This window comes from Acidovorax sp. DW039 (assembly GCF_037101375.1).
Taxonomy (GTDB): domain Bacteria; phylum Pseudomonadota; class Gammaproteobacteria; order Burkholderiales; family Burkholderiaceae_C; genus Acidovorax.
This window is the reverse complement of record NZ_AP029019.1, coordinates 3,461,013-3,505,000: the sequence shown is the minus strand read 5'-3', so window position 1 is coordinate 3,505,000 and position 43,988 is coordinate 3,461,013. Positions and strand designations below refer to the sequence as shown.

The window sequence follows — 43,988 nt, the reverse complement described above, 5'->3', positions numbered from 1 at the left end:
GGTTCAAGCCTGTAGTCGTGCCTGGTAGGCAAATCCGCCGGGCTTAGATGAGGGGTGATAACGAGTCTGCTTGCAGACGAAGTGAGTGATACCCTGCTTCCAGGAAAAGCCACTAAGCTTCAGCTATTGACGACCGTACCGCAAACCGACACTGGTGCGCGAGATGAGTATTCTAAGGCGCTTGAGAGAACTCAGGAGAAGGAACTCGGCAAATTGATACCGTAACTTCGGGAGAAGGTATGCCCCAAGTAGGTGAACTCGTACAGAGGGAGCCCAAAGGGGTTGCAAAAAATCGGTGGCTGCGACTGTTTAATAAAAACACAGCACTCTGCAAACACGAAAGTGGACGTATAGGGTGTGACGCCTGCCCGGTGCTGGAAGATTAAATGATGGGGTGCAAGCTCTTGATTGAAGTCCCAGTAAACGGCGGCCGTAACTATAACGGTCCTAAGGTAGCGAAATTCCTTGTCGGGTAAGTTCCGACCTGCACGAATGGCGTAACGATGGCCACACTGTCTCCTCCTGAGACTCAGCGAAGTTGAAATGTTTGTGATGATGCAATCTCCCCGCGGAAAGACGGAAAGACCCCATGAACCTTTACTGTAGCTTTGTATTGGACTTTGAACAGATCTGTGTAGGATAGGTGGGAGGCTTTGAAGTGAGGTCGCTAGATCTCATGGAGCCGACGTTGAAATACCACCCTGGTGTGTTTGAGGTTCTAACCTAGGTCCATTATCTGGATCGGGGACAGTGCATGGTAGGCAGTTTGACTGGGGCGGTCTCCTCCCAAAGCGTAACGGAGGAGTTCGAAGGTACGCTAGTTACGGTCGGACATCGTGACGATAGTGCAATGGCATAAGCGTGCTTAACTGCGAGACTGACAAGTCGAGCAGATGCGAAAGCAGGACATAGTGATCCGGTGGTTCTGTATGGAAGGGCCATCGCTCAACGGATAAAAGGTACTCTGGGGATAACAGGCTGATACCGCCCAAGAGTTCATATCGACGGCGGTGTTTGGCACCTCGATGTCGGCTCATCTCATCCTGGGGCTGTAGCCGGTCCCAAGGGTATGGCTGTTCGCCATTTAAAGAGGTACGTGAGCTGGGTTTAAAACGTCGTGAGACAGTTTGGTCCCTATCTTCCGTGGGCGCTGCAGATTTGAGGAAGCCTGCTCCTAGTACGAGAGGACCGGAGTGGACACACCTCTGGTGTATCGGTTGTCACGCCAGTGGCATTGCCGAGTAGCTAAGTGTGGAAGAGATAACCGCTGAAAGCATCTAAGCGGGAAACTCGTTTCAAGATGAGATCTGCCGGGGCCTTGAGCCCCCTGAAGAGTCGTTCAAGACCAGGACGTTGATAGGCTGGGTGTGGAAGCGCAGTAATGCGTTAAGCTAACCAGTACTAATTGCTCGTGCGGCTTGACCCTATAACTTTGATAGCCTATGCACTTCAATGCAAAAGCTCAAAGATTGTTATGCCAAGTTAGACGCAGTCAAATACAAAAAACTGATTCCAAACTCTATGAATTCGCCGAGCAGTCCCAAGACTGCTCAGCACCAAGTTATGCCTGATGACCATAGCAAGTTGGTACCACTCCTTCCCATCCCGAACAGGACAGTGAAACGACTTTGCGCCGATGATAGTGCGGGTTCCCGTGTGAAAGTAGGTCATCGTCAGGCTCTTACAGCCCAGAAAACCCCAGTCTACTCAGACTGGGGTTTTTTGCTTTTTGGCGATTCGCCCATGCATACTCTTGTCGTCGGCTTGTACCTTGGAATTCAGCGGGGACAATGAGTAAACAGCTGGCGCGGCTCTGTGCTTCAGCCAATACAACCGATCATGCAACTGCAAGATATTCTGTATTCCCAGGGATTTGGTACGCGCCGCGTGTGTGCGGGGCTGATTCAGCAGGGATGGGTTTTGGTGAGTGATTCACCTTCACCCACCGTTGAATATGCGCTATGCACTGATGCAAGCGCTGAATTTGAGCCTGAGGGCCTTTTGCTTCGCGTGCAGGGGGTGGATTGGCCCTTCCATGCCAAAGCCTACGTGCTCCTTCACAAGCCTGCAGGTACGGAATGTTCTCAAAAGCCGTCCACCTATCCTAGTATCTACACATTGCTGCCTTCACCATTGCGCCAGAGGCCTACAAAGAGTGCTGTGCAAGGAGTGCAGGCTGTAGGCCGTCTGGATCAAGACACCACCGGTATGCTTTTGCTGAGTGATGATGGTCAGTTTATCCATCGCCTCAGTTCGCCCAAAAAGCATGTACCGAAGGTCTATCAAGTAACAACCAAACATCCTGTGGACGAGATTCAAGTTTCGAGATTGTTGGCGGGGGTGGTGCTGGATGATGATCCCAAACCAGTGCGTGCTGCGAATTGCATCGTGGCGGACTCCCACCGGTTGGATATGACGCTGACCGAAGGCAAGTACCACCAAGTCAAACGGATGATTGCAGCGGTAGGAAACCGAGTGGAAGGATTGCACCGCTCGCGTATTGGAGGGATGGAGTTGCCGGCAGATCTGGCTCCCGGCCAATGGCGGTGGCTGAATGCGGCTGAGCTGAATCTGTTGAATAGTAACGTGTGAACCTCCACGCAAAGGGCTGGTTTGCGGCGCGTCTTGGCAATCTCAGTGCAGGCATGACCCTGATCAATGTTTGCCAAAACACCATCATGTTACGTGGGGACGTTCGGGATCGGTGGAAGTGCAGCGCTACACTCTAAGGCTGTGTTGAAAGTGGTTTTGTGAAGATTCTCTCGATTGCTCGTGCCTGTGTGGTGGCCCTTGGCGGGGTGTGGTACTCCGTTGCCAGTGTTGCGACCGGAACTCCACCTCTTTTCGTGCTTAACTCGTTGGAGGCCAATGTCAGCGTCATTGATCCGACGACCTGGACCGAGACCGCCCGAATTCCCACTGGCAAAGAGCCGCATCACCTGTATCTAACGCCAGACGAAAAGTCCCTCATCGTGGCGAATGCACTTGGGGATACGCTGACGTTTGTGGATCCTCGTACCGCCGAGGTGCAACGCACGGTGCGTGGAATTGTGGACCCTTACCAACTTCGGTTCAGCCCCGACATGAAGTGGTTCGTCACGGCTGCCAACCGATTGAACCATGTAGATTTTTATCGCTGGGATGGTAAGGACCTGACGCTGGTACGGCGCGTCGCCACTTCACGTACCCCTAGTCATTTGTGGATCGACAGCCGGAGTGCCACGGTCTATTCCACGATGCAGGACAGCGATGAGCTGGTGGCCATTGATATCGCAACCCAGGCTATCAAATGGCGGGTCAAAACCGGGGCGATGCCTGCAGACGTGTATGGCAGCCCCGACGACAAATATCTGTTTGTGGGGCTGACGGGTGCTGATAGCGTAGAGGTGTTTGATGTTTCCGGCCGCGAAGCAGTCAGCATCAAGAAAATCAAGACAGGCGATGGGGCGCATGCCTTTCGCGGCGCTGGAGACGGGCGCCATCTTTATGTGAGCAACCGGGTAGCCAACTCCATCAGCAAGATTGACATGGTGACTCAACAGGTTGTCGAGTCCTACCCCGTACCGGGTGGACCAGATTGCATGGATGTGTCGGCTGATGGGCGCTACATCTACGTCAGCTCGCGCTGGGCTCGAAAACTGTCTGTGGTGGACACCCAGGCGAAGAAGGTCGTACGCCAGGTCAATGTGGGGAAATCACCCCATGGCGTTTGGACTCTGCAGCACGCTCCACGTTAAGCACAGTACTTCCGGAGTGAGCTGTATGCCATTCAGCAGTATGGGCTCCGCAAGCGGAAGGTGTCGATGTGCTATTGTATTGATAGCTGCTTGCGCTTATGTAGCGTGCGCCAGTGCGTCTAATGACTGTAAGAAACCTCTGTACCTGACCTTTGACACTGGCCACATGGAGGTTGCGCCTTTGGTTGCAGAGATCCTCCAGCGCCAGCAGGTACGCGTCACCTTTTTTGCTGCGAATGAGCGCACGAAGCAGGGGGATGGAAGTTTGGGAGACTACTGGGCACCTTGGTGGCGGGCGCGCGCTGCTGAGGGGCATGAGTTTGCTTCCCACACATGGAATCACACCTATTGGCGATCAGACGCTGGCGATGCGCAGCACCCGACTTTTCGGGTTCGCCCCTCGGCAGGACTGCGTGAAGGCCAAAGCTTCGTGATTTCTGCGGCCGAGTATTGCGAAGAAATTACCCACGCAGCAGATCGTTTGAAGGCCATCACTGGCAAGGCACCCTTGCCACTGTTCCGTGCGCCTGGCGGCAAAACCTCTGCGCAACTGATTGCCAGCGCCAAGGCCTGCGGCTATGCGCATGTCGGCTGGTCTCCCGCGGGCTTTCTGGGAGATGAGTTGCCGAGCGAAACTGCCAGCAACACCATGCTGCTCAACAAGGCGCTGCGCGACGTGCGCAGCGGAGACATCTTGCTGGCCCATTTGGGTATCTGGTCACGCAAGGACGCTTGGGCACCCGCCGTGCTGGAGCCTTTGATCGAAGGGCTCAAGCAAAAGGGCTTTTGCTTTCGCACCTTGCGGGATCACCCAGACTATGCGGCTTTGGCGGCGCAGGCTCGCTAGTTTGTCAGGCAGAGCTGGTGATAAAGATGCAAGTGCACTGGCTTGGCCTAGCCGCCTATTTGGTTTGATGAATAACTGGGGTGTCGGGAGTGCAAGACGATGGGATGGCTGAGCAGCGTATTTGACAGCGTGCAGCAATGGCTTTTTGAAAGCGTGCTGCAGCCACTGATGTTCACCACAGGCTTGGCAAGCCTGCTCGAAAACGGCTACGAGGCCGCTGGATGGCTGTTGGTCGGGTTGTTGCAACTGGTGGTCATCGTGGCTGTTATTGGGCCTATGCAGCGTTGGTGGCCCGTGGAGCAGGTCAACGACCGCGCCACCATCCGTACAGACATTCTCTACACCTTGATACACCGTCTGGGCTTGTTCCGGTTGGCCCTGTTTTTCACTGTCGATCCGCTGGCGGACTCGTTCTTTGGAGCCTTGCGTGTCGCGGGAGTCAGCACCTTTCAGCTGGATGGCATCTGGCCTGGAGTGACGGACATCTCCTGGGTCAGCTTGCTGCTGTACCTGCTGGTGTTTGATTTCGTGGACTATTGGATCCATCGAGGGCAGCACCACTTCGAGTGGTGGTGGCGCCTGCATTCGTTGCATCACGCCCAACGTCAAATGACGATGTGGAGCGACAACCGCAATCACCTGCTCGATGATTTGCTGCGGGATGTGATTCTGGTGACGGTGGCGCAGTTGATTGGTGTTGCGCCTGGGCAGTTCATTGCCATCGTGGCCATTACCCAGCTCAGCGAGAGCTTTCAGCATGCCAATGTGCGCCTGTGGTTTGGTCACATCGGTGAGCGGCTGTGGATCAGCCCCCGGTTTCATCGCCGACACCACAGCATCGGCATCGGGCATGAGACGGTCAAACCATCTACCAATGCTCAAGGGGGCACACCCGCCTCGCAGCCCCGTGTGGTGCTCGGTGGTCACAATTTTGGGGTGCTTCTGCCTTGGTGGGACATGCTGATGGGTACGGCCAACTTTGAAAAGCGCTTTGACCCCACCGGTGTTCGCGATCAGGTTGAACCTGGCCCAGATGGCCGCGTGCGTGACTACGGGGCGGGGTTCTGGTCGCAGCAGTGGCGTGGGGTTCTGCGGTTGGTGGGCAAGGCCTGAGTCAGTGGGTGGGCACTGCCTGTATGCTTGCCCCCATGGGATTACTGTTCGATTCCTTCTGGCGTGCCGCCACCTATTGCCTGCGCCCGCGTGTGATTGCGTTGTCGCTACTGCCATTGTTATTGATGGCTGGTCTGGCGCTGCTTTTCGGCTACTTCTACTGGGACGCTGCCGTACAGGCAATGCGGACTTTGCTGGATGCCTCCACACTGTTGACCAGTGTGTGGAGTTGGCTCCAGGGTTGGGGCTTCGGAGACCTCAATGCTGTGATGGCGCCGCTGATGGTGGTACTCTTGGTGATTCCGGTGCTGGTGGTTGTGTCACTGCTGGCTGTGGCGGTACTGATGACTCCCGCTCTTGTGACCTTGGTGGCCGCTCGGCGCTTTCCTGATCTGGAGCGTAAAAAAGGCGGATCTTTCGTCGCCAGTGTCGCTTGGTCGGTGGGGTCTACCGTGTTGGCGCTAGTGGCACTGTTGGTCTCGGTTCCGCTCTGGCTGGTGCCTCCGTTGGTACTCATTCTGCCTCCCTTGATCTGGGGTTGGCTGACTTATCGCGTGATGGTGTTTGATGCGCTGGCCGAACATGCGAGCAAGGAGGAGCGCGCGGAGATATTCCGTCGCCATCGCAGCAGCCTTCTGGGCATAGGCGTCATCACAGGCTACCTGGGTGCAGCGCCTAGCATCGTATGGGCGTCAGGCGTGGTATTCGCAGCCGCATTCTTTGTGTTGGTGCCGCTGGCTATCTGGATTTATACCCTGGTTTTCGCGTTCTCTTCGCTGTGGTTCACGCACTATGGTCTGGCTGCCCTGCAACGTTTGCGAAACGAGCAAACTACCAATGTGCGGATGAATGACATCGCGCCGATGGCCGAACCGTTTCCGCCCCCCTCAGGAATCCAAGACGCGAACACGTCAGTGTCCCCAAGGCCGGTGCACCCGTCTTCCACAACTTCGCAATCAGGAGAAAATTCACCATGACCCCCACTTTCGGTCTCATCATCGTGGGCGACGAGATTCTGTCGGGGAAGCGGGCCGACAAGCACATGCCCAAGGTGATTGAGCTTCTGGCAGCGCGGGGCCTGTCATTGGCCTACGCTGACTACGTAGGCGATAGTCCTGATCGGATCACCGCCACGCTGGCGCGCGCATTTGCATCGGCAGATGTGGTGTTTTCCTGCGGCGGTATTGGCGCGACACCCGACGATCACACCCGTCAATGTGCTGGACGTGCTCTGGGACGTGAACTCGCCCTGCACCCTGAGGCTGAGGTCCTGATCCGCGAACGGATGCAGGATGTGGCAAGGGAGCAGGGCGTGCCCTATGAGCCAGACCGACCTGACAACGTGCACCGCCTCAACATGGGCATGTTTCCGCAGGGGGCGCGCATCATTCCCAACCCATACAACAAGATCCCCGGCTTCAGCTGCGATGGTGCGGGCGGGGGCTGTGTGCATTTCGTTCCAGGTTTTCCGGTCATGGCCTGGCCGATGATCGAATGGGTGCTTGAAGAGCACTATGCGGTCCATTTCAATCGTGCACCACAGACCGAGCAGTCAGTGGTGGTGTACGGCGCCATGGAGGCGGCACTGACGCCTCTGATGGAGCAGATTGAAAAATCGCACCCAGATGTGCGGGTGTTCAGTTTGCCCAGCGTAGATCATCCACAATACGGGCGGCATATCGAACTGGGCGTCAAGGGGCCTGCGTCGTCGGTGCCTGCTGCATGGCAGGCCCTGAAAACAGGTTTGCACGAATTTGGTGCAAACCTTGGCCCGGAATTGGTGCGCAACCTCTAGTTTGAAGGTATTGACCGTTATTTGCACTGTGTTGGTGCTTTTGAACGTGCATCCTGCTCAACTGCCGTAGTGGGCGCTCCTTCATAGTGCAAGACCGCACTTGGCTGGCACGCAAACTGCTTTTATTTTGCAAACTCTTTTTTCAACAAGCGCTTTATCCAGGAGAACCTGATGGCCAAGACCGTTGCAGACGTGATGAAGATGGTGAAGGAGAACGAAGTCAAGTTCGTTGATTTCCGTTTCACCGATACCCGTGGCAAGCAGCAGCACACCACGGTGCCAGTCTCTCACTTTGACGAAGACAAGTTTGTATCGGGCCACGCATTTGACGGCTCCTCGATCGCTGGCTGGAAGGGCATTGAAGCCTCGGACATGCAGCTGATCCCCGATCCCAATACTGCCAACATCGATCCGTTCTTTGAAGAAACAACGCTGATCCTGACTTGCGATGTGATCGAGCCCAGCGATGGCAAGGCTTATGACCGTGACCCACGCTCCATCGCCAAGCGCGCTGAAGCCTACCTGAAGGCGTCTGGTCTGGGCGACACTGCCTACTTCGGCCCTGAGCCAGAATTCTTCATCTTCGACGGCGTTCGCTGGAGCACAGAGCCCAACAGCACTTTCTACGAAATCGAAGAATACGAAGCTCCTTGGAACACTGGTGCCAAGCTCGAAGGCGGCAACCGTGGCCACCGTCCCACCGTCAAGGGCGGCTACTTCCCTGTCCCTCCGGTCGACAGCACGCAAGACATGCGCGCTGAGATGTCCCTGATTCTCGAATCTCTGGGCATCCCTGTCGAAGTGTTCCACCACGAAGTGGCTGGCGCAGGTCAGAACGAAATCGGCACCAAGTTCAGCACCCTGGTGGAGCGCGCCGACTGGACCATCCTGCAAAAGTATGTCATCCACAACGTGGCCAACGCATACGGCAAGACAGCGACCTTCATGCCCAAGCCTTACCACGGTGATAACGGCTCCGGCATGCACGTTCACCAGTCGGTCTGGAAGGATGGCAAGAACCTGTTCGCAGGCGACGGCTACGCAGGCTTGTCTGACTACGCCCTGTACTACATCGGCGGCATCATCAAGCACGCACGTGCGCTGAACGCCATTACCAACCCTGGCACTAACAGCTACAAGCGTCTGGTTCCTCACTTCGAAGCTCCAGTGAAGCTGGCTTACTCTGCCAAGAACCGCTCCGCTTCGATCCGCATTCCTTACGTGGCCAACCCCAAGGGCCGTCGTGTGGAAGCTCGCTTCCCCGATCCACTGATGAACCCCTATCTGGGCTTCGCAGCTCTGCTGATGGCTGGTCTGGACGGTGTGGAAAACAAGATCCATCCCGGCGAAGCTGCAACGAAGGACCTGTACCACCTGCCTCCAGAAGAAGACAAGCTGGTGCCCACCGTGTGCCATAGCCTGGACCAAGCGCTGGAACATCTGGACAAGGACCGCGCGTTCCTGACCAAGGGCGGCGTTTTCACCGACAGCATGATCGACGCCTATATCGATCTGAAGATGACCGAGGTGACTCGCTTCCGTATGGCAGTGCACCCTGTCGAGTACGACATGTACTACTCCCTGTGATTGCCTTTTGGGCAGCTATCACAACAAAGGCGGCTTCGGCCGCCTTTTTCTTTGTGCAGTGCCTTTCATGCATGCGGAGCTTCGGGGTTGTGTGATCGTTGCATCCGTACACAAATGCCCTTGTGCCCTGCGCATCACCACGTTGGAGATGTCCGGCTATTGGGGGATACTCCCAACCAACCCTGCATGTGCTGTGCGAGGAAATCTATGAAGAAAACGCTACTAATTCTCTGTATTGCAGTGGCTGTGCCTGCGATCTCGCTGGCCCAGGATCGCATCTATCGCTGTGGCAACGAATACACCAATAACGCGACTCAGGCCAAGGAGCGTGGTTGCAAAATGGTCGAGGGCGGCAACGTCACGGTCATCCAGGGCTCCCGTCCTGCAGGTGGCGGTTCTGGTGGGGGCGGTGGTGCGTCAGGCAGTTCGTCGTCTGCTTCCTCTGCCTCACCACCGGGTGCTCCGAAGGTCAGCAACAATGACCAGAAGGCCAGGGATTCTGATGCGCGCGCCATTTTGGAGGCTGAACTGCGCAAGGCAGAAACCAAGCATGCCGAATTGGTGAAGGAGTACAACGGCGGTGCTCCAGAGCGCAACGCACTGGACTTGCGTAACCCCCAGCGCTACATGGAGCGTACGGCCGAATTGAAAGCTGCTATTGGGCGCAGCGAAAGTGATATTGCAGGTATCAAGCGTGAACTGAGTCGCCTGCCAGCCAATTGATGGATGCGTGAATTGATGGGACATGTGAACACCCCTTCCTCCTCTGACGCCTTGGCGGGTGAAGAGCGCTTTCAGTCCTTCGATCTGTTATCCACGCTGATTGCCGTGCTTCAGTCGGATGGGGCGGTGCAATTTGCAAATGCGGCTTTGGAAAACACCTTGGGGTTGTCCCGCCGTACTTTGGAGGGGGCAGACTTCTCCACTTTTTTCACCGATCCCGCCTTGCTGCAGACAGCCTTGTCCGGGGCCAAGGTGCAGGATTTCGCGGCGTTGAGGTTCGAGGCCAGTTTGCGCCGCCTCACCCAGGATGCCTTGCCTGTCCATGTGAACGTGGCTGCTTCCGAGCGCTCGGGCGAGATGCTGGTAGAGCTGTGGCCTTTGGAGCAGCAAGCCCGCCAAGACCGTGAAGAGCGCTTGCGTGAGCAGGCGTTGGCCAACAAGGAACTCATCCGTAATCTGGCTCACGAGATCAAAAACCCCCTGGGTGGCATACGCGGTGCTGCACAGCTTCTCGAAATGGAACTGGACAGCCGTGATCTCAAGGAATACACACAGGTCATCATCCATGAGGCAGACAGGCTACAGAGCCTGGTGGACCGCTTGCTGGCCCCTCATCGCCACCCGCATTTGGTGGGGGACGTGAATATCCACGAGGTTTGCGAGCGGGTCAGGTCCTTGGTGCTGGTGGAGTATCCGCAAGGCCTCAAGGTTGTACGCGACTACGACACATCCATTCCCGAATTCCGCGGCGATCGTGCCCAGCTCATTCAGGCCTTGCTGAACGTGGTGCAGAACGCTGCCCAAGCGCTCACCGACCGCATCGCGCAGGGTGATGCCGTGATCACCTTGCGCACCCGTGTGGCGCGGCAGGTCACGTTTGGAAGGCAGCGCTATCGGCTGGCATTGGAATTGCATGTCATCGACAACGGACCGGGCGTGCCGGATGCGATCAAGGAGCGTATTTTTTACCCTCTGGTATCGGGGCGCGATGGCGGATCAGGATTGGGATTGACGCTGGCACAGACCTTTGTTCAGCGGCACCACGGATTGATTGAGTGCGACAGTGTTCCTGGGCGTACCGATTTCCGGATTCTCATCCCGCTCCCCTGAGGTCCCAGGCACACAACCACAGGGAAGGTAGACACACATGAAGCCGATCTGGTTAGTAGATGATGACCCGTCGATCCGCTTCGTTCTGGAAAAAGCGCTGGCGCGTGAGAACCTGCCCACGCGCAGCTTCACTCAGCCCCGCGAGGTGCTGGATGCGCTGGCAGACGTCGTTCCGGGAGACCCCGCACGCCAGGGGCCGCAGGTCCTGGTGAGTGATATCCGAATGCCTGGCGGTTCCGGTCTGCAATTGCTTGAGAAGGTCCGCGAACTGCAGCCAGGCCTGCCCGTCATCATCATGACGGCCTACTCTGATCTGGACAGCGCAGTGTCTGCCTTCCAGCGTGGGGCCTTTGAGTATTTGCCCAAGCCCTTTGACTTGCCCAAGGCCGTCGAACTGATCCGCCGCGCTGTAGAGGAAAGCCAGCGCGAAGAGGTGACGGAAGAACGTCAGACGGCTACCCCCGAGATGCTGGGGCAGGCGCCCGCCATGCAGGATGTGTTTCGCGCCATCGGGCGGTTGAGCCAGAGTCTGGTCACTGTGCTGATTACGGGTGAATCGGGCTCCGGCAAGGAGTTGGTCGCCCGTGCATTGCACAAACACTCCCCCTGCGCGGATGGTCCATTTGTCGCCATCAACACGGCAGCCATTCCCAAGGACCTGCTGGAGTCTGAGCTTTTCGGACATGAGCGTGGCGCATTTACGGGAGCCCAGACCCAGCGACGTGGGCGGTTCGAACAGGCCGAGGGGGGAACGCTGTTCCTGGACGAAATTGGCGACATGCCGTTTGACCTGCAGACCCGTCTGCTGCGCGTGCTGTCCGACGGGCAGTTCTATCGTGTGGGTGGCCATGCTGCAGTGAAGTCGAATGTTCGCGTCATTGCTGCAACCCATCAAAACCTTGAACAGCGCGTCAAGGAAGGGAACTTCCGCGAGGACTTGTTCCACCGCCTCAATGTGATTCGCCTGCGGTTGCCCGCATTGCGTGAGCGGCATGCAGACGTTCCCATGCTGACCCGGCATTTTCTACAGCAAAGCGCTCGACAACTGGGGGTGGAACCCAAGCGGATTTCGGATGCCGCGCTGCAAAGGCTGGAGCAGTTTCCGTTTCCGGGCAACGTGCGGCAACTGGAGAACATTTGCCACTGGCTGACCGTCATGGCTCCAGCCCAGGTCATTTCGCTGCAGGATCTGCCTCCTGAGGTGCTGGAAGCGCCCGTCAATCCGGCCGCACTTGTGCAAGGTGCTCCTGCGGCTCCATCTGCTGTACCGGCTGCGGATATGGCGTCATCACAGGTCACTTTCGGGCATGCTGAGCCAGCTCTGGTTGTGCCCTCCAGCCACGCTGCAGACCCGCACACTCCAGGGCTGCCTGTGGCTCCTGTTCATGCCTCCCCAGGTGCCCACCGTGCTGACGATCTGTCGTCTGCCGGATATGCTGTGCCAGCCGTTGCTGCGGGCCCAGCCATGGGCTGGGAGCAGTCGCTGGAATGCGATGCGCAGAAGCTGCTCGCCACGGGGCAGCCCGATGTGTGGGATACCCTCACGCGGCGGTTCGAGTCGCGCCTCATCCGTACAGCCCTGGCTGCTACCCATGGGCGCAGGATGGAGGCGGCACAGCGTCTGGGCATTGGCCGCAACACGATCACACGCAAGATCCAGGAACTGGGCCTTGATGCGGCTGACGAGGCCTGAAGTCTTCTACCAGGCCATTCGGCAAAGCCGTTGAATGGAAGGGCGGCTTGTGCCGCCCTTCGTGTTCGTGGGCACACGTCCTACACAGGGGGGCTCTTTGTGCCGACCTGTCTCGCCGGAAGTGATTTCAACAATGAAGTCACTGTTAACCAACCGGAGAGTTTTCATGTCGGATTTCAATGATGCCAACCGCGACCCCATCACCAATGAACCCGGCTCCCATCCTGTCGGAACAGGCGTTGGGGCCGCTATGGGCGGTGCTGCTGCGGGAGCTGCCGCCGGTGCCTTTGGTGGTCCAGTAGGCGCTGCCATCGGCGGCGTTGCTGGTGCTGTGGCGGGCGGGCTCGCAGGCAAGGCCGCAGCAGAGGCCGTGAACCCTACCGCCGAGGATGCTTACTGGCGCGAAAGCTATCAGCGCGAGCCTTACTACACCACAGGCCGTACGTATGACGACTACCGTCCCGCCTACGAACTGGGCTGGTCTTCGGTAGGCCGTTACGACGGTGATTTCGATAGCTTCGAACCTCGTTTGGCCGATGACTGGCGCGCCCGCCATTCGGATGGCATGGCGTGGAACGATGCGCGACCTGCCGCCCGCGCGGCATGGATGCGTGCCTCGGGCTCTGGCCTGAACAATGATCTGTCCACGGGAGTCATGGACACAGACGATGTGGTGGACGTGCTGAACGATCTGCTGGAGTCTGCCCGTGACGGGGAGTATGGTTTTACGTCCTGTGCAGAAAATGCCGACTCTCCTCAGTTGCGCACGCTGTTCCAGCGTCACGCGCAGGAGTGCGCAGCTGCAGCCGTGGAGTTGGAACATGAGATCCGTCGCCTTGGGGGCGAACCAGCCTCGGGTGGCACCGTGGCGGGTGCCTTGCACCGTGGCTGGGTTTCAGTGAAGTCGGCCCTGTCGACCCGAGACGACAAGGCGGTGCTGGAGGAATGTGAGCGCGGCGAAGATGCTGCTGTGGCACGTTACCGCAAGGCGCTCAAGGAGCCGCTGCCCGCACAAGTTCGGGCTCTGGTGGAGCGTCAGGCCCAAGGCGCGCAGCGAAACCATGATGAAGTCCGCAGCCTGCGCGACTCATTTGTGGCGCGTTGATAAACGGCAGGCCCCTCAAGAAGGGGCCATCCTCAGTCCAATCTTTCAGTCCAGTGTGACGACGACAGGCGCGTGGTCGCTGGGCTGGGGATTCTTGCGTGGAGCCCGGTCCACCGCGCACGCAGTGACATGGGGCTTCAGCGCTTCGCTCACCAGAATGTGGTCAATACGCAGCCCACGGTTTTTCTGAAAACCCAGCATGCGGTAATCCCACCACGAATAGCTTTTTTCAGGTTGCTCAAACATGCGGAAGGCATCCGTGAGCCCCAGTTGCAGAAGGGCCTGGAAATGCGCACGCTCTTCCGTCGTGTGGTGGATCGTTTCCTTCAATCCCACCGGGTCATAGGAATCGCGGTCTTCAGGTGCGACGTTGAAGTCACCCACCAGCACGAAACGTGGGTGAAGGGCCATTTCTGCCCGAATCCAGTCTTGAAGCGCCTGCAACCATCGCATCTTGTAGGCAAATTTCTCTGAGCCTGGCTCCTGACCGTTCACGAAGTAGCCATTGAACAACCGCAGGGGGCCTTGGGGTGTATCGAGCGTCGCGGCAATTACGCGTGCCTGCTCATCATCAAAAGCGGGAATATTGCGTACGACGTCGCGGACTGGGCTGCGCGACAGGATGGCGACACCGTTGTACGTTTTCTGCCCAAAAGCCACCGCGTGGTAGCCGGCCTCCTGCAGGGCAGCATGGGGAAACTTGTCGTCTGTGAGCTTCAGCTCTTGCAGGCACAGTGCATCGACTGGGTTGGCTGCCAGCCATGCCAGCACCTGCGGCAGGCGAACAGAAAGCGAATTGACGTTCCAGGTGGCGATTTTCATAGGCAGTGGGTGAAGTGCGTGCGCTTGCGCAAAAACGTACGGGACTGACTAGCCGCGTAGCTATCGGCTGGGCAAGGTGCGGTGTGTCTGGGGTGGCTGGAGTATAGGCAGACCGGCTGGCCCTTGCTTCACACGGCAAAAGGAAGGAAACCTGTCACTGTCAACCCCCGGTCGGCCCGACTGGAAGAATTCCGACACCGCAGCAATAAACCCTGCATTTGATGGATGGCGTTTCCTCTGCAGTCAGGTATCCTTGCCGTGACAAAGTGTGAGTAATGTGCGCCAAATGATGGCTCTGATGAGCGTACCGTCGTGCATGCTGGCACAGGAGGAGGTTTTGCGTCGTGCAAGTTCCCAAGAGCCGCTAACACAACCCCTTAGCGTCGTTGTCCCGTCTTGTCGTATCTGATGTACTGCCTGTGACGGAACGCCTGGCCAGGGCCGCTTCGCTGGGTTGTATTAACCGCTCCAACGGGGTGGATGGCGTGCAAGGCCAAGCGGTGTTGCCTTATCTATGAACCATTGCCTTTCTTGTCCCTCAGCCCCCGAGTCGTCACTGCCTGATCTTCAGTTGATGGAGATCGTGACGCGCCATACGGGTGCGACCATCTGTGTGGTCGACAAGGATCTGCATGTTCTCTACGTCAATGAGGCCTATGCCAACTGGTTCAAGGTGCGGCCTGCTGACCTGATCGGGCGGTTTTTGCCATCGCTGTACAGCGAAGCTGCCCGGGTGCAGTTTCAGCCGCATATCGACAAAGCCATGTCAGGGCAGCAGGTCACCTACCAGCGGCAGATCTGCGGGGCAGATGGGCAGGAGATGTGGTTCTCCATCAGTCTGAACCCCTGGTACACGCCCGAAGGGCAGGTGGGTGGCGTCGTCAACAGCGCGCTGGAGGTTCACGAACTCAAGGTCACCACCAACGCACTGCGGGCTGCAAACCAGCGCTTGTTTTCGCACATGGAAAACAGTCCGCTGGCGGTCGTGGAGCTGGACGCCAAACTGGGCCTTGTGCATTGCTCCAGCCGTGCGACGGAGTGGTTTGGCTGGCACCACGCATCGCACCAGGGTGAATCCGTGCTCAATCTGGTGGGTGAAGGGGCCCGGGTTGAGCCGCTGCGCAAGGCTTTGCAGCGGCTTTTGACTGGAAGTGACCGCCAGAACCGGGTAGAAGCTTCGCTCGCCAGGCCCGATGGAAGCGTGCAGCACTGCATGTGGTTCAACTCGGCACTCATCAATCTGCGTGGCGAAACCGTCTCCATCATGTGCCAGATTGAAGACATCTCCGAGCGCGTGGCTGCAGCAGACCGGCTGATGCATCTGGCCCAGCACGACTCACTTACCGGCCTGCTCAACCGTGGGGCCTTCATGGTGCAGGCCGAAGAGGCTGTCGAAAATCCTGCCCAGGCCAGTGGTGGCATCGTGATTCTGTTCATGGACCTCGATGGATTCAAGGATGTGAACGATCACCACGGTCATCACATGGGGGATACCGTGCTGCGCTTGGTTGCACAGCGATTGGCCTCTGTGGTGCGGGCGGACGATACCCTGGCCCGACTGGGGGGGGATGAGTTCACGGTGCTCATGCGCGGCAACCCCGGGCCGCAGGGGCTGGTGCGTTACATCGACAGCATCATGGAGACATTTGCGGCGCCCTTCGTGCTGCCCAGCGGTGTGCCTGTGACGCTGGGTGTCAGCATTGGCGTGGCATCTCATCCACCTTTACCCGCCCAGGTGGATGAGCTGCTGACCCGGGCCGACCATGCCATGTACGAGGCCAAGCGCGGCGGCAAAGGTACGGTGCATTACGCGTTGCCTGCCTTGCCGGTGTGATCAGGCGGTACTGGTGAGAGGCTGGTGGATGGAACCCGCCGCCGCAGGCCCGGCGGGCTCCATCCAAGAGCGCAAAAACGCTTACAGAGGCTCAATGCTCTGCTGATACTGAAAGAAATTGCTGGGGTCGTACATTGACTTGACGGCCCGCAGCTTGAGATAGGCCTCTTCTCCCCAATACGCCCACGCAAAGTCGGGCAGCCCGCGCACCGGGTAGTTCTGGTACTTGTGCCCGTTCATGTAAGGGCGCAGCAGTTCGTACAGCCCATCTATCCAGGCCTGCACCTTCACACGCTCCGCCTCGTCGCGCCAGCAGCCGTCAATCACGATGTCCATATCCACATGGCGGTGCACAAAGGCGCTGTCTTCCACGGGGTAGCGTGCGATGGCGCCACCGTAGGGCTCGGTGTAAACCATGCTCCAAGGGTTCACTGCCTGGTGGAACTGGTCGATCACTTTCTGCCACACCTCTTTGGGAATGGGCTTGTCCACGTATCCGCTGGCCTTGGTTTCGCAGATACCGTCGGGCAGGTTCTGGGGCAGAGGGTAGGGGTGGTCTTCGAAGTAGTTGTTCAGCTCGGCATAGGTGCCTGTCATGTCCACCACCAACTGTGCGCCGGGGATGTCCAGCAAAGGCTTGATGGCTGCCATGCCCTGGTCCCGTGGGCCGCAGTACATGCCTTGCACCATGTAGACCACCTGGTCGTTGTAGTAGCCCAGGTTCATCATGTAGCCCAGTTGCTCGGGGGCATGCTGCCGGGTGTAGCGGGTTTGCAGCAGTTCCAGCACCTCGGCGGCCTGGGCTTCGTTCCAGGTGATGGACCAGCCCCATACCGATGGAAGCTTCACGGCCCGGTAACTGATCTGCAGCACGATGCCAAAGTTGCCTCCCGTTCCACCACGCAAGGCCCAGAAGAGGTCGGCATGTTCGCCATCGGCCTTGGCGGTGACAACCCGGCCATCGGCCAGAGCCACCCTGAACGCCACCGCGCAGTCGCTTTGGATGCCGTACGCGCGCGATGTGTAGCCATAGCCCCCGCCTTGCACGAAGCCTGCCACGCACACGTCACCGCAGGCTCCGGTGGGCACATGCCATCCCGTGTGGTCCAGTGCGGCGTTGAAGACCTCAAACGGTGTGCCGGGCAGTGCATGCACCACGGCGTGGTCTTCGTCCAGCACCACGCCTTTCATCTCGCTCAGGTCGATCACGATGCCACCGGTATTGACCGAGTAGCCTGCAGTGCTGTGCCCACCAGAGCGTACCGACACCTTCAACTGGAACAGTTGTGCAAACTGGATGCACACCAGCACATCCGCCTCGCAGGCGCAGTAGACGATGGCCAGAGGGTAAAACTGAAACGCGGGGTTGGACTCCTGACGGTCGTTCTCGTACTCCGGGTCCCCCGGAAACACCACATGCCCCACGGTCTGTGTGACCAGCCTGGCCTTGTGCTCGGCTGCCAGTTGGGGGCCTTGGCCTGCAGCGGCGGTGGCTGGGGGGTGTTGTGCGGCATGCTGCCGCAACTGTGCAACGTGGCGCTGTTTGGCAACGCGGTTTGCGCTCTTTCTGTGGGCCATACAAGTTTTCCCTCTAAAGAAAGATAACTTGTAACACGATTGTTACCCCGGCTAGAAGCGAAAAATGACGGGCGCTCGTGGGGCGTTGTGCATCGTCCACTCAGGCTAAAGACCTGGTCACAAAAATGACACTGGCGCTTGATGGGAAAGCGGTGGCAGCTACCAATTTGATAGCTGCTGTGACGCGCAGTGCGGGCCCGCCTCAGGCGCGCACGTAGCTCACAAAGGCAAAAGGCAGTCCGTTGCCGCTCACGTGCGTGGAGCGTTCTGCTTCGACCCACTCTGTTCCGAGCGTGGGGGCGTAGGCGTCGCCCTCAAAAGCCTGGGCGATTTCCGTCACTTCCACCCGGCTGGCCAGGGGCAGCGCCTGGGCATAGATTTGCGCGCCGCCCATGACCCACACGGGCTTACCGGCTTGTGCCGTGGCAGCGTGGGCTTGCTCCAACGCCTGTTCCAGGCTGTCTGCACGCAATGCGCCTTCGGCCTGCCATTGGGCTTGCCGTGTCACCACAATGTTGGTGCGCCCGGGCAGGGGTCTGAAGCGTGGCGGCAGCGAGTCCCACGTTTTGCGCCCCATGATCACTGCGCACCCTCCCGTCAACTGCTTGAAGTGCGCCATGTCTTCAGGCAGATGCCAGGGCATGGCGTTGTCCTTGCCGATGACGCCGTTGGACGCGCGGGCGTAGATGAGGTGCACGGGTTGCATGGCGAGGGTGTCTAAAGGGGTTCTGCAGGGCTCAGGTTCTGTGGCGCTCAGTCGGGTCAATCCGGTCAGATGTGCAGCAGCGCCATGGTGCCAACGCCCAGGCCCACTGCGGCCACGCCGTACATGCCCCATTCCAGCCACTTCTTGCGGGTCAGCAGCGCAATGGCGGCCAGGGCAATGGCCACTTGCAGCGCGGTGGTGGCCTGCGCCCAGCGGTGGTGCTGGTGCATCTGCGCTTCGCTCTTCTGGTCAAAGGCGTGGGCATCTGCCTCCAGGCCTTCTGCCACCTTCTTGATCTCGTTCTTCTCGGTCTCGTAGCGGTCAATCTTGGCCTGGTACTTCGCCTTCTCCTGCTCGCCAGGCGTCAGGTCGCGGGCCAGTTCGGCCAGCGATTGCTTGGTGCTTTTGGACTGGAAGTAATTCCACTGGTTGGAGGCCTCGGTCTTCTTGATCGCGGCGTCGTTCTTCATCAGCCCCGCATTGGCCTGCGTGGCGCCTCCCATGTAGGCAAAGATGGCGCCCACCGTAGCCACGATGGCTGTGAACATCGCAATCTTGTTGGTGCTGCTGTTGCCGCCGCCGTGTCCCTCGTCGCCGTGGCTGGCATGGTCAGAGCCGTGCCCGTCCCCATGGCCGTGGGTGGCGTGTTCAATGGCATGGTCGTGGGGGCCGTGTACGTGAAATCCGCCGGAAGACATGGTGGTATGGGTCAGTCGATGGGAGTTTGCAGAAAACCACCGCAGACTCGGGTGTGCCCAGACTGCGGTGCGCTAGAAATGTTGAGACCTTGCTCAGGTCAGCAAGCCAGTTGAGAACGGATCAAAAGCCGGTTGAATGCCGGTTTTTGAGGTCACCCAACCTGCGGTCGGGGTTATACCGCAACCGGAGCCTTGATCGCGGGGTGGCACTGGTAGTCCAACACTTCAAAATCTTCGTATTCGTATTCGAAGATGCTGGCAGGCTTGCGCTTGATGTTCAACGTGGGGTAGGGGTAGGGCGCGCGCGCCAGTTGGGTGGTGACTTGCTCGTAGTGGTTGCTGTAGATGTGGCAATCGCCACCCGTCCAGATGAAGTCACCCACGTCCAGATCGCACTGCTGCGCCACCATGTGGGTCAGCAGCGCATAGCTGGCGATGTTGAAGGGCACGCCCAGGAAGATGTCGGCGCTGCGCTGGTAGAGCTGGCAGCTCAGGGTGCCGCGCCCGCCGGGCTCTTGCGCCGGGGCCACGTAGAACTGGAAGAACGCATGGCAGGGCATCAGCGCCATCTTGCTGAGGTCGGCCACGTTCCAGGCGCTGACGATGATGCGACGCGAGTCAGGGTTGGTCTTGAGCGTCTGGATCACATCGCTGATCTGGTCGATGTGCCCGCCGTCCGGCGTGGGCCAGCTGCGCCACTGCACGCCGTACACGGGGCCCAGCTCGCCGTCCTCGCGCGCCCACTCGTCCCAGATCGTCACGCCACGCTCTTTGAGCCAGTTGTTGTTGCTCGACCCCGTGAGGAACCACAGCAGCTCCTGGATGATGGACTTGAGGTGCACCTTCTTGGTCGTGACCAGCGGAAAGCCTTCCTTCAAATCGAACCGCATCTGGTGGCCGAACACGCTCTTGGTGCCGGTGCCGGTGCGGTCGGCCTTTGCCACCCCTTGGGTGAACACCAGCCGCATGAGGTCTTCGTACTGCGACCGGATGGGGCGTTGCGGTGTGGTGGGGGCTGGCTGGTTCATGGAGGGGCTCGCAAGGTGAAACGGCACCCGGCAGGGGCCGGAGCAAGCGGGCGATTTTAAGCGGGACGGCCTCGTCACGCTGAGCGTCTTGTCCGGCTGAAACGGGCTGCCCAACGGCTGCGGGAATGACCCAAGACTTTTGGGGAGCGATTGCGCATTAAATGTGCTTCTAGCGCTTATCAATAAAGCGCAGGTAGCTATTGTTTTGATAGTGGGTTGATGCTCAGGTGCAGCAAGGGATATGTCCTGGAGGTATTTGCATACCCATTTGGCAGGTCTAGGGATAAATACTAGGTTTTTGGTGCAATGAAGTATCTGACTTGGTGTTTTGAGTACCAATTCGGCAAGCGCAGATCGGTATCGTTCAGGCCTTCAGCGCTGGCTGTGCCGTGAAAGGCCGGGGTGGCGTTGAACCCTGCATTCATAACCACACTCCAGGAGACCTTTCGATGTCCTCTTCCCTTCGTGCCGTGCCCGCCCGCCTGGCCTGGGCTGCCGCCCTGGCGCTGACCGTGTGCGGCGGTGCCGCCCAGGCGCAGACCGAGCTGGTGATCGCCACCGTGAACAACGGCCACATGATCGAGATGCAGAAGCTCAGCAAGAACTTCGAGCAGGCCAACCCTGATATCAAACTCAAGTGGGTAACGCTGGAAGAGGGCGTGCTGCGCCAGCGCGTGACGACCGACATCGCCACCAAGGGCGGCCAGTTCGACGTGATGACCATCGGCCTGTACGAGGCGCCCATCTGGGGCAAGAAGGGCTGGCTGCAAGAGTTGAAGACCGATGCCGCCTACGACGCAGACGACCTGCTGCCCGCCGTGCGCAGCGGCCTGTCGGTGGACGGCAAGCTGTTTGCTGCGCCGTTCTATGCCGAAAGCTCCATGCTCATGTACCGAAAGGACCTGGCCGACAAGGCGGGTGTGCAGGTGCCCGAGCGCCCCACCTGGCCGCAGATCAAGGACTTGGCGGCCAAGATGCACGACCCCAAGAACGGCGTGTACGGCATCTGCCTGCGTGGCAAGCCCGGCTGGGGCGACAACATGGCCTTCATCACCACCCTGGTCAACACCTTTGGCGGCCAGTGGTTTGACATGCAGTGGAAGCCCCAGCTCGAATCCAAGCCCTGGAAGGACGCGATCACCTTCTACGTAGACCTGCTCAAGAACTACGGCCCACCCGGCTCGTCGGCCAACAGCTTCAATGAAATCCTGGCGCTGACCAACTCCGGCAAGTGCGGCATGTGGATCGACGCGACCATTGCGGCCTCGTTCGTGAGCGACCCCAAGCAGTCCAAGGTGGCTGAGCACATGGCCTTTGCCCAGGCGCCCACCATGAACACGCCCAAGGGCGCCAACTGGCTGTGGTCGTGGAATCTGGCGATCCCTGCGGGTTCCAAGAAGGTCGATGCCGCGCAGAAGTTCATCACCTGGTCTACCAGCAAGGAATACATCCAGCTCGTGGCCAAGACCAATGGCTGGGCCAACGTGCCCACCGGCACGCGCAAGAGCACCTACGCCTCGCCCGAGTTCCAGAAGGCCGCGCGTTTTGCCGCAGCTGAAAAGACGGCCATCGACTCGGCCAACCCCAACGATTCGACCCTGCCCAAGAGCCCGTATGTGGGCGTGCAGTTTGCGGCCATTCCTGAGTTCCAGGCCATTGGCATCGCCGTGGGCCAGCAGATGAGCGCTGCCCTGGCAGGCAAGACGACGGTGGACGCGGCCCTCAAAGCCAGCCAGGTAACGGCCGAGCGCGAGATGAAAAAGGGCGGTTATTACAAGTAAGCATTCATCTGGCGACTGCGTGGGCTGATCTGTCGGTGGTGTTCGTCGCCGTACGAAAGTACGGCTGCGGTACAGCACCGCCACCTCGGCCCTCGCTGTGTCGACTGAATGCCTATTTCGGCTGGATGAATCCCTATTTCGGCTGGACTTTTCCTGAGACTCCCATGAACCGCCTGCTCCCCCGCCTGCTGCTCACGCCAGCCATGGCCACGCTCTTCCTGTGGATGATCGTGCCGCTGGTGATGACGATCTACTTCTCGCTCATCCGCTACAACCTCATGCAGCCCGACCAGTCGGGCTTTGCGGGGCTGGAGAACTTTGAGTTCTTCGTCACCGACCCGTCGTTTGGCACTGCGGTGCTCAACACCGTGTGGTTGCTGGGCAGCGTGATCCTGATCACGGTGGTGGTGGGCATTGCGATTGCGTTGCTCATCAACGACCCGTTTCCGGGGCGCGGCATCGTGCGGGTGTTGCTGATTTCGCCGTTCTTCGTCATGCCCACCGTGAACGCGCTGATGTGGAAGAACATGATGATGAACCCCATCTACGGCGTGCTGGCGCAGGTGTGGATGTTCTTTGGCTCGCAGCCGGTGGACTGGCTCACCGACTTTCCGCTGTTCTCCGTCATCGTCATGGTGTCGTGGCAATGGCTGCCGTTTGCCACGCTGATCTTCATGACCTCGCTGCAGAGCATGAACCACGAGCAGCTCGAAGCCGCCCGCATGGACGGCGCCACCTACCTGCAGCAGTTGCGTTACCTGTACTTGCCGCACCTGGGCCGCTCGGTGGCGGTGGTCGTGATGATCGAGCTGATCTTTTTGCTCAGCATCTTTGCCGAGATCTACACCACCACGGGCGGAGGCCCGGGTGATGCGAGCACCAACGTCACCTTCCTCATCTTCAAGCAGGCACTGCTCAACTTCGACGCCGGTGTGGCCTCGGCCGGGGCACTGTTTGCCGTGGTGCTGGCCAACATTGCGGCGGTGTTCTTGATCCGCATGGTCGGTAAAAACCTCGACAAGTAGGAGCGGCCCATAAACCTCTTCTGGCGTCGTTGCTGTGTCTTGTCGTACTGCCCGTACTGCCTGCGCCACAGCGCCTAGCCAGAACCGCTTCGCTGAGCTTTCTTGACCGCTCTGAAACCACCGTACACCTCATGACTACCCGACGCCGTTCCAAATTCCCGCTGGGCCTGCTGGCCCTGCGCACTGCTGTGGCCTGGGCCGTGGCCCTGCTGCTGGTGTTTCCGCTGGCCTGGCTGTTTCTCACCGCGTTCAAGACCGAGCTGCAGGCCATTGCGGTGCCGCCGCTGTTTGTCTTCACGCCCACGCTGGAGAACTTCCACGAGGTGCAAGAGCGCAGCGACTACCTGCTGTACGCCAAGAACTCGGTCATCACCAGCGTGCTGTCCACCGTGCTAGGGCTCATGCTCGCCGCACCCGCTGCGTATGCCATGGCCTTCTTCAAGGGCAAGTACACCAAAGACATCCTGATGTGGATGCTTTCGACCAAGATGATGCCCGCCGTGGGCGCGCTGGTGCCCATCTACGTGCTGGCGCAAAAGAGCCACCTGCTCGATACGCAGCTTGCGCTGATCATCGTGTTCGCGCTGTCCAACCTGCCCATCATGGTCTGGATGCTGTACTCGCACTTCAAGGACATCCCACGCGAGATCCTGGAGGCCGCGCGCATGGACGGTGCCACGCTGTGGCAAGAGGTGCGCCTGGTGCTGCTGCCGCTGGGCATGGGCGGCCTGGCATCCACCGGCCTCTTGTGCCTGGTCCTGTCGTGGAACGAAGCCTTCTGGAGCCTGAACCTGAGCGCCGCCAAGGCGGGCACGCTGGCCACGCTCATCGCCTCGTACTCCAGCCCCGAGGGCCTGTTCTGGGCCAAATTGTCTGCCGCGTCGCTCATGGCGATTGCGCCCATCGTGGTGTTTGGCTGGTTCAGCCAGAAGCAGCTCGTGCAGGGCCTCACGTTCGGCGCCGTGAAATGACACCCCCCCGAAGCGCCTTCGGCGCCTCCCCCTGCAGGGGGCGCAGCCAGCGGCCCGGCAAAGCCGGTTCCGCGGCTACCGCGCCTTGCGCCCCTGTTCAAACCACCGCTGCTGGCGGATCGGAATCAACCTGTTATTCGGAGCACTAGAGTGGCCTACCTTCAACTGCGCGGCATCGAAAAATTCTTTGGCGAACACCGCGCCATCAAAGGCATCGACCTCACCATCAACCAGGGCGAGTTCATCGTCTTCGTCGGCCCTTCGGGCTGCGGCAAATCCACGCTGCTGCGCCTGATCGCGGGGCTGGAGAGCATCGACGGCGGCACGTTGATGCTCGACGAGCGCGACATCACCGACCAGCCGTCGAGCAAGCGCGACCTGGCCATGGTGTTCCAGAGCTACGCGCTGTACCCCCACATGAGCGTGTACGAGAACATGAGCTTTGCGCTCAAGCTCGCCAAGGTGGACAAGCAGGTCATCGACGAAAAAGTGCAGAACGCCGCGCGCATTCTCAACCTCACGCAGTACCTGCAGCGCACCCCCAAAGAGCTGTCAGGCGGCCAGCGCCAGCGCGTGGCCATTGGCCGCGCCATCGTGCGTGCACCCAAGGTGTTTCTGTTTGACGAGCCCTTGTCCAACCTCGACGCCGCCCTGCGCGGCCAGACCCGTGTGGAGATCGCCAAGCTGCACCGCGACCTGGGCGCCACCACCATCTACGTCACGCACGACCAGGTTGAAGCCATGACGCTGGCCGACAAAGTGGTGGTGCTGCGCGATGGGCAGATCGAGCAGGTGGGCACCCCGCTGGAGCTGTACGACCGGCCTGCCAACCAGTTTGTGGCCCAGTTCATCGGCACCCCGCAGATGAACGTGGTGCCCCTGGCGCAGCTGCCTGCGGCGGTGCAGCAACTCGCGCCTGCCAAGGCTGCGGGGGGCTCCATCGGCCTGCGGCCCGAGGCCGTAACGGTGCAGCCCAAAGGGCAGGGCGCCATCACCGGCCAGGTGGAGCTGGTGGAAGCCCTGGGGGCCGAAACGCTGCTGTATGTGCGCACCGCCGAAGGCGCGCAGCTGGTGGCTCGCCTCAATGAGCGCACGCTGCTGCTGCCGGGCGATGCGGTGTCGCTCAACGCTGCCACCGAGCAGGCCCACTGGTTTGACAACGCTGGCCGCGTGGTGCTGGCCCCGGCCCAAGCCAACGCGCGTTGATGGCCCTTTGATGGCCCGCTGATTTCTCGTCGATTTGATTTTTGAGCCGCATTCCATGACCACCGCACAAGACACGCTCACCATCCTGCACCTCGGGCTGGGCTCCTTCCACCGCGCGCACCAGGCGCTGTACCTGCACCAGTTGCACCAGCTGGGCGACACCCGCTGGGTGCTGGCCGGTGGCAACCTGCGCCCCGACATGCAAGACACCATTGCCGCCCTGCAAGCCCAGGGCGGCGCCTACACGCTGGAGACGGTGACCGCCCAGGGCGAGCGCAGCTACACCTGGGTCGAGTCCATCCGCACCGTGGTGCCCTACACGCCCGATCTGGCGGGGCTCATTGCCATTGCCGCGCAGCCCGGCACGCGCATCATTTCCTTCACCGTGACCGAGGCGGGCTACTACCTCGACAGCCGCCACCAGCTCGACTGGGCCAGCGCGCCCGATCTGCAGGCCGACCTGCAAGCCCTGCGCGAAGGCCGCGCTGGCAGCACCATCTACGGCGCCCTCACCACCTTGCTGCGCGCGCGCAGGCAGGCCGGTGCCGGGGCTGTGACGCTGCTGAACTGCGACAACCTGCGCCACAACGGCGACCGCTCGCGCAGCGGCTTGCTGCAGTTTGTGCAGGCGCTGGGCGATACCGAACTGGCCGCCTGGATCGAAGCCCACACCACCAGCCCCAACGCCATGGTGGACCGCATCACCCCCAGGCCCACGCCCGATGTGGCGGCGCGCGTGCAGGCCGCCACCGGCCGCACCGACCCCGCCGCGCTGATGGGCGAGAGCTTTATCCAGTGGGTCATTGAAGACCGCTTTGCCAACGGCCGCCCCGCATGGGAGCGCGTGGGTGTGGAGCTGGTCGAGTCCGTTGCGCCTTATGAAGAGGCCAAGATCCGCCTGCTCAACGCCACGCACAGCTGCATTGCCTGGGCGGGCACGCTGGTGGGCTACCGCTTCATCCATGAAGGCACGCACGACGCCGCCATTCGCCAACTGGCGTTTGACTACGTGACGCAAGACACCATCCCCGTGCTGCAGCCCAGCCCCATCGATCTGGCGGCCTACCGCGACGTGGTGCTGGAGCGCTTTGGCAACCCCGCCATTGAAGACACCAACCAGCGCGTGGCCATGGATGGCTACAGCAAGATCCCTGGCTTCATCGCGCCCACCATCCGCGAAAGACTGGCACGCAGCGAGGGCATTGCCGCCGTGGCCGTGTTGCCTGCACTGTTCCTGGCCTACCTGCAGCGCTGGCATGCGGGGCGCATTCCGTACACCTACCAGGACCAGGCCATGGACCCGGCCGCCGCCCATGCCATCTGCGAGGCCGCTGACCCCGTGGCCGCGTTTGCAGCCGATAAGGTGCTGTGGGGCGAGCTGGCGGGCGATGCGCGCCTGGTGCAGGCCCTGCGCGCTGCCAGCGCCCAGGTGGCGGATTTTGTGGCCCGGCACCCGCGCACCGCAGCGCAGGGCAGCGCCGCCGCACAATAAGCCACCTGCCGTCACGCCCCACCACGTTTACGCTGCACGCCATGTCCTCGCTTCATGCACTGCCGCGCCAGACCAAGCCCGAGCTGGAGCATGCCTACTCCCGCTCGCCCGAGCTGGGCTACGAGCCACCAGAGACGGCGGGCTTTATCCGCTGCCTGTCGCACGGCTTTCCCACGCCGCTGGCGCGCTGGCACTACCACGACGAGTACGAACTGCACCTCATCACCGCCTCATCGGGCAAGGTGTTTGTGGGCGACTGGATCGGCCAGTTCGCTCCCGGCCAACTGGTGCTGACCGGCCCGCGCCTGCCGCACAACTGGATCAGCATGGACGTGCCCGAGGCGGGCTACCCCGAGCGCGACCTAGTGGTGCAGTTTCCGCACCAGCCGCTGGTCGATGCCAGCGAGGGCATTCCTGAGCTGCGCGAAGTGCTGCCCCTGCTGGAGCGTGCCCGCCACGGCATCGAGTTTTTCGGAATGCAGGCCCAGGCCACCGAGCACTGGCAACGCATCAAGTCCACCCAGGGCCTGGCACGCTTTGCCGCGTTTTGCGAATGGATGGGCGAGCTGGCTCGCTGCACGGACTACCGGTTGCTGTCCAGCGCCCAGCTGCAAAGCGAGGACAGCGATACCCAGCTCGCGCAGATCAACGCCATCGTCAGCCGCATCACCGACCACCTGGCCGAGCCGCTGTCCGCAGCCGATCTGGCCCAAGAGCTGGACATGACCGAGAGCCGCTTCTCCCGCTTCTTTCGCCGTGCCACGGGCAACACCTTCACCGACTTTGTGAACCTGGTGCGCGTGAACCGCGCCTGTCAGCTGCTGATGGAGACCGACCGCTACATCACCCACATCGCCTACGACGTGGGCTTCAACAACATGGCCAACTTCAACCGCCGCTTTCTGGACATCAAGGGCATGACGCCCAGCGAATACCGCAAGCAGGGGGCAGGGCGGTTTGGCAAGGTGTGATGCGCGTTTCGCTGCCCATGTAACCATCAAAAACCATAGCTGCCAGCGCTTGATTCACAAGCCCTGCAGGCTATTTTTATTCAAAAATGCCATCGCGACCGTCCTCCGAACTGCACCTGTCGAAGCAAGCCCGCCGCATTCGCTTTCACACCGTCCTGGCCCGCTTGGGCTGACCCATTCCATCACCACCCCATGTACCTCGGAATCGACCTAGGCACCTCCGGCGTCAAGCTCTTGCTGCTGGACGAAGCGCACACCGTCATCGCCACGGCCGATGCCGCCGTGCCCCAGTATCGCCCTCAACCCACCTGGAGCGAGCAGCACCCGGCAGACTGGCTGGCCGCAGTCGAAGCCGCTGTGGCCCAGCTGCGCGCACAGGTGCCCGCCGCTTGGGCCCAAGTGCGCGGCATCGGCTTGTCGGGTCACATGCACGGCGCCGTGGTGCTGGGGGCGCAGGGCCAGGTGCTGCGCCCCGCCATCTTGTGGAATGACGGCCGCGCCAGTGCTGAATGTGCGGCGCTGGAGCAGGCCGTGCCCACCTCGCGCCAGATCACCGGCAACCTCGCCATGCCCGGCTTCACCGCCCCCAAGCTGCTGTGGCTGCGCACGCATGAGCCCGCCGTGTTTGCCCAAATCCGCACCGTGCTGCTGCCCAAAGACTGGCTGCGCCTGCAGCTCACGGGCACGGCGGTTAGCGACATGTCTGATGCATCCGGCACCCTGTGGCTGGACGTACAGGCCCGCGCCTGGAGCCCGGCCATGCTGCAGGCCTGCGGGCTGGATGTGTCGCACATGCCCGCCCTGGCCGAAGGCAATGCCCCCACCGGCACGCTGCTGGGCGACGTAGCCCGCCGCTGGGGGTTGGGCGAAGGGGTGGTCGTGGCCGCAGGCGCGGGCGACAACGCCGCCAGCGCCGTGGGCGTGGGCGCGCGCACTGCCGGGCAGGGCTTTGTGTCGCTGGGTACCTCGGGTGTGGTGTTTCGGGTGACCGATGCCTTTGCCCCCGCCACCGAGCGTGCCGTGCACGCCTTTGCCCATGCGCTGCCGCAGCGCTGGCATCACATGTCCGTCATGCTCAGCGCGGCCAGTGCCTTTGGCTGGGTCACCCGCCTGACTGGCCGGGGCGACGAGGCCCAGCTGTCCGCCGCCGTCGGGGCTTTGCCCAGCAGCCGTCAGGCTCAGGCCCCGCTGTTTTTGCCCTACCTGAGTGGTGAACGCACCCCGCACAACAACGCGGCGGCCACTGGCGTTTTCATGGGCCTGCGGGCTGAGCACGACGCGGCCGACCTGGCCTATGCCGTCATGGAAGGCGTGGGCTTTGGTTTGCTCGATGGCCTCAACGCCATGCGCGCAGCAGGCGGGCAGGGGCGCGATGCCGAGGCCGCCCTCGCCCTGGTCGGCGGTGGCGCGCGCAGCAACCCCTGGGCCCAGCTGCTGGCCAGCGCCCTGGGCACGCCGCTACAGCGCCCCGAGGGCGCCCACGCCGCTGCCGCGCTGGGCGCAGCCCGCCTGGCCGCCATGGCCTGCGGCGGCGACGAAGCCCATTGGTGCCAACCCCTGGCAGCCGATGCCACGTTCCAACCCGAGCCCGCCCAGCAAGCCCTGCTGGCCGAGCGTTATGCCCGCTTTGTGGCGCTGTATCCGGCGCTGCAAGCGCAGTTCTGATCGGCCCTGATCCACGCCCTGTTGGTTACCGTTTTTATTGCCCGTTTTGCCATCCCTGCCATGACTGTCTCCGCCACACATCAGCCCCCCACCGTCCAGGTCGCCATCGCGGGCGAGGCGCTTATCGACCTGATCCGCCGCCCCGATGGCAGCTACCTGCCGTGCCTGGGCGGCGCGCTCTACAACCTGTGCCGCGCGCTCGCCCGCCAGGGCGTGGGCACCCAGTACCTCAACCCCTTGTCCCGCGACCGCTTTGGCCGCGAACTGGCGGCGCAGTTGGTGGCCGATGGAGTGCACCTGGCGCAGCCTGAGCCGGTGCAGCAAGTGACCTCGCTGGCCGTCGTTAATCTCAATGCCCACGGCCACCCCGACTACGCCTTCTACCGCGAAGGCGTGGCCGATCGGGCCGTATCGGCGCATGGTTTGGGCGCAGCCTGTGCCGCCTTGCCCGACCTGCAAGTGGTCTGCACGGGCGCCCTGGCACTCGATGCCCGCGATGCCACGACCTATTTGCCCTGGCTGGCGGCTCAGCGCGCCGCAGGCCACTGCGTGGTGGTCGATGCCAACCTGCGCCCTTCGGTCATGCCCGACATGGCCGCCTACCGCCGCACCGTGCACGCCGCCCTGGCCCACGCCCACCTCATCAAGGCCAGCGACGAAGACCTGGAACACCTGGCCGTGCCCGGCACCAACGCGCTAGAGCGCGCCCGCCACCTGCTGGCCACCAATCCCCAGGCCCATCTGCTGGCCCTCACACTCGGTGCCCATGGCGCATGGCTGCTGCATCGCAACGGAGTCGATTGCTTCGCCCAAGAGGGCCAGCCCTTGCCCGTGGCTGACACCGTGGGCGCAGGCGACAGCTTTCTGGCGGGCCTGCTGGCCCACCTGCTGCGCCAGCCTCAAGCAGCAGGGGCTGGCTCGTTTGCACAGTGTGTGGAGACGCTGTCAGACACCGCCTGCCAACAGGCCTTGCGCCACGCCTTGGCGAGTGCCAGCCTGTGCGTGATGGAGCCAGGGTGTGTGCCGCCGGGGTGGGAGGCTGCGGTGGATTGGGCGCACAAGCGTCCGGCTCGGATGGGGTGACCGTGCCGCTTCCGTCTTCTTGTCTCGGTTGATACACAGCACGGACCCTGTGCCAGTTTCCTCGGCGTATTTCGTGCCTGTTCAGACAAATGCATCAAGGAGGTGAGGGGGCGAGGTGCTTTTCCTTTGCCCTATGTGAGGTTTTTATCAAGGCGGTGTATCGTGTCTCCTGGATTGGACGTGGAGAACGAAATGCTGAATGCCCTTGCTCTATTCTTGTGGACTGCGGTTGACCTTTTCCTTGTTCTCACCGGAAAGTTGATCGTCCACCCCATCAGTTGGGGGCGTTGGCGCAGTGAGCGGTCAGACGGCCCGGAAGGCCGTCTGTACGGGCCCGCAGGCGCGCTCTCATTTCAGCGCGACGGTCATCGTGTGCTGACCTCGTCCGGGCTCCTCTTCTTGGGATTGGCGTTTTACACACTCCTGGGTGCCATCGCTGCAGTGGTCGCAACGATCGCCTGAATCTTCATTCACGTCCTGTTGATCGACACCCCGCCATCCACCAGCATGGCTGTGCCGGTCATGAACGACGATGCATCAGAGGCCAGGTACAGCGCAGCCTGGGCCAGCTCCTCGGGTTGGGCCAGGCGCTTCAGGGCGTGCAGGCTGGCGACATGGGCGAGTGCCTCAGGTGTGCCGTTCATGGCGTGGGCCATGGGGGTCATGGTGCCTCCGGGCAGCAGCGCATTCACCCTAATGCCGCGGGGGCCGTACTCGGCGGCCAGGGCCTGCGTCAGGCCGATGAGGCCTGACTTGCTGGCAGCGTAGGCAGCCACCCCCGGAAAGCCGACGGTGTGCCCCACGAAGGTGGATGTGAAGATGATCGAGGTACCGCCCCGCTCCAGCATGGCGGGGATCTGGTACTTGGCCGCGTAAAAGGCGCTGGTGAGGTTGGTGTCGATGGCCTCTTGCCAGCCCGCGGCAGAAATGCCGGGCGTGGGGCCGCTCTCGCCAATGATGCCTGCGTTGTTGAAGGCAACATCCAGCCCGCCAAAGTGTTCCACAGCCCGGTCTACCAAACGCTGGGCAAAGGCTTCCTCGCGCACATCTCCCGCCACGCTGCAGGCTTCACCACCGGCAGCCTGGATCTCTGCAACCAGGCTGTCCAGCTCCGCCTGCCGCCGTGCCCCCGCAACGACGCGCGCACCGTTTTGTGCAAACAGCAGCGCAGCAGCGCGGCCAATGCCCGAGCTGGCGCCCGTCACGATAGCGACCTTGCCATTCAATGCCTTCATGAATCTTCCCTTCAAACTATGGTTGTGAATGAGCGATCAGTCTCAGCCGAAGGGCGCATGCCGTCGCGCCAGAAACGGACATGCGATTGGGGCAGGGCAGAGGCCGGGGCTCCTCATCGGGGGACGCATTCAGCGTGTTGAAATGCAGGTATGCCCCACACCGCTCCTCTTTTGATGGAAATCCGCCAGCTGACCCCTAACGCCGCCGCTCAAGCCTGCGAGGTGGTGCGCCAGTCCATCACGCACTGCTGTGTGCTGGACCACGCAGGTGATCCAAAGGTGCTGAACGCTTGGCTTGCGAACAAGACGGAGCAGCAGTTCACGGCCTGTATGGCCGCGCCGCGTGCGATGGCGTGGGGCGCATACCGTGGTGACGAGATGGTCGGTTTCGCGCTCGTCAGCCATGCCACGCTGGCGCTGTGCTATGTGGTGCCAGCAGTGTTGCACCAAGGGGTAGGTGGCGCTTTGCTCCAGGCGGCAGAAGAGGGCGCACGGCAAGCCGGGGTGTCCGAACTGGCGCTGGAGAGCACCCGCACGGCGCAGGCGTTTTATCTGCGCAAGGGCTATGTACCTGCCGGTGCGGTGCAAGCATGGGCTGGTTTGTGCGCCCAGCCGCTGCGCAAGCGACTGTGACGCAAGGGCTGGGGTCCTTGGCGGCAAAAGCACGCCGCAGGTGTTGCGGGGCGTTTTAGATGAAAAGTGCCTGAAGCCGGCTTTATGAAAGCGCAAGAAGCTACATTTTTAGTAGCAAGAATTGTTGGGCAGCCGGGTCAGAACGTTGACAGCTCTTGCGAATACACCACAAACCCGTGGTGCTTGGCCAGCTTGTCGTACAGCTGGCGCCCTGCGGCATTGTCCGTGTGGGTTTGCCAGTACACCCGTTGTGTGTTGGCAGCGCGGGCGGCGGTGTACACCCCTTCGATCAAGGCCCGGCCCACGCCGCGGCCCCGCGCCGCTTCGCGGGTGAAGAGGTCGCTGAGATAGCACACCGGCTGCATGCGCGTAGTGCTGCGATGGAATATGCAGTGCGCCAAGCCCAGCAGCTCGCCACGGGCTTCGTCTTGCGCCACTAGGCAGAGCATGGGCTCTGCCGTGTCGTGAAAGCGTTGCCAGGTAGCCTGCGTGATGTGCTCGGGCAGCGCGGTGGCCCCAAAACGGCCGTAGAAGGCGTTGTAGCCATCCCAAAGCGGCCGCCATGCCGCGTAGTCTTGCGGGGCTGCGGGACGTACGGTGACAGATGCGGTCATGGGGAAGCCTTGGGCCAAAGAGGGGTTACCAGCGCTGCACTGTAGCTGCTGTTCAGGCCTTCAACACCCGCCCCGGGTTCATGATGCCCTGTGGGTCCAGCGCTTGCTTGATGGCGCGCATCATGCCCAGCGCCACCGGGGACTGGTACTTCTCCAGCTTGTCTGCCTTGAGTTCGCCCACGCCGTGCTCGGCAGAGAACGAGCCGCCAAACTCCGCTACAGCCTCGTAGACCAAGTGGTTCACCTGGGCTTCGTAGTCGCGCAGGAAGGCCTTTGGATCGCCCTCGGCCGGGGCCTGCACGTTGTAGTGCAGGTTGCCATCGCCCAGATGGCCAAAGTTGACCAGGCGCACGCCGGGAATCTGGGCTTGCAGCAGCGCGTCGGTGTGCGCCACAAAGGCGGGGATGCGCGAGATGGGGATGGAGATGTCGTTCTTGATGTTCAGGCCCTCTTCGGCCTGGGCCAGCGGAATGCTCTCGCGGATGTGCCAGAGCTGGTGCGCCTGGGTCAGGTTCTCGGCCACCACGGCGTCGGTCACGCAGCCTGCTTCAAAGGCGGCTTCCAGCAGCGATTCGAACCGGGCGCGGGCGTGTTCTTCGGATTCGCTGTCGGAGTTTTCAAGCAGCACACACCAAGGCGCGGTTTCATCACCCAGGAAGGGCACGCGCAACTGGGGCATGTGCTTGCCCACCAGGCTCAGCGCAAACTGGCCCATCACCTCAAAGCCCGTCAGGCCTGCGCCCAGCTGCTTGTGCGCCATGCCCAGCAGTTGCACGGCATGCTCCATGGAGGGCACGGCGGCCCAGGCGGTGAGCTTGGCTGCGGGCTGGGGGTAGAGCTTCATGCAGGCTGCGGTGATGATGCCCAGCGTGCCTTCGCTGCCGATGAACAGGTCGCGCAGGTCGTAGCCGGTGTTGTCCTTGCGCAGGCCTTTGAGGCCGCTCCACACCTCGCCCTGCGGGGTGACGACTTCCAGCCCCAGGCACAGGTCACGCGTGTTGCCGTAGCGCACCACCTGCGTGCCGCCTGCGTTGGTGCCCAGGTTGCCGCCAATGGTGCAACTGCCTTCGGCCGCCAGCGACAGCGGGAACAGCAGGCCTGCATTGCGCGCCACTTCCTGCAGGGTTTGCAGGATGCATCCGGCCTCTACCGTCATGGTGAGGTTGGCGGTGTCCACACTGCGCACGGCGTTCATGCGGGTGAGGCTCAGCACGATCTGCGTGCCCGATGCGTCGGGCGTGGAGCCCACGGCCAGCCCCGTGTTACCCCCTTGCGGGACGATGGCGGTGCCCGCCGCTGCGCAGGCCTTGACCACGGCCGCTACTTCAGGTGTGCTGGCCGGGCGTACCACGGCCAGGGCCTTGCCGCGCACGCGGCGGCGCCAGTCTTGTTCCCAGGCGGTGAGGTCACCCTCGGTCAGCACATGGGCATCACCCACGATGGAGCGCAGGGTGTCGATCAAAGATGCGAACTCAGATGTGAGGGGGGATGCAGTAGGGATAGCCATGAAGTTCAGTCCTTTCGCGCAACAGGTTCTGTGGATGCGGGAGGTGCGCTGGCGATATCGGCTTGCGCGTTAATGGGGGAGGCTGGGGTAAAAGGTGTAGCGAATGGTGTGTTGCCAAGTGGGTCTGCCTGCGTGGTGGCGTGCTGTGCGGCAACGGCCGCAGCCTGCAGCTTGGCATTGCGCTGGCGCAGCCGCACATGCAGGGTGCAGGCGGTAAACAGCACCAGGCACAGCGCAATTTCTGCCATGGCCAACCAGTTGCCGGGCGACTTGTCGCTCCAGGCGCGCACCACACCTTCTGTGAAATAAAGCCAGATCACCAGGCTGACCCAGCGGTAGGTGTACATGCGGTTTTTGAGAATGCCTGGCAACGGGATGCACAGTGGCAGGGCCTTGATGGCGAGCCAGGAGCCGCCGGGGCGCACGGGGGCCAGCACCAGCTCCCACGCCAGGCACAGCGCAATCAGCGCCACCAGGCTGCCCACCGCCAGCCAGCGGGTGGCTGCGACCTCGGGTGCGATGGGGTTGGAGGGCAGGGCGGCAGTGTTCTCTGTCATGGCAAAAGTGGGCAACAGGGCGTCATGAAGGGTGGCAGGCTGATAGCGGGCGGATGGCGCAGCAGTCACAATGCGCGCTGCAGCCACGGCATGCACGGGTGGGGGTATCTGTGCAAGTCCAGGACGTGGCACCCTCCCTCTTTCAACCTTGGGCCCCTGACGGGCCTTGGATCATATAGGCCATGCGATTGAACATGCCCTTAAAGACCGCCGCACGGCGGTTGGAAATTTTGCTGGCAGAGCTGTCGAAGTTTCCGTGGCGCACCACGGCGCAGACGCTGCGCGAGCGCTTCCGCGAGGACCAGCTCGGCCTGACGGCCAGCAGCCTGACCTTCACCACCGTGCTGGCGCTGGTGCCGTTTCTGGCCGTGGCGCTGGCGGTGTTCACGGCGTTTCCCATCTTCGGCAAGCTGCAGGGCGTGGTGCAGAAGTGGCTGGTGGAAAGCCTGGTGCCCGAGAGCATCTCGCGCCAGGTGCTGGGTTACCTCACGCAGTTTGCGTCCAAAGCCAGTGGTCTGGGGGCGGCGGGCTTCAGCATTTTGCTGGGCACCGCGCTGATGCTGATCCTGACGATTGACCGCACGCTCAACAACATCTGGCGCGTGCGGCGGCTGCGCCCACTGGGGCAGCGGCTGATGATCTACTGGGCTGCCATCACGCTGGGGCCGTTGCTGCTGGGGGGCAGCCTGGCGCTCACGTCGTATGTGATGTCAGCATCCAGCGGGCTGGTGCGCACCCTGCCGGACGGCGTGGCCTTGCTGGTCGATTCCATCCAGTTCTTCATCCTGGCTGCAGGCATGGCGGGGCTGTACCACTTTGTGCCCAACACCACGGTGAAATGGCAGCACGCCTGGGTGGGCGGCCTGTTTGTGGCGGTGTGCATGGAGCTGGCCAAAAAGGTGCTCGCCGCCTACCTGACCAAGGTGCCCACCTATTCGGTGGTGTACGGCGCTTTTGCCACCCTGCCCATCTTGCTGGTGTGGATCTATGTGGCCTGGGTGATTGTGTTGCTGGGGGCCGTGGTGACGGCCTACCTGCCCAGTCTGCTGGCGGGGGTGGCACGCCGCGGCACGGTGGCGGGGTGGGGGTTCCAGCTGGCGGTGGAAGTGCTGCAGGAGCTGCACCACGCCCGGCAACTGCCCTTCAAGGGCCTGCGCGCGGCCCAGCTGGCGCAATCCCTGCGGGTGGATGTGCTGCAGCTGGAGCCTGTGCTGGAGGCGCTGGCAGCGCTGGACTGGATCGGTCAGGTCAGTGACCCGGTGGTCAGCGCTGCCGATGTGCCCGAGTTGCGCTACGTGCTGCTGGTAGACCCCGAGCGCACCGCGCTGGAGCCACTGGTGCAGCGGCTGCTGCTGGACCAGACCGAGCGCCTGGCCCCTTTGTGGAACACCGCCGGATTTGCCCGCCTGAAGTTGCAGGATGTGCTGTAATTTTTGCTATTGATTTGGTAGCTGCCAGCGCTCATTCATCAAGCGTTGGAGCCACTTTTTGCTTGAATCACAGCCGAGTTACGGTGCAATGCCCTGCAGCTGGGCATCGGCCAGGCCCACCAGCAGTGCCTTGCCACTGGGTTCGACCCGGAACTCGCCAAATTTCGCGGCCCCCCACCGGGCGGCATCGCCTTCGCGGAAGTACCAGGCATCCGTCACCAGGGTCCAGCGACCATCGCGCGGTGTCAGTTCAAAGCGCAGCTCGCCGGGTTGCAGCGGCTCTTGGGCTGTGGCAACCCGCCGCCACTGCACCACCCCTCGCTCGTCCAGCGTGCCGATGGCGTGGGGGCGCTCGCCCCAGGCCAGTTCCTGATGGCTTGACGCCTCCGGGGGCAGGTTGAAGTTCAGCCGCATGAAGTCCCCCTGCATCAGCGAACGGGGGTCTACCGGGGCCAGCGCCACATACACCTTGCGGCCCTGGGCGATGGTGCGCTCCTTTTGCGCAATGCCTACATTGGCCACCAGCAGGGTGGCCCCCAGGCCCAGCAGCAGTGCCACCGCAGCGGCACGGCGGCCTTGCACCCCCATGGTTCCTGTAGCGCCAGGCGGTTGAGCCATCTGCAGTGCCCGGGAACCCGGAGCGCGCAGGGTGAACCATGCCAGCAACCCCAGCAGAGCGCCGCTGCCAGTCAGGACCATGGCTTTGGTCGCCAGCGGCCAGGCAAGCTGGTAGTAAAAGCTGCCCGCAATCCACGCCGCTGCAAGGGCTGCCAACCCTGCCAGACGCCAGCGCTGTGTGGTGCCCGCGATCGCCAGGGCCAGCAGGGCACCGCCCAGCATGGGAATGAAAAAGCCCAGCCCCGCAAGCACCACCACCAGCAGCGCCGCCTGCGCCTGGCGCGCGGCAGGCCAGGCCCGGTGCACCACCCAGGCGGCTGCCAACACCAGCAGGGCAGAGCCTACCTGGGGCACTTGCCACAGACGCTCTGCACCCGCCCCCGGCCCATGGGGTTGCGTGCTGTGCCATGCGGCGTTGATTCCGCCCCCCAGCACCCCGCCCGCCAAAAAGGTCATGCCAGACAGCATGGCGAGCCATACCAGCGCCTGCACCAGCCAGCCACCGGCCAGCGGTTCCAGCGCAGCGGCCAGGCGGCTGGCAATGGGGCTGTGCCCTACAGCGTGGTGTTGGGACACCAGCAGGCCGACCCAGACCGCCAGACCCGTATGCGCCACCGCCCACAGGGGCAGCATGGATGCATGGCGCAGGCTGCCTGTGGCGGTGGTCAGCATCCACGCAAACAGGGTGCCTGCCGTAGCCCCAAGCACCATGCGCAGCCAGGGCAGCGGAGTGGCTGCCGCCACGCCCAGGGTGATGACGGCCAGTGCCCCGGCCGCAGCCTCATTCGGCAGATCCCGACCCAGGCCTATGCCCAGCAGGCTGCCACCCACACACAGGGCAGGTATGCTCAGCTGCTCTACAAACAGGGCCAGGTCTTTGCTGCGCAGCAGCGCCACGGCACCTGCCACCAAGGCTGCGCCCACCAGGTAGGCGCCAGAGCCTTCCATGATCCACCGCGCACCAAACAGCCCGAAGATGGAAAGGATGGGCAGCGCAGCAAGCCAGGCCCCCAGCGCGGTGAGCACCACCACGGGCCAGGGGCGGCCCGTGTCTGCCGGTGGCTGGGCATGGGGCGGCAGCAGCCCCTGTGCCTTGGCTTCATGCACCATATGGCCGAGGGCATCGGTTGGGCTGCGTGGCCCATCGGTAGCGGCGGGCGGGGTTGGAAGGAGCGTTTCGTTCATGCGGCACCTTCTGTGGGGTGGTGTGGCTTGTCAGCGTGCGGCAGGGCCTGGGCATTGCGTGCCAGGCGCATCACGCCCTGCACGGTGGCGGCCAGCAGGCCCGCGGCGACCAGACCGATGAAGAGCAGGGAGCCGATGAAGTCCCCACGCGATCCCTCCAGCATCAGCCGCACCAGCCCGGCCACGAGCAGCACATTCAGGCCCAGCGCCGCAGCGCTGAGCAGAAACAGGTCGAAAGAGCGCCGCTGGGCGGTAACGGCGACCGTGCCAGCCAACAGCAGCAGGCCCAGCGCGTAGTGCGCAGCCACGGGCGAGTGGAACAGCGCAGGCAAGGCCGATGAGGTGACCAGGGTGATGGCCAGGCTGCCAGCCACGCGCAAGGACCACAGCCCTGCACCCGTGATGCGTTGCAGCGCTGGCACGGGCAGCATGGCTGCAGTGATGCCCAGTGCTGCAGACAAGGCCATCAGATGCACGCTCAGGTCCTGCGGCAGCACGCGCCAGCGGTGCCCTGTGTGTGCCTGCGACCACAGCGCAACGCCCGTGATGGCCACCAGGACCCAGGGTGCCCACAGGGCATCACTGCGCGCAGCCAGCGCCAGGGGCAGGGTGAGCACGGCCCACAGGGCAAACAGTTGCCAGGGGTCGGCCCCGGTCTGGTAGGTCTGCCCAAAGTAGGCAAACAGTGCCCCGGTGCCCAGCAGCGCGAGGATGCCCAGGGGCACGCGCACGGCGGCGCGCCACAAGGCCCCCCCATACATCACGGCCACAAAGCCTTGCAGTAGTGCAAAGCGGGCGGGGCGGCCCAGGGTGTCCCAGTTGGATGCAATCCACATCACGATGCCGAGACCCCCCAGAGCTGCGGCCAGCACGGCTACGGTGCGCCACAGGTGGCGCTGCAGATGGGGCGGTGGCTCGTGCCACGGGGCCAGAGATTCGAGCTGGAGCGCGGTGGTGCGGTCCAGCCCATGGCGCTGGATGAGATCCAGCCAGGCGGTGCGCAAGTTCATGTGTTCTCCCTCGAGGAACCGGGCCCGGGATGCCTGCCTTCGCTGGGCAGGCGGTGGCCCCGCTGCATTCCTCGTGAGAGCGCACTTTAACTTTACTGCGCCAGAAAATCGCGCAGCGCTGCCAGCGTCTCCTCGGGGGCTTCGGTCATCTGGTGGTGGCCGCTGGGCAGATGGCGAACCTGCACGGCCTTGCCTGCGGCCTGGGCGGCCTTCACCAGGGTCTGCGCCGCCTTGGGGGGCGTCATCTGGTCCTGCACGCCCAGGGCGAACAGTACCGGGCAGGTGACTTGTGCAATCGCCTGTTCGCCGTTGGCGTAGGTGTTGCAGGCGTTGAAGCCCCGGTGGAACACATTGACCGCGGCATTGCTGCGCAGCACCTTGCGCCCCAAGGCCATGCCTGCGCCAAACACCCAGAACCCGGCCCCCGAGGGCGATGCCAGCGAGCAGCGCGAGAACACGTTGACCATGCGCAGTGCCTTTTCCGGCTCGTTCAGGGCTGACTCCAGCAGTGCGGGCGACACCTTCATGGGGTAGGCCGTGCCGACCAGCGCCAGGTGCGTGGCGCGCTCACCCAGCTGGGCGGCAGCCTGCAGCGCAATGAGCGAACCCCAGCTGTGGCCCACCAGCGCCGCGCGGGCTATGCCCAGGGCGTCGAGCAGCGCCACGATGAAGTCGGCAGCCTGCTCCACTGTGGCGGGCGCATCGCCCGCGCTTTTGCAGTGGCCGGGCAGATCCACGGCCAGCACGTTGTAGCCATGGTGGGCCAGGTAGCGGCTTTGCAAGGCCCACACGCTGTGGTCGTTGAGCACGCCGTGGATCATCACCACGGTGGGTTTGGCGGCATCGAAGGGCTTGCCGCCGGTGTAGCAGTAGGTGCTGTGTCCGTTGACGGTGGTGTACATGGCTCAGGCCCCCGCTTTCTCTGCAGCTTTGAGGGCGCGCTGCAGGTCGTCGATGAGGTCGTCCGGGTCTTCCAGCCCGATGGACAGGCGAATGGTGCCCTGGGCAATGCCTGCCTGTACCAGCGCCTCGTCGCTCATGCGGAAATGGGTGGTGCTGGCGGGATGAATGACCAGGCTGCGGCAGTCGCCTACGTTGGCCAGGTGGCTGAAAACCTTGAGGGTTTCTATGAACTTCTTGCCCTGTTCGCGGTTGCCCTTGAGGTCGAAGCTGAACACGGAGCCCGCACCGCGCGGCAGCAGCTTTTGTGCAAGCTGGTGGCTGGGGTGGCTCTCCAGCAAGGGGTGACCCACACGGGCCACAAAGGGGTGGCTGGCCAGAAACTCCACCACCCGCGCTGTGTTGCGCATGTGGCGCTCCATGCGCAGGGGCAGGGTCTCAATGCCTTGCAGGATGAGCCATGCCGTGTGCGGGCTCATGCAGGCCCCAAAGTCGCGCAGGCCTTCTCGCCGTGCGCGCAGCAAGAAGGCGCCTACGGAGCTTTCTTCGGTGAACACCATGTTGTGAAAGCCTGCGTAGGGCGCCGTCAGCTCGGCAAAGCGGCCTTGCGTGCGCGGGCCGTCCCAGTCAAAGCTGCCCCCATCCACCACAATGCCGCCGACCACCGTGCCGTGGCCCGAGAGGAACTTGGTGGCCGAGTGGTAGACCAGGTCGGCTCCATGCTCCAGCGGCTTCATCAGCCAGGGCGAGGTGAGGGTCGAATCGACCAGCAGCGGTACTCCGGCATCGTGCGCAATGGCGCTGATGGTGGGAATGTCCAGCACATCCAGGCCCGGGTTGCCCACGGTCTCGCCAAAGAAGAGTTTGGTGTTGGGGCGCACGGCTGCGCGCCAGCCGTCGATGTCGCCGGGCTTCACAAACGTGGTTTCAATGCCGAAGCGGCTGAGCGTGTAGTGCAGCAGGTTCTGGCTGCCGCCATACAGCGCTGTGCTCGCCACGATGTGGCTGCCCGCCCCCATCAGCGTGGCAATGGCCAGGTGCAGCGCCGCCTGGCCGCTGGCCACGGCAATCGCGCCCACGCCGCCTTCCAGGGCTGCCACACGCTGCTCCAGCACCGCATTGGTGGGGTTGCTGATGCGGCTGTAGACATGGCCGGGCCGTTCCAGATTGAACAGCGAGGCTGCGTGGTCGCTCGATTCAAAAACGAACGAGGTGGTGAGGTGGATGGGCACCGCGCGGGCGCCGGTGGCGGGGTCGGGCACCGCGCCTGCGTGCAGGGCGAGCGTGTCAAAGCCGGGGTCTGAATATCCGGGCATAGGTCTCTGTCTCCGATGTTGTCGATATGGGCGCAAATTGTGGGCTATATTTACCCGCAACTATCCCATCTAGAGCATCGCGCACACCCTCGGCACAGCGCGCATCCCCCTCGGAGACCTTGCACCATGAAAGTCAGCGATATTCTTCGCGTCAAAGGCAACACCCTTTACACCGTGACGCCGGACGAGCCCTTGGCCGAGGCCGCCCAGGTGATGGCTGAGAAAGACATTGGTTCGCTGGTGGTGATGGAGCTGGGTGACCTGGTGGGCATGCTCACCTTCCGTGAAGTGATCCAGGCCATCGTGCGCAACGGGGGCAGTGTGGGCACATTGCGTGTGAGATCGGCCATGGACGATGCGCCCCTGACCTGCACGCTGGAAACCGAGATGGACGAGGTGCGCCGCATGATGCTGGACCGCCACGCCCGCTACATGCCCGTGATGGACAAGCGCATGCTCATGGGCGTCATCAGCTTCTACGACGTGGCCAAGGCCGTGGTGGACAGCCAGAATTTCGAGAACCAGATGCTCAAGGCCTACATTCGCGACTGGCCTGCAGAGGACGACGCCAAGGCCTGAGGGGCTTGCTGAGGGTTGCCCTAAGCGCAGCAACTTGGGTTGCTTGTTCCCCCGGGCAGCCATCCCTTGAGCATGTCTGCAGCCATGGGCCGCCCCAGCAGATAGCCCTGCATCACCTCGCAGCCGTGGTCCTTGAGCCACTGGCATTGCTGGGGTGTTTCCACCCCTTCTGCCACAACCGTCATGTTCAGGCTCTTGGCGATGCTGAGCACTGAAATGGTCAGTGCGCGGGCGGTATCGCTGGTTTCCAGGTCTTGCACAAAACTGCGGTCCAGCTTCAGTTCGGCGATAGGGAGGCGGTGCAGGTAGCTCAGGCTGGAGTAGCCGGTGCCAAAGTCATCGAGCGACAGCTGAAAGCCCTGCTGACGAAGGGTTTCAATGTTGTCCTGCGTGACAGGGCTTCCATCCATGACCACGCTTTCCGTGATCTCCAGCAGCACATCCCGCGGTGTCAAGCCGTGTAGCTGGAGCAGGTTGCTGACACCTTGCGCGAACCCCTTTTGCTGAAAGCTGCGGCCTGACAGGTTCAGCGCCACATGCGGCACTGCCAGGCCTTGCGCCCGCCATGCCTTGAGCTGGGTGCAGGATTCATCCACCAGCCATTGGGTGAGGGGGTGTATCAAACCTGTTTCTTCCGCCAGCGGGATGAACTGTGCCGGGGGCACGGCACCCCAGTCCGCATGGTGCCAGCGAGCCAGGGCTTCCACCCCATGCAGTGCCAGCCGGGGTGCTGCCGTGAGCTGCGGCTGGTAATGCAGTGTGAGTTGGCGTTGTTCCAGCGCATGCCGCAGCGCGCGCTCCATGGCGGCCCGCTCCTGGGTGCGGCGATTCATTTCCACGCTGAACAGTTGCAGGCTGTGCTGCTGGTCACCCTTGGCCTGGTACATGGCCTGGTCTGCATGGCGCAGCAGCGTATCGATGTCGCTTCCATCTTCGGGGTAGATGGCGATGCCCACACTGGCGCTGGGCAGGTTGATCTGCCCCTGGATCTCTACCGGTTGGGCAATTGCGCTCAGCGCCCTTTGGGCAGTCTGCACTGCCTGCTCGGTGGTGCAGTGGGACAGCAGCAGTACGAATTCGTCACCCGACAGTCTGCCAATCCCATCCTGCGCCCGCACGCAATCGCTAAGCCGCTGTGCCACTGTGCGCAGCAGCGCGTCCCCGGCGGCATGGCCTTGTGTGTCATTGACCTGCTTGAACCGGTTCAGGTCCACAAAGAGCAGGGCGCCGGTCTGGTGTTCGCGCTCCATCTGCGCCAGCGACCGCTCTGCATTGCTGCGGAACATGGCGCGGTTGGGCAGACCTGTGAGCACATCAAAAAACGCCAGTTGGTGGATGCGCTGGCGCGCTGCATCGCGTTCGATAGCAACGGCGCACAGGTGCAGGCATACCTGCACCAAGCTTTTGTGCAATGCGTTGGGTTCTCGGGGCTCTTTGAAATAAAACGCAAAGGTGCCAATGACCAGGCCCTGGTGGTCGCGTATGGGGCTGGACCAGCAGGCGCGCAAACCTGTGGGTGCGAAGAGGTCGCGGTAGTCGTCCCAGCGCGGATCGGTGGCTATGTCCGTAGTGACGACGGGCTTGCCCCAATAAGCCGCAGTCCCGCACGAGCCTGCGTTGGGGCCAATGGCTAACCCATCCAAGGCAGCGCAGATGTAGGGTGGCAAACCTGGCGCAGCCAGCGGGCGTATCTTGCCTGAGGGGTCCACCGCCAAGATGGAGGCTGTCACTTCGGGGGCAATGCTCTCCACTTCCTTGCATACCTGGCTCATCAACTCGGGCAGGGTGGTTTCACTCACCATGCTTTCCAGCACGCGCTTTTGCAGCACTTCGT

The 43,988-nt window shown here is 62.1% G+C and carries 36 protein-coding genes, 2 rRNA genes and 1 pseudogene (2 of these 39 cut by a window edge); 25 read left to right on the top strand and 14 right to left on the bottom strand.

Features of this window, described 5'->3' with window-relative positions; all coding sequences use genetic code 11:
* The 13 genes from AACH87_RS15695 to AACH87_RS15635 all read left to right on the top strand — a co-directional run.
* Positions 1-1,426: ribosomal RNA gene (locus AACH87_RS15695) — 23S ribosomal RNA — on the top strand (it extends 1,453 nt beyond the left edge of the window).
* A 140-nt stretch (positions 1,427-1,566) separates the two neighbouring features.
* Positions 1,567-1,679 (top strand): 5S ribosomal RNA (gene rrf, locus AACH87_RS15690).
* 160 nt (positions 1,680-1,839) lie between these two features.
* Positions 1,840-2,592: a 16S rRNA pseudouridine(516) synthase gene (locus AACH87_RS15685; protein WP_338795416.1), complete on the top strand. Its 753-nt coding sequence runs from the start codon at positions 1,840-1,842 to the stop codon at positions 2,590-2,592.
* A 158-nt stretch (positions 2,593-2,750) separates the two neighbouring features.
* On the top strand, positions 2,751-3,737 hold the full coding sequence (locus AACH87_RS15680; protein ID WP_338795415.1) for a beta-propeller fold lactonase family protein: 987 nt from the start codon (positions 2,751-2,753) through the stop codon (positions 3,735-3,737).
* Positions 3,738-3,762: 25 nt separating this feature from the next.
* Complete coding sequence (locus tag AACH87_RS15675; protein ID WP_338795414.1) at positions 3,763-4,584, top strand: polysaccharide deacetylase family protein; 822 nt, start codon at positions 3,763-3,765, stop codon at positions 4,582-4,584.
* A 99-nt stretch (positions 4,585-4,683) separates the two neighbouring features.
* Entirely contained in the window at positions 4,684-5,697 is a 1,014-nt protein-coding gene (locus AACH87_RS15670; RefSeq protein WP_338795413.1) for a sterol desaturase family protein, read from the top strand.
* Positions 5,698-5,732: 35 nt separating this feature from the next.
* Positions 5,733-6,674, top strand: a complete 942-nt coding sequence (locus AACH87_RS15665) for an EI24 domain-containing protein (protein ID WP_338795412.1) — start codon at positions 5,733-5,735, stop codon at positions 6,672-6,674.
* Complete coding sequence (locus AACH87_RS15660; RefSeq protein WP_338795411.1) at positions 6,671-7,492, top strand: molybdopterin-binding protein; 822 nt, start codon at positions 6,671-6,673, stop codon at positions 7,490-7,492. Before AACH87_RS15665 ends, AACH87_RS15660 begins: the two co-directional genes overlap by 4 nt.
* A 171-nt stretch (positions 7,493-7,663) precedes the next feature.
* Entirely contained in the window at positions 7,664-9,079 is a 1,416-nt protein-coding gene (gene glnA / locus AACH87_RS15655; protein ID WP_338795410.1) for a type I glutamate--ammonia ligase, read from the top strand.
* A gap of 207 nt (positions 9,080-9,286) precedes the next feature.
* On the top strand, positions 9,287-9,802 hold the full coding sequence (locus tag AACH87_RS15650) for a hypothetical protein (protein ID WP_338795409.1): 516 nt from the start codon (positions 9,287-9,289) through the stop codon (positions 9,800-9,802).
* Positions 9,803-9,853: 51 nt separating this feature from the next.
* Positions 9,854-10,912: a nitrogen regulation protein NR(II) gene (gene glnL / locus AACH87_RS15645; protein WP_338798983.1), complete on the top strand. Its 1,059-nt coding sequence runs from the start codon at positions 9,854-9,856 to the stop codon at positions 10,910-10,912.
* Positions 10,913-10,949: 37 nt separating this feature from the next.
* On the top strand, positions 10,950-12,605 hold the full coding sequence (ntrC, locus tag AACH87_RS15640) for a nitrogen regulation protein NR(I) (protein WP_338795408.1): 1,656 nt from the start codon (positions 10,950-10,952) through the stop codon (positions 12,603-12,605).
* Positions 12,606-12,771: 166 nt separating this feature from the next.
* Positions 12,772-13,710, top strand: a complete 939-nt coding sequence (locus AACH87_RS15635; RefSeq protein WP_338795407.1) for a PA2169 family four-helix-bundle protein — start codon at positions 12,772-12,774, stop codon at positions 13,708-13,710.
* A 45-nt stretch (positions 13,711-13,755) separates the two neighbouring features.
* On the opposite strand, the gene xth is transcribed toward AACH87_RS15635, so the two are convergent.
* Positions 13,756-14,532, bottom strand: a complete 777-nt coding sequence (gene xth, locus AACH87_RS15630) for an exodeoxyribonuclease III (RefSeq protein ID WP_338795406.1) — start codon at positions 14,530-14,532, stop codon at positions 13,756-13,758.
* Between the two features lie 574 nt (positions 14,533-15,106).
* Here xth and AACH87_RS15625 point away from each other — a divergent pair.
* On the top strand, positions 15,107-16,366 hold the full coding sequence (locus tag AACH87_RS15625) for a diguanylate cyclase (protein ID WP_338795405.1): 1,260 nt from the start codon (positions 15,107-15,109) through the stop codon (positions 16,364-16,366).
* An 81-nt stretch (positions 16,367-16,447) separates the two neighbouring features.
* Here AACH87_RS15625 and AACH87_RS15620 read toward each other — a convergent pair whose 3' ends face one another.
* From AACH87_RS15620 to AACH87_RS15605, 4 genes are all read right to left on the bottom strand, one after another.
* On the bottom strand, positions 16,448-17,944 hold the full coding sequence (locus AACH87_RS15620) for an FAD-binding oxidoreductase (protein ID WP_338795404.1): 1,497 nt from the start codon (positions 17,942-17,944) through the stop codon (positions 16,448-16,450).
* Between the two features lie 202 nt (positions 17,945-18,146).
* Positions 18,147-18,650 (bottom strand): dihydrofolate reductase, encoded by a 504-nt coding sequence (locus AACH87_RS15615; RefSeq protein ID WP_338795403.1) that lies wholly within the window; start codon positions 18,648-18,650, stop codon positions 18,147-18,149.
* 65 nt (positions 18,651-18,715) lie between these two features.
* On the bottom strand, positions 18,716-19,348 hold the full coding sequence (locus AACH87_RS15610) for a DUF4337 family protein (protein ID WP_338795402.1): 633 nt from the start codon (positions 19,346-19,348) through the stop codon (positions 18,716-18,718).
* A gap of 173 nt (positions 19,349-19,521) precedes the next feature.
* Positions 19,522-20,376: a thymidylate synthase gene (locus tag AACH87_RS15605; protein ID WP_338795401.1), complete on the bottom strand. Its 855-nt coding sequence runs from the start codon at positions 20,374-20,376 to the stop codon at positions 19,522-19,524.
* A gap of 449 nt (positions 20,377-20,825) precedes the next feature.
* Between AACH87_RS15605 and AACH87_RS15600 the strand changes: the two genes are divergently transcribed.
* The 8 genes from AACH87_RS15600 to AACH87_RS15565 all read left to right on the top strand — a co-directional run bounded on the left by AACH87_RS15600 (position 20,826) and on the right by AACH87_RS15565 (position 30,570).
* On the top strand, positions 20,826-22,157 hold the full coding sequence (locus AACH87_RS15600) for a sugar ABC transporter substrate-binding protein (protein WP_338795400.1): 1,332 nt from the start codon (positions 20,826-20,828) through the stop codon (positions 22,155-22,157).
* 164 nt (positions 22,158-22,321) lie between these two features.
* Positions 22,322-23,182, top strand: a complete 861-nt coding sequence (locus AACH87_RS15595; RefSeq protein ID WP_338795399.1) for a sugar ABC transporter permease — start codon at positions 22,322-22,324, stop codon at positions 23,180-23,182.
* A 131-nt stretch (positions 23,183-23,313) separates the two neighbouring features.
* Positions 23,314-24,153 carry a carbohydrate ABC transporter permease gene (locus AACH87_RS15590; RefSeq protein WP_066787304.1) on the top strand — a complete coding sequence of 280 codons (840 nt, stop codon included), beginning with the start codon at positions 23,314-23,316 and terminating at the stop codon, positions 24,151-24,153.
* Between the two features lie 150 nt (positions 24,154-24,303).
* The gene (locus AACH87_RS15585) at positions 24,304-25,359 is read left to right on the top strand and encodes an ABC transporter ATP-binding protein (RefSeq protein ID WP_338795398.1); all 1,056 of its coding nucleotides are present in this window, start codon (positions 24,304-24,306) and stop codon (positions 25,357-25,359) included.
* A 55-nt stretch (positions 25,360-25,414) separates the two neighbouring features.
* On the top strand, positions 25,415-26,851 hold the full coding sequence (gene dalD, locus AACH87_RS15580; RefSeq protein ID WP_338795397.1) for a D-arabinitol 4-dehydrogenase: 1,437 nt from the start codon (positions 25,415-25,417) through the stop codon (positions 26,849-26,851).
* Positions 26,852-26,892: 41 nt separating this feature from the next.
* Positions 26,893-27,822, top strand: a complete 930-nt coding sequence (locus AACH87_RS15575) for an AraC family transcriptional regulator (RefSeq protein WP_338795395.1) — start codon at positions 26,893-26,895, stop codon at positions 27,820-27,822.
* 192 nt (positions 27,823-28,014) lie between these two features.
* Positions 28,015-29,487 carry a xylulokinase gene (xylB, locus tag AACH87_RS15570; RefSeq protein ID WP_338795394.1) on the top strand — a complete coding sequence of 491 codons (1,473 nt, stop codon included), beginning with the start codon at positions 28,015-28,017 and terminating at the stop codon, positions 29,485-29,487.
* Positions 29,488-29,547: 60 nt separating this feature from the next.
* A complete protein-coding gene (locus tag AACH87_RS15565; protein ID WP_338795393.1) occupies positions 29,548-30,570 on the top strand; it encodes a PfkB family carbohydrate kinase in 1,023 nt (340 codons plus the stop codon).
* A 470-nt stretch (positions 30,571-31,040) separates the two neighbouring features.
* On the opposite strand, the gene AACH87_RS15560 is transcribed toward AACH87_RS15565, so the two are convergent.
* Positions 31,041-31,805 carry an SDR family oxidoreductase gene (locus AACH87_RS15560; protein ID WP_338795392.1) on the bottom strand — a complete coding sequence of 255 codons (765 nt, stop codon included), beginning with the start codon at positions 31,803-31,805 and terminating at the stop codon, positions 31,041-31,043.
* 150 nt (positions 31,806-31,955) lie between these two features.
* On the opposite strand from AACH87_RS15560, the gene AACH87_RS15555 reads away from it, so the two are divergent.
* A complete protein-coding gene (locus tag AACH87_RS15555; protein WP_338795391.1) occupies positions 31,956-32,438 on the top strand; it encodes a GNAT family N-acetyltransferase in 483 nt (160 codons plus the stop codon).
* A gap of 137 nt (positions 32,439-32,575) precedes the next feature.
* Here the strand turns inward: AACH87_RS15555 and AACH87_RS15550 are convergent, their stop codons facing one another.
* The 3 genes and pseudogenes from AACH87_RS15550 to AACH87_RS15540 form a co-directional block, all read right to left on the bottom strand.
* Positions 32,576-33,052: a GNAT family N-acetyltransferase gene (locus AACH87_RS15550; RefSeq protein WP_338795390.1), complete on the bottom strand. Its 477-nt coding sequence runs from the start codon at positions 33,050-33,052 to the stop codon at positions 32,576-32,578.
* Positions 33,053-33,104: 52 nt separating this feature from the next.
* Positions 33,105-34,559, bottom strand: a complete 1,455-nt coding sequence (locus AACH87_RS15545) for an FAD-binding oxidoreductase (protein ID WP_338795389.1) — start codon at positions 34,557-34,559, stop codon at positions 33,105-33,107.
* A 170-nt stretch (positions 34,560-34,729) separates the two neighbouring features.
* Positions 34,730-35,116: pseudogene (locus AACH87_RS15540) on the bottom strand (DUF2069 domain-containing protein); the annotation flags it as partial.
* Between the two features lie 194 nt (positions 35,117-35,310).
* Between AACH87_RS15540 and AACH87_RS15535 the strand changes: the two are divergent.
* Positions 35,311-36,546, top strand: coding sequence for a YihY family inner membrane protein (locus AACH87_RS15535; protein WP_338795388.1), 1,236 nt, complete (start codon positions 35,311-35,313; stop codon positions 36,544-36,546).
* Positions 36,547-36,624: 78 nt separating this feature from the next.
* Here AACH87_RS15535 and AACH87_RS15530 read toward each other — a convergent pair whose 3' ends face one another.
* From AACH87_RS15530 to AACH87_RS15515, 4 genes are all read right to left on the bottom strand, one after another.
* Positions 36,625-38,349 (bottom strand): GDYXXLXY domain-containing protein, encoded by a 1,725-nt coding sequence (locus AACH87_RS15530; protein ID WP_338795387.1) that lies wholly within the window; start codon positions 38,347-38,349, stop codon positions 36,625-36,627.
* Positions 38,346-39,359: a DUF2157 domain-containing protein gene (locus AACH87_RS15525; RefSeq protein ID WP_338795385.1), complete on the bottom strand. Its 1,014-nt coding sequence runs from the start codon at positions 39,357-39,359 to the stop codon at positions 38,346-38,348. The genes AACH87_RS15530 and AACH87_RS15525 overlap by 4 nt, the downstream gene beginning before the upstream one ends.
* A 92-nt stretch (positions 39,360-39,451) precedes the next feature.
* Entirely contained in the window at positions 39,452-40,261 is an 810-nt protein-coding gene (locus AACH87_RS15520) for an alpha/beta hydrolase (RefSeq protein WP_338795384.1), read from the bottom strand.
* A gap of 3 nt (positions 40,262-40,264) precedes the next feature.
* Entirely contained in the window at positions 40,265-41,575 is a 1,311-nt protein-coding gene (locus AACH87_RS15515; RefSeq protein WP_338795382.1) for an O-acetylhomoserine aminocarboxypropyltransferase, read from the bottom strand.
* Positions 41,576-41,701: 126 nt separating this feature from the next.
* On the opposite strand from AACH87_RS15515, the gene AACH87_RS15510 reads away from it, so the two are divergent.
* A complete protein-coding gene (locus AACH87_RS15510) occupies positions 41,702-42,154 on the top strand; it encodes a CBS domain-containing protein (RefSeq protein ID WP_338795381.1) in 453 nt (150 codons plus the stop codon).
* Positions 42,155-42,174: 20 nt separating this feature from the next.
* Here the strand turns inward: AACH87_RS15510 and AACH87_RS15505 are convergent, their stop codons facing one another.
* Positions 42,175-43,988, bottom strand: the 3' portion of a protein-coding gene (locus tag AACH87_RS15505; RefSeq protein ID WP_338795380.1) for an EAL domain-containing protein. The gene runs 337 nt beyond the window's last position; 1,814 of the gene's 2,151 nt are visible here — the last part of the coding sequence; its start codon lies beyond the right edge, outside the window; the stop codon is at positions 42,175-42,177.

What these genes read in the sequence shown, in the direction of transcription:
- AACH87_RS15685 (WP_338795416.1), top strand. Translation starts at nt 1,840, where the DNA reads ATGCAACTGCAAGATATTCTGTATTCCCAGGGATTTGGTACGCGCCGC.
- AACH87_RS15675 (WP_338795414.1), top strand. Translation starts at nt 3,763, where the DNA reads ATGCCATTCAGCAGTATGGGCTCCGCAAGCGGAAGGTGTCGATGTGCT.
- AACH87_RS15670 (WP_338795413.1), top strand. Translation starts at nt 4,684, where the DNA reads ATGGGATGGCTGAGCAGCGTATTTGACAGCGTGCAGCAATGGCTTTTT.
- AACH87_RS15665 (WP_338795412.1), top strand. Translation starts at nt 5,733, where the DNA reads ATGGGATTACTGTTCGATTCCTTCTGGCGTGCCGCCACCTATTGCCTG.
- AACH87_RS15660 (WP_338795411.1), top strand. Translation starts at nt 6,671, where the DNA reads ATGACCCCCACTTTCGGTCTCATCATCGTGGGCGACGAGATTCTGTCG.
- glnA (WP_338795410.1), top strand. Translation starts at nt 7,664, where the DNA reads ATGGCCAAGACCGTTGCAGACGTGATGAAGATGGTGAAGGAGAACGAA.
- AACH87_RS15650 (WP_338795409.1), top strand. Translation starts at nt 9,287, where the DNA reads ATGAAGAAAACGCTACTAATTCTCTGTATTGCAGTGGCTGTGCCTGCG.
- ntrC (WP_338795408.1), top strand. Translation starts at nt 10,950, where the DNA reads ATGAAGCCGATCTGGTTAGTAGATGATGACCCGTCGATCCGCTTCGTT.
- AACH87_RS15635 (WP_338795407.1), top strand. Translation starts at nt 12,772, where the DNA reads ATGTCGGATTTCAATGATGCCAACCGCGACCCCATCACCAATGAACCC.
- xth (WP_338795406.1), bottom strand. Translation starts at nt 14,532, where the DNA reads ATGAAAATCGCCACCTGGAACGTCAATTCGCTTTCTGTTCGCCTGCCG.
- AACH87_RS15625 (WP_338795405.1), top strand. Translation starts at nt 15,107, where the DNA reads ATGGAGATCGTGACGCGCCATACGGGTGCGACCATCTGTGTGGTCGAC.
- AACH87_RS15620 (WP_338795404.1), bottom strand. Translation starts at nt 17,944, where the DNA reads ATGGCCCACAGAAAGAGCGCAAACCGCGTTGCCAAACAGCGCCACGTT.
- AACH87_RS15615 (WP_338795403.1), bottom strand. Translation starts at nt 18,650, where the DNA reads ATGCAACCCGTGCACCTCATCTACGCCCGCGCGTCCAACGGCGTCATC.
- AACH87_RS15610 (WP_338795402.1), bottom strand. Translation starts at nt 19,348, where the DNA reads ATGTCTTCCGGCGGATTTCACGTACACGGCCCCCACGACCATGCCATT.
- AACH87_RS15605 (WP_338795401.1), bottom strand. Translation starts at nt 20,376, where the DNA reads ATGAACCAGCCAGCCCCCACCACACCGCAACGCCCCATCCGGTCGCAG.
- AACH87_RS15600 (WP_338795400.1), top strand. Translation starts at nt 20,826, where the DNA reads ATGTCCTCTTCCCTTCGTGCCGTGCCCGCCCGCCTGGCCTGGGCTGCC.
- AACH87_RS15595 (WP_338795399.1), top strand. Translation starts at nt 22,322, where the DNA reads ATGAACCGCCTGCTCCCCCGCCTGCTGCTCACGCCAGCCATGGCCACG.
- AACH87_RS15590 (WP_066787304.1), top strand. Translation starts at nt 23,314, where the DNA reads ATGACTACCCGACGCCGTTCCAAATTCCCGCTGGGCCTGCTGGCCCTG.
- dalD (WP_338795397.1), top strand. Translation starts at nt 25,415, where the DNA reads ATGACCACCGCACAAGACACGCTCACCATCCTGCACCTCGGGCTGGGC.
- AACH87_RS15575 (WP_338795395.1), top strand. Translation starts at nt 26,893, where the DNA reads ATGTCCTCGCTTCATGCACTGCCGCGCCAGACCAAGCCCGAGCTGGAG.
- xylB (WP_338795394.1), top strand. Translation starts at nt 28,015, where the DNA reads ATGTACCTCGGAATCGACCTAGGCACCTCCGGCGTCAAGCTCTTGCTG.
- AACH87_RS15565 (WP_338795393.1), top strand. Translation starts at nt 29,548, where the DNA reads ATGACTGTCTCCGCCACACATCAGCCCCCCACCGTCCAGGTCGCCATC.
- AACH87_RS15560 (WP_338795392.1), bottom strand. Translation starts at nt 31,805, where the DNA reads ATGAAGGCATTGAATGGCAAGGTCGCTATCGTGACGGGCGCCAGCTCG.
- AACH87_RS15555 (WP_338795391.1), top strand. Translation starts at nt 31,956, where the DNA reads ATGCCCCACACCGCTCCTCTTTTGATGGAAATCCGCCAGCTGACCCCT.
- AACH87_RS15550 (WP_338795390.1), bottom strand. Translation starts at nt 33,052, where the DNA reads ATGACCGCATCTGTCACCGTACGTCCCGCAGCCCCGCAAGACTACGCG.
- AACH87_RS15545 (WP_338795389.1), bottom strand. Translation starts at nt 34,559, where the DNA reads ATGGCTATCCCTACTGCATCCCCCCTCACATCTGAGTTCGCATCTTTG.
- AACH87_RS15535 (WP_338795388.1), top strand. Translation starts at nt 35,311, where the DNA reads ATGCCCTTAAAGACCGCCGCACGGCGGTTGGAAATTTTGCTGGCAGAG.
- AACH87_RS15530 (WP_338795387.1), bottom strand. Translation starts at nt 38,349, where the DNA reads ATGAACGAAACGCTCCTTCCAACCCCGCCCGCCGCTACCGATGGGCCA.
- AACH87_RS15525 (WP_338795385.1), bottom strand. Translation starts at nt 39,359, where the DNA reads ATGAACTTGCGCACCGCCTGGCTGGATCTCATCCAGCGCCATGGGCTG.
- AACH87_RS15520 (WP_338795384.1), bottom strand. Translation starts at nt 40,261, where the DNA reads ATGTACACCACCGTCAACGGACACAGCACCTACTGCTACACCGGCGGC.
- AACH87_RS15515 (WP_338795382.1), bottom strand. Translation starts at nt 41,575, where the DNA reads ATGCCCGGATATTCAGACCCCGGCTTTGACACGCTCGCCCTGCACGCA.
- AACH87_RS15510 (WP_338795381.1), top strand. Translation starts at nt 41,702, where the DNA reads ATGAAAGTCAGCGATATTCTTCGCGTCAAAGGCAACACCCTTTACACC.